The sequence below is a fragment of the Maridesulfovibrio sp. genome, from assembly GCF_965230075.1.
Classification (GTDB): Bacteria; Desulfobacterota; Desulfovibrionia; order Desulfovibrionales; family Desulfovibrionaceae; genus Maridesulfovibrio.
In genome coordinates, this window is the sequence record NZ_OZ245945.1 from 3,485,172 (window position 1) to 3,542,842 (window position 57,671).

At 48.4% G+C, this 57,671-nt stretch carries 55 protein-coding genes (2 of these 55 cut by a window edge); 33 read left to right on the forward strand and 22 right to left on the reverse strand.

Annotated elements, in window-relative coordinates; genetic code table 11:
• The 11 genes from ACO05Z_RS15805 to ACO05Z_RS15855 form a co-directional block, all read left to right on the forward strand.
• Positions 1–462, forward strand: partial view of an HD domain-containing protein gene (locus tag ACO05Z_RS15805; protein ID WP_421903145.1) — the 3' portion only. 63 nt of this gene lie to the left of the window's left edge; 462 of the gene's 525 nt are visible here — the last part of the coding sequence; its start codon lies beyond the left edge, outside the window; its stop codon occupies positions 460–462.
• Positions 463–668: 206 nt separating this feature from the next.
• Entirely contained in the window at positions 669–1,223 is a 555-nt protein-coding gene (locus ACO05Z_RS15810; RefSeq protein WP_421903146.1) for a GAK system XXXCH domain-containing protein, read from the forward strand.
• 9 nt (positions 1,224–1,232) lie between these two features.
• A complete protein-coding gene (locus tag ACO05Z_RS15815) occupies positions 1,233–2,375 on the forward strand; it encodes a hypothetical protein (protein WP_421903147.1) in 1,143 nt (380 codons plus the stop codon).
• 127 nt (positions 2,376–2,502) lie between these two features.
• Positions 2,503–2,775, forward strand: a complete 273-nt coding sequence (locus tag ACO05Z_RS15820) for an amphi-Trp domain-containing protein (RefSeq protein ID WP_421903149.1) — start codon at positions 2,503–2,505, stop codon at positions 2,773–2,775.
• A 3-nt stretch (positions 2,776–2,778) separates the two neighbouring features.
• Positions 2,779–4,437, forward strand: a complete 1,659-nt coding sequence (locus ACO05Z_RS15825) for a PhoU domain-containing protein (RefSeq protein ID WP_421903151.1) — start codon at positions 2,779–2,781, stop codon at positions 4,435–4,437.
• 23 nt (positions 4,438–4,460) lie between these two features.
• Positions 4,461–5,336, forward strand: coding sequence for a GAK system ATP-grasp enzyme (locus ACO05Z_RS15830; RefSeq protein ID WP_421903152.1), 876 nt, complete (start codon positions 4,461–4,463; stop codon positions 5,334–5,336).
• On the forward strand, positions 5,336–6,424 hold the full coding sequence (locus ACO05Z_RS15835) for an HprK-related kinase B (RefSeq protein ID WP_421903153.1): 1,089 nt from the start codon (positions 5,336–5,338) through the stop codon (positions 6,422–6,424). Before ACO05Z_RS15830 ends, ACO05Z_RS15835 begins: the two co-directional genes overlap by 1 nt.
• A gap of 41 nt (positions 6,425–6,465) precedes the next feature.
• The gene (locus ACO05Z_RS15840) at positions 6,466–7,653 is read left to right on the forward strand and encodes a GAK system CofD-like protein (RefSeq protein WP_421903154.1); all 1,188 of its coding nucleotides are present in this window, start codon (positions 6,466–6,468) and stop codon (positions 7,651–7,653) included.
• Positions 7,654–7,678: 25 nt separating this feature from the next.
• The gene (locus tag ACO05Z_RS15845) at positions 7,679–8,044 is read left to right on the forward strand and encodes an amphi-Trp domain-containing protein (protein WP_421903155.1); all 366 of its coding nucleotides are present in this window, start codon (positions 7,679–7,681) and stop codon (positions 8,042–8,044) included.
• 173 nt (positions 8,045–8,217) lie between these two features.
• Positions 8,218–8,760, forward strand: a complete 543-nt coding sequence (locus ACO05Z_RS15850; RefSeq protein ID WP_421903156.1) for a hypothetical protein — start codon at positions 8,218–8,220, stop codon at positions 8,758–8,760.
• A gap of 110 nt (positions 8,761–8,870) precedes the next feature.
• Positions 8,871–9,734 (forward strand): nitroreductase family protein, encoded by an 864-nt coding sequence (locus ACO05Z_RS15855; RefSeq protein WP_421903157.1) that lies wholly within the window; start codon positions 8,871–8,873, stop codon positions 9,732–9,734.
• A 37-nt stretch (positions 9,735–9,771) separates the two neighbouring features.
• Here ACO05Z_RS15855 and ACO05Z_RS15860 read toward each other — a convergent pair whose 3' ends face one another.
• Positions 9,772–10,188: a hypothetical protein gene (locus ACO05Z_RS15860; protein WP_421903158.1), complete on the reverse strand. Its 417-nt coding sequence runs from the start codon at positions 10,186–10,188 to the stop codon at positions 9,772–9,774.
• Positions 10,189–10,456: 268 nt separating this feature from the next.
• Entirely contained in the window at positions 10,457–13,453 is a 2,997-nt protein-coding gene (locus ACO05Z_RS15865; protein WP_421903159.1) for a PAS domain S-box protein, read from the reverse strand.
• Positions 13,454–13,820: 367 nt separating this feature from the next.
• Here ACO05Z_RS15865 and ACO05Z_RS15870 point away from each other — a divergent pair, with 367 nt between their 5' ends.
• Positions 13,821–14,096 (forward strand): DUF2325 domain-containing protein, encoded by a 276-nt coding sequence (locus ACO05Z_RS15870; RefSeq protein WP_421903160.1) that lies wholly within the window; start codon positions 13,821–13,823, stop codon positions 14,094–14,096.
• A gap of 88 nt (positions 14,097–14,184) precedes the next feature.
• Here ACO05Z_RS15870 and ACO05Z_RS15875 read toward each other — a convergent pair whose 3' ends face one another.
• The 3 genes from ACO05Z_RS15875 to ACO05Z_RS15885 are packed head-to-tail and all read right to left on the reverse strand — an operon-like array spanning position 14,185 to position 17,068.
• Entirely contained in the window at positions 14,185–15,036 is an 852-nt protein-coding gene (locus ACO05Z_RS15875; RefSeq protein ID WP_421903161.1) for a deoxyribonuclease IV, read from the reverse strand.
• 29 nt (positions 15,037–15,065) lie between these two features.
• The gene (locus ACO05Z_RS15880) at positions 15,066–16,202 is read right to left on the reverse strand and encodes a GAK system CofD-like protein (protein ID WP_421903162.1); all 1,137 of its coding nucleotides are present in this window, start codon (positions 16,200–16,202) and stop codon (positions 15,066–15,068) included.
• A gap of 11 nt (positions 16,203–16,213) precedes the next feature.
• Positions 16,214–17,068 (reverse strand): substrate-binding periplasmic protein, encoded by an 855-nt coding sequence (locus tag ACO05Z_RS15885; RefSeq protein ID WP_421903163.1) that lies wholly within the window; start codon positions 17,066–17,068, stop codon positions 16,214–16,216.
• Positions 17,069–17,101: 33 nt separating this feature from the next.
• On the opposite strand from ACO05Z_RS15885, the gene ACO05Z_RS15890 reads away from it, so the two are divergent.
• The gene (locus ACO05Z_RS15890) at positions 17,102–17,707 is read left to right on the forward strand and encodes a YqiA/YcfP family alpha/beta fold hydrolase (protein ID WP_421903164.1); all 606 of its coding nucleotides are present in this window, start codon (positions 17,102–17,104) and stop codon (positions 17,705–17,707) included.
• Here ACO05Z_RS15890 and ACO05Z_RS15895 read toward each other — a convergent pair.
• Together ACO05Z_RS15895 and ACO05Z_RS15900 are read right to left on the reverse strand one after the other, a co-directional pair.
• Entirely contained in the window at positions 17,704–18,888 is a 1,185-nt protein-coding gene (locus ACO05Z_RS15895; protein WP_421903165.1) for a GNAT family N-acetyltransferase, read from the reverse strand. The two genes, ACO05Z_RS15890 and ACO05Z_RS15895, sit on opposite strands and share 4 nt — an antisense overlap.
• Before the next feature lie 17 nt (positions 18,889–18,905).
• Positions 18,906–19,823 (reverse strand): LysR family transcriptional regulator, encoded by a 918-nt coding sequence (locus tag ACO05Z_RS15900; protein WP_421903166.1) that lies wholly within the window; start codon positions 19,821–19,823, stop codon positions 18,906–18,908.
• A 181-nt stretch (positions 19,824–20,004) separates the two neighbouring features.
• Between ACO05Z_RS15900 and ACO05Z_RS15905 the strand changes: the two genes are divergently transcribed.
• Positions 20,005–20,430, forward strand: coding sequence for an iron-sulfur cluster assembly scaffold protein (locus ACO05Z_RS15905; protein WP_421903167.1), 426 nt, complete (start codon positions 20,005–20,007; stop codon positions 20,428–20,430).
• Between the two features lie 12 nt (positions 20,431–20,442).
• On the opposite strand, the gene ACO05Z_RS15910 is transcribed toward ACO05Z_RS15905, so the two are convergent.
• From ACO05Z_RS15910 to ACO05Z_RS15920, 3 genes are all read right to left on the reverse strand, one after another.
• Positions 20,443–23,463, reverse strand: coding sequence for a response regulator (locus ACO05Z_RS15910; protein ID WP_421903168.1), 3,021 nt, complete (start codon positions 23,461–23,463; stop codon positions 20,443–20,445).
• 20 nt (positions 23,464–23,483) lie between these two features.
• Entirely contained in the window at positions 23,484–24,545 is a 1,062-nt protein-coding gene (locus ACO05Z_RS15915; RefSeq protein ID WP_421903169.1) for an ABC transporter substrate-binding protein, read from the reverse strand.
• Positions 24,546–24,664: 119 nt separating this feature from the next.
• Complete coding sequence (locus ACO05Z_RS15920) at positions 24,665–25,714, reverse strand: endonuclease/exonuclease/phosphatase family protein (RefSeq protein ID WP_421903170.1); 1,050 nt, start codon at positions 25,712–25,714, stop codon at positions 24,665–24,667.
• A 48-nt stretch (positions 25,715–25,762) separates the two neighbouring features.
• Between ACO05Z_RS15920 and ACO05Z_RS15925 the strand changes: the two genes are divergently transcribed.
• The gene (locus ACO05Z_RS15925; protein ID WP_421903171.1) at positions 25,763–26,524 is read left to right on the forward strand and encodes a substrate-binding periplasmic protein; all 762 of its coding nucleotides are present in this window, start codon (positions 25,763–25,765) and stop codon (positions 26,522–26,524) included.
• 13 nt (positions 26,525–26,537) lie between these two features.
• Here the strand turns inward: ACO05Z_RS15925 and ACO05Z_RS15930 are convergent, their stop codons facing one another.
• Positions 26,538–26,711, reverse strand: coding sequence for a hypothetical protein (locus tag ACO05Z_RS15930; protein ID WP_421903172.1), 174 nt, complete (start codon positions 26,709–26,711; stop codon positions 26,538–26,540).
• A 79-nt stretch (positions 26,712–26,790) separates the two neighbouring features.
• The gene (locus ACO05Z_RS15935) at positions 26,791–27,252 is read right to left on the reverse strand and encodes a hypothetical protein (protein ID WP_421903173.1); all 462 of its coding nucleotides are present in this window, start codon (positions 27,250–27,252) and stop codon (positions 26,791–26,793) included.
• A gap of 330 nt (positions 27,253–27,582) precedes the next feature.
• Between ACO05Z_RS15935 and ACO05Z_RS15940 the strand changes: the two genes are divergently transcribed.
• Complete coding sequence (locus ACO05Z_RS15940; RefSeq protein WP_421903174.1) at positions 27,583–27,918, forward strand: hypothetical protein; 336 nt, start codon at positions 27,583–27,585, stop codon at positions 27,916–27,918.
• Between the two features lie 307 nt (positions 27,919–28,225).
• Positions 28,226–28,564 (forward strand): hypothetical protein, encoded by a 339-nt coding sequence (locus ACO05Z_RS15945; protein ID WP_421903175.1) that lies wholly within the window; start codon positions 28,226–28,228, stop codon positions 28,562–28,564.
• Between the two features lie 76 nt (positions 28,565–28,640).
• Here ACO05Z_RS15945 and ACO05Z_RS15950 read toward each other — a convergent pair whose 3' ends face one another.
• From ACO05Z_RS15950 to ACO05Z_RS15960, 3 genes are all read right to left on the reverse strand, one after another.
• Entirely contained in the window at positions 28,641–29,351 is a 711-nt protein-coding gene (locus tag ACO05Z_RS15950) for a UPF0489 family protein (protein WP_421903176.1), read from the reverse strand.
• Between the two features lie 335 nt (positions 29,352–29,686).
• Entirely contained in the window at positions 29,687–29,854 is a 168-nt protein-coding gene (locus ACO05Z_RS15955) for a hypothetical protein (RefSeq protein ID WP_015852978.1), read from the reverse strand.
• Between the two features lie 230 nt (positions 29,855–30,084).
• Positions 30,085–30,741 carry a LexA family transcriptional regulator gene (locus ACO05Z_RS15960; RefSeq protein ID WP_421903177.1) on the reverse strand — a complete coding sequence of 219 codons (657 nt, stop codon included), beginning with the start codon at positions 30,739–30,741 and terminating at the stop codon, positions 30,085–30,087.
• Between the two features lie 164 nt (positions 30,742–30,905).
• Here ACO05Z_RS15960 and ACO05Z_RS15965 point away from each other — a divergent pair, with 164 nt between their 5' ends.
• Positions 30,906–31,205: a hypothetical protein gene (locus ACO05Z_RS15965; protein ID WP_421903178.1), complete on the forward strand. Its 300-nt coding sequence runs from the start codon at positions 30,906–30,908 to the stop codon at positions 31,203–31,205.
• A gap of 60 nt (positions 31,206–31,265) precedes the next feature.
• Here ACO05Z_RS15965 and rnr read toward each other — a convergent pair whose 3' ends face one another.
• The 4 genes from rnr to ACO05Z_RS15985 form a co-directional block, all read right to left on the reverse strand.
• Positions 31,266–33,506 carry a ribonuclease R gene (gene rnr / locus ACO05Z_RS15970; protein ID WP_421903179.1) on the reverse strand — a complete coding sequence of 747 codons (2,241 nt, stop codon included), beginning with the start codon at positions 33,504–33,506 and terminating at the stop codon, positions 31,266–31,268.
• Positions 33,507–33,731: 225 nt separating this feature from the next.
• Entirely contained in the window at positions 33,732–34,805 is a 1,074-nt protein-coding gene (gene lpxK, locus ACO05Z_RS15975) for a tetraacyldisaccharide 4'-kinase (RefSeq protein WP_421904193.1), read from the reverse strand.
• 93 nt (positions 34,806–34,898) lie between these two features.
• Entirely contained in the window at positions 34,899–35,630 is a 732-nt protein-coding gene (locus ACO05Z_RS15980; protein WP_421903180.1) for a Bax inhibitor-1/YccA family protein, read from the reverse strand.
• Positions 35,631–35,768: 138 nt separating this feature from the next.
• A complete protein-coding gene (locus tag ACO05Z_RS15985; protein ID WP_421903181.1) occupies positions 35,769–37,217 on the reverse strand; it encodes an oligopeptide:H+ symporter in 1,449 nt (482 codons plus the stop codon).
• Positions 37,218–37,440: 223 nt separating this feature from the next.
• Between ACO05Z_RS15985 and ACO05Z_RS15990 the strand changes: the two genes are divergently transcribed.
• Positions 37,441–38,547 (forward strand): DUF6765 family protein, encoded by a 1,107-nt coding sequence (locus ACO05Z_RS15990; RefSeq protein ID WP_421903182.1) that lies wholly within the window; start codon positions 37,441–37,443, stop codon positions 38,545–38,547.
• A 65-nt stretch (positions 38,548–38,612) separates the two neighbouring features.
• Here the strand turns inward: ACO05Z_RS15990 and ACO05Z_RS15995 are convergent, their stop codons facing one another.
• On the reverse strand, positions 38,613–39,557 hold the full coding sequence (locus tag ACO05Z_RS15995) for a calcium/sodium antiporter (protein ID WP_421903183.1): 945 nt from the start codon (positions 39,555–39,557) through the stop codon (positions 38,613–38,615).
• An 80-nt stretch (positions 39,558–39,637) separates the two neighbouring features.
• Positions 39,638–40,690, reverse strand: coding sequence for a tRNA(5-methylaminomethyl-2-thiouridylate) methyltransferase (locus ACO05Z_RS16000; RefSeq protein ID WP_421903184.1), 1,053 nt, complete (start codon positions 40,688–40,690; stop codon positions 39,638–39,640).
• A gap of 22 nt (positions 40,691–40,712) precedes the next feature.
• Between ACO05Z_RS16000 and ACO05Z_RS16005 the strand changes: the two genes are divergently transcribed.
• The 12 genes from ACO05Z_RS16005 (at position 40,713) to ACO05Z_RS16060 (ending at position 55,656) form a co-directional block, all read left to right on the forward strand.
• A complete protein-coding gene (locus ACO05Z_RS16005; protein ID WP_421903185.1) occupies positions 40,713–40,925 on the forward strand; it encodes a hypothetical protein in 213 nt (70 codons plus the stop codon).
• 25 nt (positions 40,926–40,950) lie between these two features.
• A complete protein-coding gene (recA, locus tag ACO05Z_RS16010; protein WP_421903186.1) occupies positions 40,951–42,006 on the forward strand; it encodes a recombinase RecA in 1,056 nt (351 codons plus the stop codon).
• Positions 42,007–42,115: 109 nt separating this feature from the next.
• On the forward strand, positions 42,116–44,758 hold the full coding sequence (gene alaS / locus ACO05Z_RS16015; RefSeq protein ID WP_421903187.1) for an alanine--tRNA ligase: 2,643 nt from the start codon (positions 42,116–42,118) through the stop codon (positions 44,756–44,758).
• Positions 44,759–44,847: 89 nt separating this feature from the next.
• Positions 44,848–45,276: a 50S ribosomal protein L13 gene (rplM, locus tag ACO05Z_RS16020; protein WP_421903189.1), complete on the forward strand. Its 429-nt coding sequence runs from the start codon at positions 44,848–44,850 to the stop codon at positions 45,274–45,276.
• Between the two features lie 19 nt (positions 45,277–45,295).
• Complete coding sequence (gene rpsI, locus ACO05Z_RS16025) at positions 45,296–45,688, forward strand: 30S ribosomal protein S9 (RefSeq protein ID WP_015852991.1); 393 nt, start codon at positions 45,296–45,298, stop codon at positions 45,686–45,688.
• 304 nt (positions 45,689–45,992) lie between these two features.
• A complete protein-coding gene (locus ACO05Z_RS16030) occupies positions 45,993–47,243 on the forward strand; it encodes an EAL and HDOD domain-containing protein (RefSeq protein ID WP_421903190.1) in 1,251 nt (416 codons plus the stop codon).
• A 23-nt stretch (positions 47,244–47,266) separates the two neighbouring features.
• Positions 47,267–48,682: a sensor histidine kinase gene (locus ACO05Z_RS16035; RefSeq protein WP_421903191.1), complete on the forward strand. Its 1,416-nt coding sequence runs from the start codon at positions 47,267–47,269 to the stop codon at positions 48,680–48,682.
• A gap of 14 nt (positions 48,683–48,696) precedes the next feature.
• The gene (locus tag ACO05Z_RS16040) at positions 48,697–49,977 is read left to right on the forward strand and encodes a radical SAM protein (RefSeq protein ID WP_421903192.1); all 1,281 of its coding nucleotides are present in this window, start codon (positions 48,697–48,699) and stop codon (positions 49,975–49,977) included.
• Positions 49,978–50,207: 230 nt separating this feature from the next.
• Entirely contained in the window at positions 50,208–52,313 is a 2,106-nt protein-coding gene (locus ACO05Z_RS16045) for a hypothetical protein (RefSeq protein ID WP_421903193.1), read from the forward strand.
• 17 nt (positions 52,314–52,330) lie between these two features.
• Entirely contained in the window at positions 52,331–52,918 is a 588-nt protein-coding gene (locus ACO05Z_RS16050; protein ID WP_421903194.1) for a DUF1318 domain-containing protein, read from the forward strand.
• A gap of 7 nt (positions 52,919–52,925) precedes the next feature.
• A complete protein-coding gene (locus ACO05Z_RS16055; RefSeq protein ID WP_421903195.1) occupies positions 52,926–54,380 on the forward strand; it encodes a protein adenylyltransferase SelO in 1,455 nt (484 codons plus the stop codon).
• Positions 54,381–54,402: 22 nt separating this feature from the next.
• Positions 54,403–55,656 carry a hypothetical protein gene (locus tag ACO05Z_RS16060; RefSeq protein WP_421903196.1) on the forward strand — a complete coding sequence of 418 codons (1,254 nt, stop codon included), beginning with the start codon at positions 54,403–54,405 and terminating at the stop codon, positions 55,654–55,656.
• A gap of 75 nt (positions 55,657–55,731) precedes the next feature.
• Here the strand turns inward: ACO05Z_RS16060 and purM are convergent, their stop codons facing one another.
• Positions 55,732–56,778: a phosphoribosylformylglycinamidine cyclo-ligase gene (purM, locus tag ACO05Z_RS16065; protein WP_421903197.1), complete on the reverse strand. Its 1,047-nt coding sequence runs from the start codon at positions 56,776–56,778 to the stop codon at positions 55,732–55,734.
• A gap of 164 nt (positions 56,779–56,942) precedes the next feature.
• Between purM and ACO05Z_RS16070 the strand changes: the two genes are divergently transcribed.
• Together ACO05Z_RS16070 and amrS are read left to right on the forward strand one after the other, a co-directional pair.
• The gene (locus ACO05Z_RS16070; RefSeq protein ID WP_421903198.1) at positions 56,943–57,212 is read left to right on the forward strand and encodes a hypothetical protein; all 270 of its coding nucleotides are present in this window, start codon (positions 56,943–56,945) and stop codon (positions 57,210–57,212) included.
• Positions 57,213–57,231: 19 nt separating this feature from the next.
• Positions 57,232–57,671: the 5' end (the start) of an AmmeMemoRadiSam system radical SAM enzyme gene (amrS, locus tag ACO05Z_RS16075; RefSeq protein WP_421903199.1), read on the forward strand. Its footprint extends 574 nt past the window's final position; the window shows 440 of its 1,014 coding nt (coding positions 1–440); its start codon is at positions 57,232–57,234; its stop codon lies beyond the right edge, outside the window.

Here is a 57,671-nt window from a genome sequence, read left to right on the forward strand (position 1 = left end):
GCAATTATCCACTCCCGACTTGTACGCGATGTCGCCCGCCGCATCGGGCGCGACCTGAAATGGCTGCGCGACCGTGGCCCGAATCTGGCCCTGATCACTGCTGCTGCCCTGCTGCATGACATTGCCAAGGGCCAGCCCGACCATGCTGCTGCCGGAGCCGCCATTGTGCGCGATCATGGCTATGACGAAGTTGCGGACATTGTGGCTGCCCATAATGACATTAAATATTCCGGGGATCTTCCGGTTACGGAAAAGGAAATCGTCTTTATTGCCGACAAGCTGGTCAAAGGTGATCAGATGGTCACTGTTGTTTATATGTTTGACCATAAGATCGAATCATGCACAGATGAGATGCTGCTTGCAAAGCTGAAACAAAGCAAGGAAGTTGCCCTGCGCATCAAGACAGCCATTGAGCAGGAGACCGGCAAAAATCTAGAAGAGCTGGCCATTGCCGAAGAATAACCACCGTCCAAACAAACCTTTATGCCCGCTGCCATATGCCATGACAGCGGGCATTTTTTATCTCAAAATATATCTGTGTTACAATTCAATCATAAAGTTGCAAACTTGTAATAGTTTCGCGATACTTACAAAGTGAAGCTTAGGTATAAGTCTGAGTTTCCACCTAAATAAATTCCCATGACAATCTTGTAGATCAGGAGAAAGGGATGGCAAAAAAAAGCAAAATCGAAAAATATATCCAGCCCGGAGAACTCCCGGCATTCCTGCGTAAAATAGCGGACGCACTTGAAGGAGGAGCATCGGAAGAAGATGCTTACCTTGTGATGATTGAGGGCTTCAAAAAACTGAAGATCAACATCCGCAATGAATACGGCCACACCGCCGTAAAAGTCACAGCCAAGCCCATGCCTACGGAAAAGGAAAATATCTCTGAAGAAGAGCCTGTTTCCACCGCAGGGCAGAGTGACAGTGCCAAACCTAAATACAAAAGCCTCAAAAAAAGGATGAAAGCATCCTTTAAAATTATATTTAAATCCGTACATGCGGGAACTCTTCCCCCAACTGAAGTAGTGGAAGAGTTCATGGCAGATTCGCAGCTTATGGTCAGCTACGAAGGATATGGCGATGAATATTACGATGAATACATGGCTGCATGCGATAGATTCCAGCAGGCCTGCAATGATTCAGATGTTGAAGCCGCCCACAAAGCCTGCGATGAGATCAACAGCATCACCGCCCACTGCCATTCCCGGTACAAATGAGAGGATAAAATGAATACAGCAGCATCCTGCCCTGCGGCAGTAAAAGTTTCCCCTGAAATCACTGATGAGGACCGCGCACGGTTCCACGAAGTGATTTCCACCGACCTTGCAGACTGGCAGATTGAACAGGTGGTCACACCTTCTAAAATTTACGCCCGACAGGAGAACCTGCTGGCCCTGCACTGGCACCCGGAATTTGTGCCTTTCAAATACATCACCCAGCGCGTGGACAAGATGTTTCCTAATGTGCAGGACAAGCTGATGATCCCCACCCAGCACAACGTGCTCATGAGCTATGGTGATTACACCGGGGTTGAAGTGGATTGCTATGCCAGCGGCTTCAACCAGAAAGTACAGCTCCTGCTCCACTTTGAGAATGAAAAGGTTGAAGAAGCCCATGTACTGAAATCCATGCTGGCCCATACTTTCAAATACCGTTCTTCCCAGCTTTTTGAATACATGGACTCCATCACCAAACCCATGGAAGAACGAGTGGAACAGGCAGCTAAATCCACTGGTGCGGATGAAGACCTTGTGGAAATGGTTCGAGTCTACGTAACTAAAATTCAGACCATGCTTGATGAGGAATGGTCCACCGTGCCCAAGGATTCTATCAAGAACAAACTGCTGCGCAATTACTTTGACGCCATGCGGCCTAAATACGGCGACACCCTGATCAACCGCATTCAGGCTTACCTTAAGGCAGTCAAAAAACTGGTCAAGGCTGACTTCTCCCTGAAATTCTTCTACCGGGCCACTGAGGTAATCGAAGAAGCGCGTTCCCTTGGCGGCTGCGTGGTTATTCCCCACCCGGAAGAGTTCTGGCCCATCCTACTGGCAAAATACGATGTGGACGGCATTGAAGTCTGGAACCCGCAATCCCAACGCTACACCGACTTCCTCATTTCCGTGGTCAACGAGCAGAACGCATCCCGCCCCGCCGGAAGCAAAGAACTGCTCATCTTCATGGGTGATGACTGCCACATGAGCGAAAAGACCAAACCGCTGGATACTCAGGACCCGCTTAAAGCAGCCCGTGAAATCGGCCTGCAGCCCGCATGGGATGACCTGAACATCAGGAAGAAATTAATCGTAGCCGGCATCGACCGCCACTCGGTAATTGAGGAATACAAAACCCGCATGGCCGGTTAGTAAAAGTAGACCTTCGTCATCTAATCTTTACATTGCTGCAATCATTCCCGGATATTAGAGGTGCTAATGATACTGCAAATTTAAGGAAGCATGCTAGTAAGCATGCAGACATAAACGGAGAAACATGATGGCCAGCGAAAAGAAATTCGTCTTTGAATCACTGCAGGACGCGGATACTATCCGAACCTTCCTGCAATCCCTTGTTGATGGCTTTGAGTCCGGAACAATCAGGCTTTCTACCAACGGAGATGAAATCGAACTCAACCCTGAAGGGTTGCTCAATTTTACCGTAAAAGCCAAAAGAAAAGCCGGGAGTAACAAAATCAACATCAAAATAGGTTGGAAAGATTCCGAAGGGAATGAAAATCCCAGCGACAAAACCCTAAACATCGACACTTAAATTATGCTCACATTTGAAGGGTTGGATGAAAACTTCAAGTTTCTCATCCTCGAGGTATTGAATCAACTTAAGGCTACCCGGGAATTCGTGGCTTCGCCCTCCCGTTCATTGTTTCGCAAGATAACCTCCCGCGACGACTACATTGATAACCTGAAGACAGTTATCGAGAACAAGTCTTATTCCCGCATCAACAGCACCATGGACCTCGACCCCAAGCTGTTGAATAAAATCAGGGCCATTCAACTTTCCTCGGTCAATCTGGAACGTATCGGCGATCATTGCGTTAACATTGTCAAACAGATGGCCTATCTGGAGGACAAAGGCCACGTGAACCGCTACGAATGTGCAGAAGCATTCGACATTATTGAAGGTGCCGTGGTAAAAATTGCAGAAGCCTTCAGCTCTGAAGACATGCCCATAGCCCTTGAAATCTGCAAATCGGAAAACCGTCTGGACTCCCTCTACAAAGACAATTTCAACCGCATTATGGCCGAAATGGGCAGCGGCAAGAACATACCCGACCTGGTAACATGTTTGTTTATTTTCCGTTACCTTGAAAGAATCGGCGATGCCATGCTCAACATCGGGGAAGCGATCATATTTTCCATCCTCGGCGAGCGCATTAAAATTGAGCAGTTTGAATCACTGCAACAAACCCTGAGCGTGTCCGGTTACGACGGTTCTTTCTCGGACATCGACTTTCAAGGTATCTGGGGCTCGCGTTCAGGCTGCCGCATCGGCCGCGTGCAGGCCAAAGGGGATGAGAACACGGACAATCCCCCGGTGGCGCAGGGAAGCATTTACAAGGAAGGAAATCTCGACAAGATCAGATTGGAACGAAGCAGCCTTGAACAATGGAGCGAACGTTTTCCGGGCATGGTTCCGGAAATCTTCGGTTTTCACGAAAGCAAGGATGAGAACAAAGGTTCCATGCTGGTTGAATTCCTGCCCGGTTGCACCCTTGATACCATGATCCTGACTTCTGATGATAACGATCTGGAAAACGGACTGTTCATTCTTGAACAGACCCTGCGTCATGTCTGGCTGAGCACTAAAACGGACCAGCCAATACAGACAACCTTCATGGAGCAGCTCAAGGCCCGCCAGAACGGAGTCCTGCAGGTCCATCCGGAATTCCACCGCAATGCCCGGCAAATGGGTTCTACGGAAATTGTTTCTTCTGAGGAATTACTCAGCGAATGCGCAATCATTGAGGAATCCCTTCCAGCCCCGTTCACCGTATTCATCCACGGCGACTTCAACTGCAACAACGTAGTCTACAGTCATGAGGATGAGCGCGTCAGGTTCATCGACCTGCACCGTTCCCGCGACTTTGACTACATTCAGGATCTTTCGGTGTTCCTTGTTTCCGGATTCCGCATGCCGGTATTCGAGCGCCCCATCAGAAACAAGATCAATGCAGTCATATCCCGCATGTACAACTTTGCGGAGGAATTCGCACAGGAAAACAACGATGAGACATGGCAGGCCCGACTTACCCTTGCCTTGGCGCGCTCTTTCTACACTTCCACCCGTTTCGAATTCAACTACGCCTTTGCCAAGGAAATGTTCAACCGTTCCATGTTCCTGCTGGAAAAGATGAATCGCTACAGCGGTAAATGGAACAATTTCATTCTGCCTGAAGATATTCTTCATTACTAACAAGCTAAGATAAGGTGCTGACAATGAAAATAGGTGTAATCGGACTTAAGGGAGCATGGTCCTCCGAACAACTTGCCAAGGCAGTGGCCGAAAAAATAGGCCGGGAAACAAAGATATTTGAAATGCAGGACGTTCGTCTGGACCTGCCCTCCGGGCGGGCCATGGTGGAAGGTGAAGATCTCTCCACTTATGACGCGCTGATTATCAAGAAGATCGGCAGGCAGTACTCCCCGGACCTGCTGGACCGTCTTGAAATGCTGCGCATGCTTGAAGGACGCGGAGTAAAATTCTTCTCCTCACCATACTCCATCCTGCGTGTGCTGGACCGGCTCACCTGTACCATCTCCCTGCAGCTGGGTGATATCCCCATGCCCCCGACCACAATCACCGAGGACGTAGACCACGCTCTTGCAGCAGTGGAAGAATACGGCGAGGCAGTGTTCAAGCCTCTATACAGCACCAAGGCGCGAGGCATGTTCGTGCTCAAACCCGGGCCTGACGCTCGCCGGATCATTGAGGATTACCATAAAGAGTACAACACCATGTACATCCAAAAGACCATCGATCTCAATGACAGCGACCTCGGCATTGTCTTTCTCGGTGGTGAATATCTGACCACCTACGCCCGTTGCAAAACCACCGACTCATGGAACACCACTACCGTCAACGGCGGCAAGTATGCCCCCATTGATCCCCCTCAGGAGATTATCGACCTCGCCCAGAAAGCACAGGCTATCTTTAATCTTGATTTTACCTGTGTGGATGTGGCTATCACCCCTGACGGACCCTATATCTTTGAAGTATCTGCTTTCGGCGGCTTTCGCGGCCTGCTTGATGCCCGCGGCATCGACGCTGCAGCCCACTATGTAGACTATGTAAGCAAAAAGGTGGAAGGATAATGAACCAGACCACAATGACCAAATCCGTAATTGTTGAAAAATACCGCCAGGAATTCCCTGCAACTCAGTCTTTGTTCATCGACTTCGGCGGCTGCGTGATTGAAACCCGGGTCAACAACTCAGACCTACTGGCCAACCTGAACAACTACTTCAAAGAATTCCTGATTGACACTGACAAAGGCGATATCCTGATCACCGCCCACGAATGCCCCAAAGCGGACCTCGGCCTCGAATATACCATTAAGCAACCTGATCCGGGCAAAACTAAGATCAAGGAAGAATTCTACAACCTTCCTGATGGTCGCGTGGTCTACAAGAGACTGACCGGAATGATCTTCGTCTTCGGCGGAGATGAGAACATCGCCATCGGTCCCTGCATTGAAAATTCCAATCAGGTCATCAACTTCATCAATAATCGTTTCATCGAATACAAGCTCAACAACGGCTGCTACCTCGGCCATGCCGCAGGTGTTATCGAGAACGGACGCGGCATTGCCATGGCCGGTTTCTCCGGTATGGGTAAATCGACCCTTGCCCTGCATCTCATGAGCCGCGGAACAACTTTCGTCAGCAACGACCGGGTTATGACAGAAGATAACGGGGATTCCCTGACTATGTACGGTGTTGCCAAGCAGCCGCGCATCAACCCCGGCACCGCGCTGAATAATCCGGACCTTTCCTGCATCGTATCCCCCGAAGACAAGAAGACATTCCTGTCCATGCCCAAGGAAGAACTCTGGGAACTGGAGCATAAATATGATGCCCTTATCGATGAGTGCTACGGCAAAAATAAATTCATTCTCAAAGCTCCTTTAAGCGGTCTGGTTATCCTCAACTGGCAGCGCGATACCTCCGAAACCGTAGTCAAAATTGTTGATCCCAAAGAACGCAAAGACCTGCTGCCTGCATTCATGAAGGAAACCGGACTCTTCTACCTGTCTGATTCAGCTGAAAAAGAAAATGATACTGATGTTGACGCTTACGCTGAAATGTTGTCAAAGACTACTCTCATTGAGATCAGCGGCGGTGTAGATTTTGATAAAGCTGCCGATGCCTGCCTGAAATTTATGAAGGAAGGCAAAATTTAAGTAATTATTACTGATCAGACTATAACTTTACAGGGAAGCTGATGCGCATCAAAATCGAACGCGAAGTAAGGGTGCCGGACCCAATCAAGCTGGAACGCTACCGCAGGACCCCGGACCTCGGCCCCAAAATCCTCTTTTTCAGCGGCGGTACCGCGCTTAAAAAGACTTCCTCCGTGCTGACCCAGTATACCCACAACAGTATCCACGTAATTACCCCCTTTGATTCCGGGGGCAGCTCCGCAGTTATCCGTAACCAGTTCAAAATGCTGGCAGTTGGGGATATCCGTAACAGACTCATGGCCCTTGCGGATCAATCCGTGCTCGGCAACCCTGCCATCTACAAACTTTTTGCCTACAGATTACCTAAGGATGCCGGGGAGGATGAACTGCACGCTGAATTCGAAGAAATGATGGAGTGCAAGCACCCGCTGGTGCGCGACATTCCCTCCCCCATGCGCAAAATTATCCGCAACCACTTCATCCATTTTGCCAACATCATGGATGACTTCAACCTGCGCGGGGCCAGCATCGGCAACATCATCCTGACCGCCGGATACATCAGCAACCGCAGACACATCGATCCGGTGCTTTACATTTTTTCCAAGCTGGTTGAGGTACGCGGCATTGTTCGTCCCACAGTAAACAAGGACGTCCATCTGGCCGCAGAACTGGAAGACGGCACCTTTGTAGTCGGCCAGCATCTACTGACCGGAAAAGAAGCCTCTCCCATCGGCTCCGGCATCAAAAAACTCTGGCTGGCTGAGCACCTTGATGACTCAACCCCCTGCACAGTCCAGATCCGCAAAAAAATGAAAAAGCTGATCAATAGCGCGGAACTGATCTGCTATCCTCTGGGAAGCTTCTATTCCAGCGTGGTCGCAAACCTGCTCCCCGAAGGCATCGGTATGGCTGTCAGTGAAAGCAAGTGTCCTAAAATTTTCACCCCCAACACCGGAACCGACCCGGAGCTGAAAGGACATTCCCTGACCGACCAAATCCATAAGCTATTATATTACCTGCGCAAGGACGATCCGGAAAACATCAAAATCAGCGATGTTCTTAATTTCGTTCTCGTGGACTCGGTAAATGGGATTTATCCCGGCGGCGTTGATAGGAAGGAGATAAATAAACTCGGTATTCGGGTAATCGACTGCGAGCTTGTCAGCCAAGAAAGCACTCCATATCTGGACCCGGAGCTTCTTTCGCAGGCCCTGCTCTCACTGACCTGAGAACCACATAAAAAGGCAGGTACGTATGGGTAAAGAAGGAAAAGCCAAGGTAAGCCTGAAAAAGAAAGTCGGGCAGGATGAAGCAATTGCTATTCTGGAAGATATCCTCAAGAGCTTCAAGGCTGGAAACATGGTTATCCAGAACGGAGAAGAGTCTGTAACCCTGATTCCTTCTGATGAAATCAGCATGGAAATCAAGGCCAAAACCAAAAAGCTGAAAAACAAGCTCAGTATGGAGCTTTCATGGAAGGCTGTCCCGGTTGAAGCTGAAAATTTCAGCATTACCGATGACGAAGAAAAGATTGACCCCGAAGCGGAAGAACCCGAAGGAGTACAGGAGACCAAGCCTGACCCAAACAAAGCAAAAGTTATCAAGAAAGCTGAAAAATAGACCAAATCGAATCGATCATTTCAACTCCTCTCTAGCGCAACAGAGAAGAATTTTTTTATTTCCCAACAACAGTGAGCACTCATTGACTTTCACCCACGACCCCTTACCTATATAATAGGAAGGTCCGTGTATTGACAAAGCCCAACTTAATTGCACAGCCGCAGGAGGGCCAAATGAAGTTCAACACTATTAAAACTTTATTTGTCATTATACTGGCGGCTGCAATGCTCATTTTTGCAACCGTCGCTCATGGCTGCAGCGTCAGCTTCAAGTTTGCAATGGAAAACAGAGGAAGAACTTGGGAACTTGGTAACGGTAACTATCTCGGCTCCGTAGGTTTCGATAGACTCCGAGTCTCTGACACCTTTACCGTTGCTGATGTTGACTCACATATTGATCGCGGTGTCACCGTGCGCTTCTACGCCGGCAAAGGAATGACCGGTTTCAACGAATACACCCCGCTGACCGCCCAATCTGTCTTTGACTACACTTCAATTACCGGAATGCAGGATATTGAAAACGCTTTCTACGTTGAATTTGAACCGCGCAGGATTCGCTTTAAGCATTTTGAACATCCCGGACATAAGTGGATGACCTCCAACGGAAAAATGGGATATCTTGAGTCTGTTCCGGGACCTGTGCCCATTCCCACCACCTGGCTGCTCGCAGCAGTAGGATTGGTTACTATCACAGCGCTTAAACGAATCAGAGCATGACCCCTTCGCCCCGGCCCTCAAAAGCCGGGGCTTTTTACGCTGGTCAATCCTCGAACAATGCTTATCTATTTCCGGACAGCAAACTCACCACCCAAACACAGGACACTAAAATGTTACCAGTTATAATTGATGCTGAACTCTGCAAAAGAGACGAACTTTGTGTACACGAATGCCCGCTCATGGTCCTGACCGTGGAAGAAAAAGGGCAAGTCCCCGTAGTCCACCCCAAGAAAACCAACTACTGTATTAATTGCGGCCACTGTATGGCCGTCTGCCCCGCCGGGGCCATCTCCCTGAGTGCGTTTGAAGGACAATCGGCAACTCCCTTTAACAAAGAAAATCTACCTGATCCTGCCGCTGTTGAAACCCTGATCAAAACCCGCCGCTCGGTGCGTAGATTCAAAAAGAAAAATATCAGCGCGCAGGAGATCGGTGAACTTATCCACACCGCAGCCTACGCCCCTTCCGGCCACAATGCCCAGCCAGTTTCATGGACAGTCCTTGATACAGCGGAGAAAGTCCGCGAACTGGGAGAAGTCGTTGTTGAATGGATGGAAGAAATGGTGCAGCAGAAAAACCAGCTGGCGGAAAAGCTGTTCCTTGCCGGATTGGTCAACGCCTGGAAAAAGGGCAAGGATGTAATCTGCCGCGATGCTCCGGCCATAGCTGTTGCATGGGCACCAAAGCTGGGCATTACTCCGCAGGCGGATACAATAATTGCCACCAACACCCTTGAACTTGCAGCCCATGCCAAAGGTTACGGAACATGCTGGGCCGGTTATGTTGTGCTGGCCGCGGCCTACAGCACAAAAGTGCTGGATTACCTCGGTGTCCCCGAAGGACATATGGCCCATGGGGCGCTTTTCCTCGGATATCCCGCGGTAAAGTACCGCAATATTCCGCCGCGGCTTAAAGCTGTTGCCGAAGAACAGGATGGAAAATTCATTTTCCGCGCAAAGCCTAATACGCATTAAAAAAATTACCCCATCTTCTGCAGGAGATGGGGTAATTTTATTTTTGTTCATCAACGCGCTTACCGGGCATAAAGGCCGTGCGTAAAAATTTCGGAGTAAATATGCGAAAGGGGTTGCGTACCAGCATGTCCGGCATAACGTGATACCAGCGGTAGCCCAGACGATGGTAGACTTTTTTGGCCAGACATCCGTACCCGGTCTGCCGTGCGGCCCAAAGGGCAGCATCACGCTGGCACCTTGAAGTTGCCACGGCTTTAAAAATTTTATCGCTGTAGCCCTTATCAACAAGCATCTTGCGGATGCGCAGGTACTCGCGGTAGCGACTAATGATATCAGCAACAGAAAAGAAAGCTCCTGTCACCCAGCTCATGGCAATGGCAGCTGAGGTGACAAATCCCAGACTATGCCCATCGCGGTAAAATTCAGCCGCAAGCCATGCCAAGGTCACAACCATACCTATACAAAGCCCCAGAACAAAATGAGGTAAAGGGGCCACACGTAAATAATTATATTTTTTCTGTGCAAGAGCCTTTATCATCGTAATTCGCCCATAAAAACAATCAAATGTCAGGCTGTTGAGAAAGTTCCAGCAGACGGAGCTTAATCAGCAGTATGAAAACATACGTTACAGCTAGGGAATTACCACCGTAATCAAAACCGTTCAAGAAATATCGGTTGAGGAAAAATCAGCAGCACATTGTGTAGAAAGATATCCATATAGGTTAAGATTGCAATACCTTAGCCAATTCAGCAAGCAGGTCGTCCACATTGAAAGGCTTGGTGATGCGTGAGTCCATACCGCTATCAAAACACTTCTGTAGAAAATCCTCGCCCACATTAGCGGTAAGGGCCACTATCCTGACCGGAGAATGTGTTTTACGGATCGCACGCGCAGCTTCAAATCCGTCAAGCACAGGCATCTGGATATCCATAAAAATTATATCGAAGTCGTCTGATTCATTGAATATATCAACTGCATCTTTGCCATTTTCAACCATTACATAATTCTTGAGACCGTTCTTCTCAAAAACCTTGCGTAGCAGAATGCGATTCATCTTGCTGTCTTCGGCCACCATGACTTTCAAGCCGGAATAATCCACTGAATCGGGGACTTCTTCAGAACTGTCCACAACGTCCTGCGGCTGATTCAGATTTTTGCAGAGCTCAACGGGCAGGCCAAAGGAAAATAATGCCCCACCTTGCTCATTATTACGGGCAGAGAGCTCTCCACCCAAATGCTTAACCAATTTGTAGCAAATTGCCAGACCAAGTCCGGTCCCGCCGTACCTTCTGGTGATACTAGGGTCAGCCTGAACAAAGGATTCAAACAAGGTTTCCGCCCCACCTTCTGGCAGACCGATTCCTGTATCCGAAACCTCGAAAAACAGACGAGCCTTATCCCCGGCCCCCGCAGGACTATCCGGTCTACACCGAAGGGTAACATTTCCTTGATCAGTAAACTTAACCGCATTCCCAAGCAGATTAACCAGAACCTGACGCAGTCTAAGGCTGTCCACCCGAACACAATCCGGTACATTCTCTGCTTCAAGAATTACCTGCAAAGGTTTATTCATGGCTCCGATATCGACAACATCCCTCATCTCCTGCAGGAAAGCGGGAAAGTCGATATTCTCCTCATTCAGCTCCATGTGCACCGAATCAAGCTTTGAATAATCAAGGATGTCATTAACAATGACCAGCAGGCTGTCCACCGATGATTTTATCAAACGCAGATTTTCCTGCTGCTCAGAAGTCAATTCCGAGCGCTGGAGCAGCTGGACCATTCCTTTGACCGCATTCATGGGAGTCCTGAACTCATGGGTCATGTTGGCCAGAAAACGTCCTTTGGCCTCATTGGCTTCCTGGGCATCTTCCCTGCTGCTGCGCAATTCTTTCTCAATCCTTTTCAATTCGGAAATATCTTCAACCGCAACAAGGACCCGGTCCCAGGAATTTTCACACCCCGGAACAATCGTCAGATTAAGAATGAAAGACTGTTCCCGCCCATCGAGACGCATAAAACTGAACTCACTGCGATGTCTTTGCGCCCCCTTGAGCATATCTAGAAAAATAGTCCTGAACATCCGCCACGAATACTGGGTCACGTATGGCGAAAATCCGTCATTAATCAACTGTTCAAGGGAAGATGTGCCGAAAAATTCTATAGTTCGGTTATTGGCATCAATTATCCGGACATGCCCCACACACCGGGATACGGAATCCTGATCAGACAAAAGCTCTTCGCGGATAACCGGCAATCTATCAGAACCATACGAATCGAAAATATTTTTTATGGAACTAAGATCAAGCTCCCACAGGGCTACCGGAGAATTCTCAAAAAGAGACCGGAACCGCCACTCACTTCTCAGTTGCTCCTTTTCAGCTTTTTTCCGGGCGGTTATATCAATGACGAATCCTTCCACATAAGCAGACATTCCCGGTTCAGACTCGACAAGCCTAAGATCTCTGGAGGTCCAGACCGTACCACCGCCTTTGCGATGACACTCAACTTCATACGAAGCCACCTGCCCGGCAAAACGCAACATCTGCACACCACGCTTCCAATCATCACTATTCGTATAAACCTGATCACCCACACTGGAAACTTCTGAAATCAGTGCCTCACTATTCTCATAACCATACAGCTCTGCAAGGGCTTTGTTTGCAGTCAGATAACTCCCATCCAAAGTCGTCTGAAAAATTCCCATAGGAGCATTATCGAAAATATCGCGATACTTAATTTCAGCCCTTCTACGCAAGGCATCCGCAAGATGACGATTCTTGATCTCCTGCTCTACCTTCTCCTTCTGCCTGTTGACCTCATCTATTCTACGGGAGGCTTCCTGCATACGGGCTTCATAAATTTTGTGCCTCAGAACGCCCCGGATGAGCCAAAAACAGCCTATTGAAATCAAAAGGAAAATAAAAAGATACAAAATGAACTGCATCCTGATACTCAGGAAACCGAAAATTTTGTGTTCTTCCACCAGACTGATCACGCTGAGCGAAGTTCCCTGGACCGGGGATGAAATTGCCAGATAATCAACCTTGCGCCCTGCCTTGCCAGCTTCCAGCACAGTAAGACCGTCCCACTCATGCAGAACATCCATGAGCAGGAGTTCACCACTCTGTCGGGCCGAAATGTCGGAGACAGCTACAACTGTCCCTCCCACACGCAAAAAGTCGATCCCCACTGAGGGGGAGATGGTCATAAAGTCCAAACTTCGATGCAGGCTCTCAATACGTGTCCAGCCGACAACTGTCCCCTTTCTCCCATAAGAAGCATCAATAGGGACACTGACAACAATAGAAAGCTCCCCGCCGTACTCTCCGGCAAAAAAAGCCGGAGTTCCATGCCGGACCCTGAATCTTTCAAACTCATAATCATCTGCATTCAGAAGACATTCGCTATCGGAATCCAAAATCAGGCTGCCGTCTTCATCAAGTACGGCAATTCTCGAAAAAACAAGCTCATCCCCCACACTTCGCTGCGCCAAATTACGATTCAGCAGGGCACAGACCTCCTCGACCAGAGCTGGAGATTTCAAGACAGCACCGTCCCTGCCATCATCCAATTCAGAGATTACGGAACGAACAGAATTGCTGGCAGCCACACGGTCCAATTCAGAGACCCGTTTCGAATAATAGAAGCTGACGGCCATAGCCCTTTTGGCGGATTCGCCGACAAACAATTCCCGGGCAGTTTTCCGAACCTGCAACTGCGAGGAATACCCCGTCCACAATATGAGTCCAACAAATCCGACAAAGAGTAAAATCGTACAGATAAGGAGAATGCTGTAACCCGAACGGGTTTTATGATTGGTCTCATTTTCTCTCATCAAATCAGGCATTTCCATTGCAGGTCATAAAAATTTTCCAATTCAGTAAATATGATTACTCACCAAGAATCATAAAATAGTCATTCAACCTAAGGCAAACCATACACCCCGATTGAAAATATTGTGACAATCTTAGCACACTTAGGCTTATTTTTCGCACAAATTCATAAAAAAACAAAGTCTAACTTGACAATGAAAATCATTTTCACTAAATAATAATCAACACTAAAAAAACATGGAGGCAACTATGTGTGCAGCTCTTATCGGCGGAATGGACAGACTCAAACGTGACTATATTGTTTCAGCCAAGAAAAAAGGCGTTAAACTTAAGGTATTCACAGGAAAAGAAAACAAGGTTTCATCCAAGCTAGGCAGTGCAGACCATGTCATCATCTTTACTAACCAGATTTCCCACGCAGCGAAAAAAGACATTGTAAAATACACCAAGGCCAAACAGATTCCCCTGCACATGTTCCACTCCTGCGGAGTTTCCACTCTCAAGAACTGCCTTGAAAATCTTTAGAAAACACATGCAACAGCGATACCCCGGCGGGAAAGACGGTTTGGAGACAGTCTTTCACCCAGCCGCGGACACCTGTTCCTGAACCCTGCTATTCATGTAGGGACCGCAGAAGATCAATATTCATTTTATCGAGTTTGAAATCCGGATCATCTTCTTTCGGAGTTTCAATAACCTTGGGTACGGCAGCAAAGTGTGCGTCGTTGATTATATACCTGAAACCCTCCGGTCCGATATTTCCCTGACCGATATGCTCATGGCGGTCCTTGTTGGAACCAAGTTCCTGTTTACTGTCATTAAGGTGAAAGAAACGGATGAAATCAAGCCCGATCAGCTTATCAAACCGTTCGAAAACTTCTGCACATGATTCAGATGTGCGCAAGTCATACCCGGCGGCAAAAGCGTGGCAGGTATCGAAACAGACTCCCATACGTGAAGTATAGCCGGAGTCTTCCAGAATCGTAGCCAACTCCCCGAACCTGCTGCCGAGGTTGGTTCCCTGCCCGGCAGTATTCTCAATAAGTACCTTCACTTCCTCAGTTTCCGAAAGAGCAATGGCCTGATCAAGGTTGGCAACATAGCGTTCAAGAGCCTCAACCTTGCCGGACCCCAGATGGGAACCGGGATGCGTCACCAGATATTCAATACCCAGCTTCTCTGTACGGCGCAGTTCTTCAGCAAAAGCTTTAACGGACTTGGCTGCACCGTCCGGTTTTGGAGAAGCAAGGTTGATAAGATAAGAATCGTGGACACTGACCGGATAGTTACCCCATTCTTCGCGCAGCTTCTTAAAATTTTCCACCACCTTGTCTTCCAGTGGTTTCACCTTCCACTGACGCTGGTTGCGGGTAAATATCTGCAGGGCAGTTCCGCCTACAGCCATAATACGTTCCACAGCCTTATCCACCCCGCCGGTTATGGGCATATGGGCACCAATATACATAAAAAATATCCTTCTCTTATTTACGAATCTTAACTCTGCTCTGACGCCAACTCCGTAAGTATCGGGGCCAGCAATCGAGGATCAATCAGGCCTTCAGATTCATCTGAAACAAGAGTGCGGTCAATTACTTTCAGTGGAAAATTTTCCAAACCAGCATAGTCCGGTTCTTCCTGATAAGTTCCATTTTCAGAATCAATGAGAACATAATTGAGTACAGCTTCCGAGCCGATATAAGCGGAATTATCCATGCGCAGAACTTCAAGCAATCGCTCAACCTGCAAGTTGATATTATGGCCGATCAGTTCCGGGTCAAACCCCATATTGGGTATAAACACCTTCGGACAGGGATTAACAGAAACAGCATGTCCCAAGCCCTGCGGGGAAATTGCAGCCAGCATGCTGGAATAAAAACTGCCCATAGGATAGACAATCAAGTCCGCATTATTAACCAGATTTATTGCCAAAGAAGATCCGTGCACTGAACGCGGCCAAGGGTCATCCACACCGGAACAAATCCACATACCGTCAATGGGTGAGGAGATGGGATCGGTCTCCTTGCCTGTAAATTGATGCTGTCCGGCCAGAATCTCCCCATTCTCCAAACGCACTGCCAGATGTCCGTTATCAACAGTGGAAGCCCGCACAATTCCCCGTGCTCCGATGAGCCGGGAGAGCTGGGCTATGGGTGGTGCAAGTATCCGCTGATGGGCCATGAATCCAGCGGCGAGCAAGATATTACCAAGACTGGCATTTACCGGATCAAAACTGTCCCCTGCCAACTCAATAAACAAAGCAAAACGGTCGGAAAGTATCTTGCGTACGACCTCAGAAAAACCTTCCATAAGGGAATGTGAACCATTGGCGAGATGTGATAGCTGCCCATAAAGAGCGGTCTTATCAGCATAGCGTGGTAAACGGGTAGCAAGCATCTCCACAATATTAGCTTTCTCAGGATTCTCCCTGTCAGCAAGGGCAAGCAGGCGGTTGCGAACATCCCCCACAGCCGGCATATCAAAGACTTCACGCAGGGCAGCAGAACTGCCCCCGGAATCAAAAGTAGTTATAATATAAGCACAAGTCGGATTGACTTTCGCAAGCTCGGCGGCCAACCCGTTCAGGGCCGTCCCCCCGCTGAAGAAAACAATTGCCGGATGCTCTTTCTTCACTACTTTCCCGCCTATTCTTTACGATATTTTTTGGGGATAAAATGACTGTACTTGCCGTAACATTGCTGGCCTGAACCATCCTTAAACATATCCTTGAAGACCTTGGCCAACCGGGGGACTAAATCACTATGTACACTGCTTAGATAATGATGCGCTGTGCTTGAAAGCAAGGGCGGAGAAAAATAAACATGTTCAACATTACTGAAATCAGCTCCGATCTTACCTGTATACTGGTCGGCAAGCACAACATCCACCCGCCTTTTGCTCATCATCTTAAAAGCCTGTGTAAGATCCGCAACTTCATAAAACCAGTTATCACTGCCTAGGATCTTGGCAAATCTATCTGCGTTCCCCCGAATACAAGCCACTTTATAGTTCTGCAAATCTTTTGCAGATTCAATTAGCAGATTATTATCTATGGAAACCGCAAAGATTTGGGCGGTACCCATCTTTACTGGCACCTTGGCAAAATTGGCATCCTCCTCCACCAGAGAAGCAAGCATGGCTCCTAAACCGTCAATTTTACCTTTGGAAAGTTCCCTGCTCAGCCGTAAGCCGGGAGCATACTTAAAACTTATATCCACACCTATCCGGGAATAAGCCTCATTAAGAAAACACTCCAACTCCGGCATATTCGTTCGCTCCCCGCCCCACATAGGTATTCCAATTACTAACTGCCCACCAGCGAATGCAGGATACGGAAATTGTACAACCATTGAAAAAAGAAAGAAAAGCAATGCCATAAAAGCAGCCCAGACACATCGCAAAAACCATGATCTGAACTTCAAAAACACCCCCCGTTTTCCTTGCAGTCCAGAACCCTTTTTATTATTCAAAACAATATATCCGACAGATTCTATTTTCATAATTAGCAACTAACATACCTCAATCTTACTGATATGAAAAACATTTTTCTCAACATACATGGATTCGGTTCTTCAGGCGCAAACTCCAAGGCCGCTGCACTGTGCGAAAATTTTCCCGACCACGAACTCATCAGCCCGGATCTGCCCCCGGACCCGCTGGAGTCACTTGAAATAATCGAAGCAATTGTGCTGGAGAACATTAACCGCCCACTGATCCTGCAGGGTTCATCCATGGGTGGCCTGTTTTCGCTGATTATGCATTTTAGGCACTCTGTCCCGGCCCTGCTCATCAATCCGGCACTGACTCCGGCAGCATTGGTCCGCAGTCGTCTGGGGGAAATATATGAATTTTCCAACGGCAACAGCATCCTCATTTCCGAAGATCACGTAAGCCGCTTTGCGGAAGTGGAAGAGGAGTTGAATAAAGGCATTGCAGAAAAAGGCGTCCGCAACGGGGAAGTGTTGGCCCTGATCGGTGAACAGGACGAACTGCTTGATCAAAAAATTATGAAATCAATACTCAGGAAAGCCGGGGCCGATATTATTTCCTACAATACCGACCACCGCTTTGAAGGATATGAACAAGTCAGCCGCCACGATATAAAAGTAAGGGATTTCCTGCTGACCCTGAGGGATTAATCTTCTTCTCCGCCCATGCGCCCGAGCGGCATCAAATCATTCATCTCGCTGATGTAGCCATTTTCAAGATTATTTACTTCTTGAATATAGGTCTTGAAAGTCAGATCCATAGACGGATCGGTAAACTTATGCAGGCTATATGAAGGAGTGGAGAAAAATCCACGTCTGGCCTTGTGCTCACCGCCCATGCCGGGATCATAAGTGCTGATACCGTTGGCCACAGCCCATTCAATGGGAGCATAATAGCAAAGTTCAAAATGAAGGAAACGGACTTCCTCAAAACACCCCCAATACCTGCCCCAAAGCCTCTCCCCGGAAAAAACGAACATTGAAAGAGCCAACGGATCAGGATCGTCACCACGTAAAGCCACGGTAAACATTAAATTTTCCCGCATGTTCTGCTTCAATCCCTCAAAGAAGTCAGGGGTAAGGTATTTGCAACTCCAGACACCGAACTTATCATTGGTGGATTCGTAGCAGCGGTACATGAGGTCGAAATAACGGTCCGGAATTTCATAGCCGGTCAAAGTCTGTACCCGGACGTTATCAGCACGCAAAGCCTTACGTTCACGGCGGACAGTCTTGCGCCTGTTGCTGTTCAGGGTTGCCAGCCAATGGTCAAAATCCCGGTAGTCATCATTATTCCAGACATATCCCTGATGCTTCCATGCAGCATATCCGTAGGCCTCCATTTCAATGCCCCAATCAGGATCAACGAAATTGAAAGCACAGCTGCCCAGTCCGTTAATCGAACAGAAACGGTCAAGGGTCTGGCAGATTAATGCAGTGATTCTTTTTGCGGAAACACCGGGCGCCACCATGAAACGATATCCGGAAGCAGGAGTATAGGGACTCATGCCCACAATCTTGGGGTAATAGGCCATTCCGCCCTTCTGAGCCACTTCCACCCAGACCCGGTCAAAAATAAATTCACCTTCACTCTGATCCCGAACAAAAAGCGGTGCCGCGCCCACAAGGCGCCCTTCGGAACGGACAAGTAAATGAGCTGTGAGCCAGCCGCTTTCCGGCGTGGCACTCTTGCTCTGCTCGATAAGCCGCAGCCAGTCCCATTCAAGGAAAGGAAAATTCAATCCTTTTGCAAGATGATCCCATTCATCACGATCAACTTCAATGATTGAAGGAATCCATGAAATTTCAAGTCCGTCCAGAATATCAGTCATTTACCAACCCTAAAAAACTACTGACCGCTGACCTTCCCGGCAAATGATCTTGATACCGAAAAATAATCCGCAACCCATTCCATAAAAACTCCCGCCGTATTGGAGTAATCTTCCCTGTTCCAGACCATATAGATGTCCATACGGGGAAATTCATCACTAATGGGCACCATGGCAATTCCTTTGCGTGACACTCGGCTGTTCTCCGGCAGGAAAGTAACCCCCATGCCAGATGAAATCAGAGCCGAGGCACCGGACAGACCGGAAATTTCCTGTTTGACCTTCGGCACCAGTCTCCGGGAGGTAAAGGCTTCCATGATGGCGTCATAAAGGTCTGGCTGTCCGCTCCGGGGAAACATCAACAGGTTCTCCCTCGCGATTTCTGTTAATGATACGCTTTTTTCAGCGGTAAAGATATGATCTTCCGGCACCGCAAGCACATGTTTTCTCGAAAACAACTTAACTGAAGCCAATCCTTCCATGGCGCGCAGGTAAACGGTTGAAAACCCTACATCCAACTCACCTGAATGAATCCTCTCCAACTGGATGGAAGCACCGAACTGGCTGAGCCGTACCGAGACCCCGGGATACCTGTGGCTGAAAGAACGCACCGCCTCCGGCAAAAGGCTGTCCATGGCAATCTCCATGAACCCGACCTTGATATTGCCGTATTCCCCCTTGGCCATTCGCCCTACAGTAGCCGCAGCCTCTTCCGCCTGAGCCACGATATCCAGAGCCTGCTTGTAAAAATAGCGGCCTTCATTGGTCAGACGAACTTTCCGGCTGTTGCGTTCCAGCAAGCGCGCACCAAGCTCTTCCTCCAACCCCTTAATCTGTTGCGAAAAAGGAGGCTGGGCAATATGCACCCTGCGGGCCGCACGGCCGAAGTGCAATTCCTCGGCTACGGCAATAAAATATCTCAGCTGCCTTAATTCCATCAATTAGAATCCGTTTTAAGCCAACCGGAAACAATTCTCCGGCTTGCTTTTATTCAACAATAAATCCTGTATAATTACAACATTAAACTCCGCAGGTAAAAAAACAGCAAAAAGTTTGATTGCATTTTTTTCCGCCTTGAGCCAACCTCTGCACGCCTTATCTTAAAAAGGAGTTTTTTTTATGAGTGATAATCTGGACAGCCTGCTTTCCGATATTCAGCAGCAATGCGATGACGCAGCACACGACATGTTCGGGAAGGAAACTTCCCGCTGGCATAACCCCACCTACGCCCGGACCATGGAAAAACCGGACACTACCGGGGAAATGGAAGGAACCTGCGGTGATATCATCAAAATATTTCTCAAGATAGAAAACAATACAGTCCGCGAAGCATCCTTTTTCACCACCGGATGCGGACCCAGCATTGTCAGCAGTGACATGGCCTGTGAGCTGAGCATGGGTAAAAGCATTGACGAAGCCTCAGAAATCGACGGGGAAGACATTCTCGAAAGACTCGGCGGTTTGCCTGAGGACAAAACCCATTGCGCCCATCTGGCATCCTCCGCCCTGCAGGAAGCATTGGGAAACTGGTTGCAGAAGAAATAGCAAGCACAGCCCCTATAGACTGTGCTTGAGAATCCCCTTGATCAGGGAAATCTTTTTGATGGGCTTGGCTAAGAAACCGCTGCATCCGGCCTTGAGACAATCCTTCCGGTCTTCATCACGAGCATTGGCAGTTAACGCCACAATCGGTGTAGCCGGATATCCGTTCTCCCATTCATAGGCTCGAATTTCGCGGGTAGCTTCAAGCCCATCCTTTCCGGGCAATTGGATATCCATCAGCACCAGATCAAAATTGTGTTCACGGTATATGCGCACGGCTTCATCGCCGTCAGTTGCAAAGCGTAACCTGAACGGAGTGTCTTTAAGGAAAAAATCCAACAACATGCGGTTATTTTCCGAGTCTTCAACCACAAGGATACGCAAAGGCATGAGTTCGACGAACTCTTCACGCTTTTCAACCTCAGCGAAAGGTTCACCGTAAATTTCGAGCATAGCCTTAAGCAATCCGCCCCGGGTTACCGGCCAGTGCACACTGCTCTTAACACCAAAAATTTGATTTATTTCCGGGCTGTTACTACTGACTCCGGGAGAAGAGGAAAGAGTACACAAAACAGGATTATCACTGTTCAACCGGGCTTTGATGGACTCAATTTCACTCAGGCCGTCTTCTTCGCCAAGCAGATCGGAAACAATCACCAGCTCTGCATTACTGCGGCAGGATTCATTTTGCACACAGGCAAAATTCAAATCCCCGGCGGACATGCACTTTGCCCCCCACTCGCCGAGACATTTGCAGATATAATTCCGGACCTGAGTCCGCTCATCAATGACAATAACCTCACGATCCTGCATTGCCGCCCTGATTCGGCCAGTATCAACTTCAATCTCATCGACACTGCCGACTTCAATATCGGTACAGAATTCAGCTCCTCCGGAAGAGATATTGCGCACATCGATATTCCCGTTCATCAACTCGACAAGGTTGCGGGTAATGGACAAGCCGAGCCCCGTTCCACCGTATTTACGGGTCGTGGAAGAATCCGCCTGCACAAAATTTTCAAAAATATCTTTAAATTTTTCTTCTGAAATTCCTATGCCGCTGTCCCGCACAACCATATGCAGCACACTCTTTCCCTTCTGACCTGCTGACGCGGATATATCCAAGACAACAGAGCCGGAATCAGTAAACTTGATGGCATTGCTGAGCAGGTTAACCAGAATCTGTTTTATCCTTGTCGGGTCACCTTCAAAAAGAGTCGGACAAAGCGGATCGACGTGGCAGGCAAAAACCAGATCCTTTTTCCACGCACTCACAGACATGATGCCGGAAACTTCATCCACGAGATCATCAATATTAAACTTGGTACGCTCAAGGGTAAGTTTACCGGATTCAATCTTGGAAAGATCAAGGATATCATTAATTAAATTAAGTAAGGCCTTTCCGGAATCCCTGAAAATAGAAACATAACTTCTTTGTTCAGTGGTCAGGCTGGTGTCAGAAAGCATATCGGCCATACCCAGAATTGAATTCATGGGAGTCCGTATTTCATGACTCATCTGAGCGAGAAATTCACTCTTAGTACGGTTGGCAACCTCTGCTTTGGACATAGCCTCTTCAAGCTTCTTAAGGGTTTCGGCCATATGGGCGGAGTTGCGTTCTTCAATCTCTTTGGCTTTCAACAACTCAGCTGCATAGTGCTGAAGCTCTTCTTCATCACGCTTACGATCCGTCACATCACGGACCACACTGAGCAAAACATCCTGCCCCTGATAGGTAATTCTCCGGGAACGCACATCAGTATGAATTATCTCGCCGGTTTTGGTTACAGCCGGACACTCGAATTGCCGGGAACCTTCTTCCGTAAAAAGACCATTCATCAACCCACGAAGGCTTTCCCGCTCATAGGGGGGAACAAGCTCGAATACTGTCTTCTTTAAAAACTCATCATGATCATATCCGAGAAAATCAGTCCCCCTGCTGTTCACTTTAAGAAAAAGCCCGTCCATGTCGGTTATGCAGACAAGATCATCCACATTATCAAAAAAGAATTGATACTGTTCCAGCCCTCTGGTTCGACGCAGATTTTCCAGCATGGAAGAGAGAGCTGATCCCAGTGCATTGATCTCGGTAATGACACTGTCACGGTCCGGGATATCATCTTCCTGCCCTTTAGAGATACCCTCAGCGGAAGCAGTAATTATGCACAACGGACGGGTGAGTTTGCTGCTCAAGATAAGCGAGACGACTATGCAAAGTCCTATGACCACTCCGAACAGAGGGAGTAATAGCCAGAATGTACGCCGTAATGCATTATTAAACCTTGCATCGGAGACAAAATAGGCCAATCCCGGCACTAATTCACTGCGATACAAAACCCCCTGCTGCTCTTTTCCGATACTGACTTCCATAAGCGCGCCATTGTCTGAGTGGCCCCCAATTGACAAAGACAGATTCTCTCCTGAAAGCAGGTCATAGGTCTTGCCCTGATCAAACAGCACCATCCTGCTTTCATGAGTATTCTGAAAGACAGACACCAGCTCAGATCTGGAAAAATCAACTACACAGGCGGCACTTCCAACTATCTCGGATCTACTGCGGATGGGAAGTGAGAAGACGGTCATGAATCCACCGCCCTCAGCTCTGCAAAAAGAGCAACGGTGAGGCGAATTCTCCAACGCACTCTTAATATAAGGTTCATCAAACGGTCTGGCCGAGGAGGTAAAAATCCTGCCATCATCCTTGCGCAACACAAAGAAATCAATGCCCAGAGAGGCTTGATCATATTCAGACAATTTTTCGGAAAGGGGGTAGTCCACCCCCATCATTATAGCGACCCGGATAGAGTTATCCTTACTCAACTCTCCAAGACGGGCCATTGCCCGGTGCAGGAAGCTGTACAACTCAAGGCTTACCTCCTGCCCCTCTGCACGCACCCGGTCATGGTATTCATTTTTCAGCGTACTGAAATAACTATAAGAGAACACTCCACCCATAGCGAGGGCGGTAACAATAGCTATTCCGCAGATTGCGGCAGCCACTAGGGTTGAAAGCCTGTAGGAAGATGTTTTTCTCATTTCAGCAACGTGAATTTCAACTATTTGTAAACAACATCAGCAGCCATCAAAATATCGGCGGGAATTTCCATCCCCAAATCTTTAGCCCGCTTAAGATTAAATACAAGGGCATAACGCTCGGCTTCCTCTACCGGAATATCTCCGGGCGAAACTCCATTCAGAATTTCGGCAACCATTCCACCAGCCTGCCTGCCCATGGCAATAAAATCAACTCCGGCCCCGCCAAACATTCCCAGACGGGCAAAGGAATAATTGATCGAGATTCCCGGGATACGGCAATTGGCAACCGTCCATTTGATTATATCCGCAGTTGATCTACTTTTACCATTCTTATCTTTAAGCAGGGTTGCAGCCGGATAAACTGTCCCAATACTGGAATCGGAACAGGCGTGCCCTAAAATATCGGTATATTCTTCCCAAGATGTTGCAATACGGATTTCAAATTCAATTTCCAGACTATTTCCGGCTTCGTCGATCTCCAGCCCCAATTGCTTTAGTACAGCCTTACCGGTTGGAGATTCATCTGAAACAACCAACATTTTTTTGAGATCAGGAAGAATCTTTTTCTGCACCTTACAGGCATCAATGAAATGAAGCTTCTCGTATACCCCGGTAATATTATGTCCCGGAGCGGATCGGGAATCCATCCACTTCACGTTGCGGTCATAATCTTCGGGCTGTCCATTCAAGCCGGAAAAAACAATATCAATCTCACTGTCCACAAGCTTAAGGCCGACAGCCCTGAAAGCATTGTCATCCAGCAGCACGAGGACATCCGGCTGAATCGCCCCTACTTTATCAAGAACAATTTCAACCTGCTCCGCTATAAGCTCAGGGGTATTATTCACCTTCTTAGTATCCATGGCATACTGGTGAACAATCAAATTTTCGCCTTCAACGAATCCAGCTTTACCAAGACTTTCCAGCACCCCCTGATGTTGAGGTTCGCCGCAAATATTATCCAGACCGTAGCTATGAACAATCATAACACTCTTTGTCTCTACTTCTCCAGCCGCAGCCATGCTGCTAAAAAGCAGAAAGCAAAGACAGAATATGACAAACACGGAAAGTCTTTTCTTCATCGCATCTCCCCAGTACAAAAACATCACGGTAAATTAATTGCGGTAGTACTATACCATTTTTTCACCGATCCAAACAGGCAAACATCCCTCCCTTTTCAATTATTCACCCAATCAACGAGCTATTTTACAAACTGAAATACACCAAAAACCGGATAATGATCCGATGCTGCAATAGAATCGATCACCACAGCAGAATCTACAATTAACCCCTTAGAGTGAAACAGAAAATCGTAACGATGCTTACGCTCTTCAAAAGTAAAATTCTTGTGCAATCCCTCAGCGGACTGCCCCGGCTTACTAAGAATTTCACCTACTCCGCCTAAACCTTCGCGGAATTGATTAATAAACGGAGGTTTACTGAGATCATTCTCAGGGATAGGAGTTCCCCTGATATAGGCTTGGAAATTAAAATCCCCGCCGACAAGAAAATCCACACCGGCGCTTTCCTTTTTGATCCATTCAGCAAGATATTCAGCCTGTGCCACCCGGGCTGCACGATTCCAAACACAGAGATGAACATTATATATATCGACGCGCTTCCCGGCCACTTCAACTGCCACTCGCTGCATGGTCGATTTCCAGAGCAGGGGGTAATAAAAAATATTCAACACTTGATTTTCAAAATTGGGCTTGCAGGAAGTCTGGGTATACTCATTTGATACAATTGGAAATTTTGAAATCACAATTGTAGCTTTGGTTATCTTACGCTCCTTACGCAAAGGGAAAAACATATCCCAATCCACAACCGGAGCGGCATAGCCCCACCCCAACCTTTCCATAATGTATTGCAACTGATTCATGTACCATGAACGCTTGGAATCAAGATCAACTTCCTGTAAAAGCACAATATTAGCATCTTCAGTTCTGACCAGATCAATGAACTTATCAAGATTGGTCGTGAAAAATTCCTCAGGATGCTCATCAGCCAAAGTATGTTGCACCGGACCGGCAGCAAATCCCAGATTATAACTTAAAACTCTTAATTTCCCGGAATTGGATTCTTCAGTATCCGCCTCACCATTAAACTTAAGGATCTGTCCTTCTTCCAAAGCACCTATCCGGTAGACCGGATTCGTAAACCACTTAATCAAAAAATACCCGGCAGCGAGAATGAGCACGAACAAGAAAACAGATGTAAAAAACTTTAAAAAAGTATACATGTAGTTCATCGGTACTCCTAAAATAACAACAGGCCATATCCACCTGTAATTAAAGATATGTTTACACCTATATACAAAACAACCGTCGCCGTTCTTATTACCGTGCTCTTCACCGCCTCATGGTGTTTCGCCGAGCAGAAAACTCCACAGCATATAAAAATTCTTTGCGGCTACAGATTCCCCCCTTTTTACACTGTAACCAACAAAAAGGAACCCTCAAAAAACCTGCATGGAACATTCATAGACTTGATGGATGAATTTCAAAACAAACACCCTGAATACTCAATCGAATACAAATGCCTGCCCCGGGCAAGAATCAGTAAACAGCTAATACATGGTCGGGCAGATGGATACGCCTTAACCGACCCCATGTTTTTACAACCGGAAACCAAATCCAATTATCTGCACTCAAAACCAATGTGGACTGTTGCCGACCACCTGCTTGTACTTAAAGATTCACCGATTACTAAGGCGGATTTTGGAAGCTTAACAGGCACAACCATTGCTGTACTGCATGGCAACGACTACGGTCCCCTTAACTACTACTTCAAGGAAGGATTGATAAATAAACATCCCGTATATTCTACCAAGCAAATACTGGAGTTGGTGGTGAAAAAAAGGGTGGACGCAGCTATCTGCAACAAAATGACCCTTCCCGGATTAATGAAGGAAACAGAACATACCATGGATCAATTCAGGATAATTAACGAGCCGCTCTACTCATTCAAACTCCATCTCATTGTGCACCGTACCCACGCAGCCTTATTAAATGACTTTAATGATTTCATAAAAAAATCCTCTATTACTGACACTCAGTAAGAAAGGATTTTCCTTATTGTCCCTCTGGATAGTAAAGGGGGCAATTTTTGCCTTCAATTCGAACCAGCCTGACCGGTTGCGGTTCCACTATTTTTTTAGGAACAAAACATCGGTAGACATCATACCCTGAATTCAAAAGCAGCATGCCACTGAGCAGGATCAAGCCCAGCGCAATGGTATTCCTCATACACAAACCTCCAGCAGGAATAAATTTCACCTTTACTCTTACAAGCAAAAATCGGTCCTGCCGGAAAATGGTCTTTAATCTAAGGACAACTTAAAACCATAACCTCTGTCTGTGAATTTTTTGCCCTTTTAAGCTTCTTGGCGCAGGTATATTCCACATACAAATATTTTCCTTTGCCCGGGTATGGATTGCCACACAGGGTATTACCGACAATTACCCGGCACTTTTTCTTACCATCGCATTTCTTTACCAGCGCGTCCTTTGCATCACAAAAATATTGCTTATAGCCCAATTCACCCTCAAGCTCAAAACTGATATTGCCATATTTAGCACTTTGTATCCTGATGGCTTTTTCCGGAAGAACTTCTTCCCGATCAGTTTTAGGCTCACCATATTCAATGGACTTTACATCATTTTCAGAAACCGGAACCTTTATAACTTTTCCATTTTTAAGGGTGATCTTCATTTCAGCCTGAAGATGGGGTACAAAAACAAATATCCCTGCGCAGAGCAGCAGAGCAATAAAAGCAAAGCGAACCATAATTTTGTCCTCCAAGTACGATTTAATCCATTACTATCATAGCGTAAAACAACAGACAGTAAAACCTCGGAGTTTCATCATGAAGATATTAATTTCAACGATAGTCATGCTCTGTCTCATAACTGCATTTGCTGCGGCTCAGGACATTGAACATCTTAAAGAGCTAAACGTCCGCGCTATGAAGCGATCTTTCCAGACAGAACAAACTATGAAGAAAAAAAGCAGCAGCCGACACCCTCAATAGAAACAAAAGAAAAAATTGCCATTATAGACAACTCCCGCTTTACCGGAGCCTTCAAAGGCAAGGTTACTGTCCATTACAAAGGACAAATGGTAAACACTGAAGCGACTCTGCACATATCTACGGGCGAAAATAAACTGCCCAGCCACTATAATAGTTACATCCTGCCCAAAGACGAGGATTATCTGGTAACAACATGGAAATTTGAAAATAAAGAGGTACGCCGCTCTGTGACCATCTCTGGGAATACTATATATATTACTGATCTTATTGAATATGGGCGTGGCGGAAATTCGCAGATCAGAACTCTCGTCTTTTCACCGGACTGCTCGGCGCTGACATTCCTTAAGACCGAATTTGATGACGATAGCCGCGACCCGGCTACAGGTCAGATAATCGGAAGATTTATGAGAATTGAAGACTAAATATAAAACAAAGTACTTAGAAAAAAGCCCCCCGGCCTGGGTGTCAGGGAGGACCGGGGGGAACAGCTGGGAAGAGGCTGGTACATTTTCTTCAGAGATGCATGAAGTGTTGATGAGTCATAGATATCATAAACGAGTGCCTGATCATGACGTAGCGGTTACATTTAGCCGGAGGTTTATGGCCCTTGCGTGTCTTTAAAGTTTCTGCGCAAATCCTTGGCTTAGCCTGTACGGATGATCTTGAAAAACAATTCCTTTTACTCCATAATCACATTTAATAATCGGAAACTGAAATACGGAGTTTAATATGTATATTCTTAAAAAAGGTCAGGAGAATAAATTTCAGGACCTCATCCCACTTGGTGAAACCGACTGGCCCGAAGAAGTAAAAAAAGAAATCTGCGATTTTTTCAAAACCGCCGGGGTAGACGACCCCATGACCCAGAAACTGGTAGAACCCGGTTTGCAGGGATTCCGGTTCAAGGACAATAAAGAAGAAATAGACTGGGACGATGTCGTGGCATATTTCAAATACGAAGCCCTGAGCGTGCTGATCATGCACGATGATAAGTTCAAAGAAAAAGCTGAAGAGCTTTATACTGACTTTTTCGCCAACCACAAATTCAAGGTCTGGAACAGAGACTAGCCTGACCTGTTTAAATTTAAAAAGCCCCCGCTAATCCAGAATGAATTGGCGGGGGCATTTATTGTTCAGTAAAAATCTATGCAGGAAGGGAAAAATCTACCTTTAACCCTTCACTCAAGACGGCCAGTGCTTCTTCAGCACCTTCCCATCCGGCAGCACATTCCGGACTGAGGCTGACGGTCAGAACCTTGAGGACACCGTTATCTAGTGCCTTGCGCAACTCAGAACCCCAACCTCGAATATACTCATCAGTGAAAAGACGGTTCATCTTTCCACCTGCCATGCGCCCGAAGAAGTAATCCAGATCAAGGTTAAAAATCCAGCTATCCTGCAACTCTCCAAGAGCAGCTGGAAATTCCCAAGGTTCATAGGCCGCATAGCTGATGGACTGCGGCGCAGAACCTTTACCATGGGTAGCAAAAGCCCAATTTGAAATTCTATCACCGTATTTTTCAATAAACAGGCCGAGATAATTATCCCAACGGAAAAGCGGGGTAACGGCGAAGAAGTCGTTATCATATCCGCATTCAAGATACTCATTGATCCCGAAATTTTCAAAATCAGCATGCGGAAAATGGGAATAATCCTGCGCTGAAAACAGGGCATCAAAATGTCGATCCACATGGAACAGATTCAGGCTTTCACCCTTTTTCAAACTCTCCATCCAGCACCAGAAAGCCGCCCGATGGTTATCCATGATGAAAATATTGTCCTGCTTCCACAAAAAATTCAGCTTGATCGCTGTGGAGTGGTTACGCCCCTGAAAATCTACTACCCATTCACCCATAATATACCTCCGAAAATTCGGGCCTGATGCTAAGAAACACAAAGTGTGTATCAGCCTGCTGCATTCCGGTCCAGCCTGCACAGGAGCATCCTATGCGGGCACTATGCACCCCCATAAAGAAGTTCTTTTCTTATTAATTACGATTTCCTGAAAAATCGAATCAAAGGGTGCGGCAGGCTATCCCCGACGGACAACCTGCCATGATGAGAGATGGATTAAGTGTGTAGATGAGACGGTGCTGTCTTCCGGCAGGCAACAGGGGAGAAGCCTGCAGAAATTTTTATGAAATATATGTTTGCAGACAGGAACGCATAAACACCCTGCCCGGTGAACAGTTATTTGAGGCTGTTTATATCAAGGGGGGAGCCGCAAACCGGACAGACCCGGATAGTCTTGCCGAAAGTATTCCCCATAACCCAGAAACGGGTGAACCATGCTTCGTCCTTTTTGCTGTGGTACTGGACCATAACCCTGTTACCGCATTTGCAAAATCTTTCCTGCATGACCGACTCCTGTTTCGTGAATTCATTTGGATTGAAATCCGCCTTCCCGGCGTGCCCTTGCCATGTGACGACTCCAATTAACCACAACAAAACACTAACGTCAACCAAAAATAAACATAACACAACAGATTAATCAATTCGAGTTAACTTTAGCTAACCCAGAACCAAATTCAGCCATAAAAAAAGCCTCCCAAAAGGGAGGCTTCTGAAAAACATATCATAATAAAAAATTAATGATATTCGCGGGAAACCCAGACAACCTGACCAAGCACGCGCACATTTTCAAGCTCATCACCACCAAGATGAATGGGAGCATAATCCTTGTTGTCACTATGCAGCACAACCTGACCGGGCCGTTTTTCCACCCTTTTGACCATGACAGTGTCTTCAACACCAACAGCGTAAATCCCCCCGGCAAGGATATCCTTGCGGGACTGATCCAAAAGCACAATGTCACCTTCCTTCAATTCCGGCTCCATGCTGTTGCCATAAACTTCCATTAAAACCATGTCGGAAGGATTTCCCTTGCTGCCAATCCAATCTTTACGGAAGGCGTAGAATCCTTCAATTTCGCCGCCAGTTTCAAATGATCCACCACCAGCGGAAAGACGGGCTGCAACCTTAGGAATACGGGAAAATTCGTCTGCAAACTCCACAGCATTAACTTCCGGACGCGGAGAACCCAGCCCGGATTCAAGCCAAGTGGAATCGAGATTATAGCGCACGGAAAGCTCAAGAATCCAGCGCGGGGGAACGGCACCTTTTTTCTTCACAAGGGAAACAGCCGCTCTACCGACGCCAAGTTCGCGGGCCAGCTGGGCCTGAGTTGAAATATCCGTTTGTTCTTTCAGCCTTTCAAAAAATGAATCGAAATCTTTAGCTTGCATCGGCACCTCAAAAATTAACAACTGTTTAACTCAAAAGTTCATCTATACTTAACATTCACAATTCGATATTGCAACTATTTTTATAAACAGAGAAAGCTTTCAAAAAAAATACGTTTGTAGTAACGTATGCAAATAGTTAGGGGATATAGTCCTTGGAGAGCTTGATGAGTAATGACTTGATTGTTAAAAATCTGGCTACAGAATACGTGGAGCATTTTGAATTTGACTTCGGTGATGCCGGGGTTGAATTGTCATTGCTTGATGATGCCCCCATGGAACTGAAAAAAATGATTACCGACCTTTGCGGACGGATTTCCCCGGAAACACTGGTTAAAGTATATGAATCTCTCAATGCCATTGCCGAGGCTGAAGATATATACCAGTGTGAAATTGACGAGAAAGTATGTGAACTGACCCTGTTCTGTAAAATAGCCCGCCGGGTTGAAGAGATCGCCACCCGCTAAAAAATTTCTATATAAAATAATTAAGCCCGCTAAATCTTCCGATTTAGCGGGCTTAATTATTTATACAAACTTTTTATAATCTTCAGCCCCTGAAACCAGTGAAAGATTTGCTTCTAGCAATTCAAGACTCACTGATTCCAGCCGCACAGTGATCTTCTGGCCCAAGCGGAAAGCATGCCCGGTACGTTCACCGACAATCATCTGCCGATCTGACCAAAAGGTGTAATAGTCATCGCCCAACGAGGAAAGGCGAACCATACCTTCGGCCATGACCTCCTGAAATTCCACCCAGAATCCGAATTCAGCAATGGACGAAATTACTCCGGTAAATTCCTCACCGACCTTATCTTTAAGAAAGATAATGGTCAGCCGCTTGAGAATTTCCCTTTCCGCTTCCATGGCTGTGCGCTCTGTTCCGCTGATGGAGCTACCGATTCGACCCAGCTGTTTCTGTCCCGGAATGGCCTGATGGCCGTCGCCAAGCGCCACCTTGAGCAACCGGTGCACCACGAGGTCAGCGTAACGGCGGATAGGTGAAGTAAAATGGCAATAGCATTCAGAAGCCAGACCGAAATGTCCCTCATTTATGGGCTCATACTTGGCTTGCTTCATGGAACGCAGCAACAGTCTGCTGACAATGTATTCCTGATCCGTGCCCTCGGAATCCTGAACAACCTTCTGCAAAGATTCCGGGGTAATCGGGTCCGGCATTTGTTTGCTAACCCCGATTTTACGCAAGACCTTGAACAGGTTTGTAAGTTTCTCTTCATCCGGACCGGGGTGAATACGATACAGGCAGCCCAGCTCCTTTTCAGTAAGGAACTCAGCCACAGCCTCGTTAGCTGCAATCATGAACTCCTCAATGATCTGATGGGCAAAATTGCGACAACGCGGGCGGATATCAACGGTACGACCCTGCAAGTTAAAAAGGATTTCCGGTTCCGGGAGGTCGAATTCAAGACTGCCCCGTGCATTACGCCTCTTATTAATCTTACGAGCCAACTCTTCGCAGAGCTGGAGCATGGGCAGCAGCTCGCCGAAGCTATCCTGCTCTTCCTTTTCACCGAGGATAATTCCCTTGTAAACCTGCTCGTAAGTCAACCGAGCATGACTTTTGATCACTGCCGGGGCAAAGGAAGAATTTACTGGCGCGCCGGAATTATCAAACTCAATAGTCGCAGTCATTGCCAGACGGTTAACATCAGGATTCAGACTGCACAGGCCGTTACTGAGTGCTTCCGGAAACATTGGCTCCACGGATTTTGGAAAATAATAGGAGTTGCCACGCTTCAAGGCTTCACGGTCCAGCGGGGATTCCATAGCCACATAATGGCTCACATCCGCAATTGCCACCCGCAAACGGTAGCCGCCGGAAGTCTTTTCCACGAATACAGCGTCGTCAAAGTCTTTAGCAGTCGCGCCGTCGATGGTCACAAAAGGAATGTCGCGCATGTCTTCGCGGTCAACAAAATCCTCTTCTCCCGGTTCATCAGGCAACGCATCAGCCACCGCAAGAACCTTGCCCGGAAAAGCAGTCGGAATACCATGGTTAGCCTTAACGATAGCCTCCTGCACAAGGACGTCATCTTCCTCGCCCAGCATTTTCAAGATACGCCCTTCCCAGAGGGATGAGTTAATCTGTTCTCCGGGGGCCACCAGCAGAATATCGCCCCTTTGTACACGGGAGAAATCAACTTCTGCATCAACAGATTCAGCCGGATAAATTTCCTTGCCGTTATCATCGAGCAAAGGTTCATCCACAACCGCCTCGTCAGGCTCAACCACAATGCCGAAATCCAAACGCGGATCAGTGGGATGGCAGAGCAGCGCTGTGCCGCCCATGGGCCGGATTACACGAACTGGGAAGACCTGCTTGCCGCGCTCAATTACCCGGACCACACGCCCTTCTTCACGTTTACCGCCCCAATGGGAGCCGGTAATTGCCACGGTGACTCTATCGCCGTGCCATGCATCGCGCAGGTTCTTGGTGTGGATATAAATATCTTTGCGTTTCTTATCGTCCGGAAGCAGAAAGGCTGCTCCGGAACGCTGAACCTGTAGTTTCCCGGTAACCATATTCATCTTCTCAACAACGCCGTAAGCACTGCCGATCTTGATAATCTTCCCTTCGCGGACAAGGTCTTTGAGTATATTTTTAACAAATTTACGGTGCCGCTTGGTCAGGCCGAGCCTTTTCTCCAGCTCGCCCACAGATAAAGGTTTGCGGCTTTTCTTGAAAACATTCATGGCCTCAAAAGGCTTGATCATGCCGGGATTCTTCGATTTTCTTTTCTTTCCCATTTCTTTTCCTATTTGATGCGCTATCGAGCTTTATTATGATTTGATTTTGCCTCCGGCGGCTTAAACCCTTTTTATTGTGCCCCTTCCTGGGGCTTACCCCTTCGGGGCGGTGCTTTTAGGCACCGGGCAAATCCGCTTTCCTGCGGATTTGTGGCAAAAGGGTTTAAGAATCCCAAAACCTTTTAATAAGCTTCGCTGTTTTTACTTTGGGGAGGCGTAGTATTCTTATTTCTTAAGTGCGTCAGTTAATCGTTGTTTATTCCACCACTTATCGAAGGGAGCATCTTCTGTATCGTCAAAAAATATGGTTTCTTTAAATTCCACTTCCAAATCAATTACGTAAAAATCTTCACAGCCTAGTTCAGTTAATTTTACAGCGTCCTTGGGGGTGCAGACAATTCTTTTTGCGCCCGTTGCCGCTGCTTTCTTACGGATCGATTCCACGTCCTGCGCTGTATATGCGTGGTGATCCTTAAAAATTATAAATTCTTCCGGTGCGCGGCCCATATCTTTTCCAGCGTCCTCGCGCAGGATTTCCGGTTTGCCGATCCCGGCAAAGAGCAAATACTTTTCGCTGCCGAAATCGAGCCGCTCTCCCCCGCCAAGAAGCCTGAGGCCTTTGGCCTTCAACTCAAACTGAAAAACAGGCTTTCCGAGCTGCGCCAGCTTTTCCTGTATCAACCAATGCATCCGCCGGAAAGCATCCGGACTGCTCTTAACGAAAAATACATCTGCACGTTGCAGGGCCTGCACACTCTCCCGCCATGTTCCCCGGGGAATAACCTTATCCCAACCATGCGTGAAATCATCGGGAGTGAGCAACACAAAATCCAGATCGCGCTCCACCGCCATATGCTGGAACCCGTCATCAAGCAACATCAATCCGGGCTTAAATTCCTGCTCAGCCCAAGCACCGGAACGTTTTCTCACCGGATCGACCACGACCTTTGCCTGCGAATTACTATTTGCCAGCATGAGCGGTTCATCCCCAGCCTCATGCACCGGGCTGAGTATATTAACCAGATACGGCAGTTGCGCGGGTTTGGCCCCATAACCACGGGTCAGCAAGACTGTCAACAGGCCCTCACGCTCCGCCCACTTAAGCAGCCAATCCGCAATAGGAGTCTTACCGCTGCCTCCGGACCCGATATTACCCACGGAAATACACGGGCATTCAGGCCGGAACCGTTCATATTCACCGCTTGAATATTTATCTGCACGGCGGGCCATCACTGCACCATACCCTTTAGAAATGGGGGCTAAGATGGGGCTTAAAATTTTCTGAGCCTTGAACAGCATGGACACGGTAATCTCCTTGGACTTATACATAAAAAAAGCACGCTCAAACCCTACGGGGTTTGAACGTGCCTGTAAATGTACAACTTATCTCAACTACTCGCGGTTACCCATGAGGCGGAGCAGGAAGATGAACATGTTGATGAAGTCGAGGTACAGGGTCAACGCACCGAGGATGGTGCCGCGTCTTACTGCGGTTGCATCGTCAGCGGGAATATACTCGCCCATATCCTTGAGCTTCTGGGAATCGTAAGCAGTGAGGCCTGCAAAGATAAATACGCCGAGAACGGAAATGGCGAATTCCATGGCCGAACTCTGCATGAAAAAGTTGACCACCGAGGCAATGATAATGCCGAACAAGCCCATCATCATGAATGATCCCATTCCGGTCAAATCCTTACGGGTTGTCAGACCGTACAGGGACATGGCTCCGAACATTCCTGCAGTAACGAGAAAGGTCTGGAAAATAGATGCCGCTGTGTAAGCGATCAGGATAGTGGACAGGGTCAAACCGTTCAGTGCACTGTAAGCCATAAACAGCCCGGTTGCAGCGCCGGATGACAGTTTGGAAATACGCATGGACAGGTAGAACACCAAACCGATTTCACCGATAAGCGCGCCCCAGAAAAGCATGGTCGGACCGATCGCTCCGGTTTCAGGGTTCTGGGCCAGCACGAGGTTCAGCACTGCCGGGGTGGAAAGGGTTACCCATGCCACGGCAGCGGTTGCCAAAAGGCCCGCGCTCATCCAACTGTAAATGCCGCGCATAAATGCATTAAGGACTTCCGGTCTCGCGCTAACGGAACCGGCTGCACCGAATCTACTCATAATTAATCTCCTTGAATTCATTTTTAAGAGCGGACAACTCGCGTCCGCATTTTTTGTATACTTTAAAAGTATAAATAAACAGCTTAAGCCGCACAGGCAAGGTTTTTCGGTCAATTTCCTGCGGAGCAAATACTCCCACTAGTCCCGGATATATTTCTTCAACACCGGAACAAATACAGCCATAACCAAACCAATGGCTCCGGTGGCAGTGCCGATCTTGAAGAAAAGTTCATCGTAAATACGCAGGGACTGCACTGCGGTTACTCCGTGCTCCGGCACACTGGCCATAGTTGCAATCTCACCGCCGAGCACCATTGCCACGGACTGAAACATGAACCACGCACCCATCATAAAACCCATGGAACGTTCCGGCGTCAAACGGGCCACCATTGCCAAACCAAGTCCGCTGACCAGAAGTTCACCGAGGCTCTGAAAGCCGTAACTGACAACCAGCCAGTTACCGGAAACAAAACCGTTGGCATCAGCCTGATACTTGGCAACATAAGCTAAAGTCATAAACGCCGCGCAACACATAAGCATACCCAGCGCGAATTTACCGGGCAGGGACAGATCCTTCCCAGCCTTATCCAGACGAGCATAAACAACTGCCAGCAGCGGGCTGATGATCATAATCCAGAACGGATTCAAAGCCTGAAAAGAAGCCGCCTCCACAGGGATGCCGAAAATATGCGGGTCCACGTTTCGGGCCGCAAAAAGGTTCAGTGAAGTGGGCATCTGCTGATAAAGGGCAAAGAAAACAATGGCCTCCGCCATGAGGATCAGGCAGATGACCAGATTGGCTTTTTCATGATGTTCAGCGCGCATGATCTCACGCACATACAAGACCGCCACCACCACAAGGGCGGCGTAAAGCAATTCATGGGCAAGGGTCAGATGGGTCAAAAGCAGGGCCGAAATCCCGGCAATGGCTATGGTTCCAATCAGGGTCAGCAACAGTTTTTTCATGTCCAGCGGTTCAAAATCCGCCTCTGAGCCAACCGGATCAAGAATGGACCGAAATACAATATAGTTACCAATCGCTATAAGCATACCAATGAAGCAAACAAAGAAGCCCGCGTTCCAGCCATAATGTTTCTGAATGATCGGGCAGAGCGACATGGCAGCGAAAGAGCCGATATTGATGGCCATGTAATAGAGGGTAAAAGCCCCGTCCACGCGGGAGTCACCCTTGTCATAAAGTTTTGAAACCAATGCCGAGGGGTTGGCCTTGAACAGTCCGTTCCCGGCAATAATGATCCCCAGCGCCGGATAAAGAAATTTCTCGCAGTCATAGCCCAGCAAAGCGTATCCGGAAGCAAGAACAACCGCCCCCAAAAACATGGTCCTGCGGTTACCCAGAATTTTATCCCCTATATATCCGCCAGCGCAGATGAAAGCATAAACAAGGGCCGCAAATGCACTGAAGGTTTGGTCCGCCAGATTATCAGAAAACCCGAGTTTCTTGACCATGAACAAAACTAAAAGGGCCTGCATTCCATAATAGCCGAACCGTTCCCACATCTCCACGGAGAAGAGCAGATAAAATGGCTTGGGATGGCTGAAAGCACCGCTTGAACTCTGCGACATGAGTAACTCCTTATTCTGGGCAACTTGGTATTTTATTTCGCTTTATACGACAGATAAGAATGAAATGCGAGGGATTAAGGGAAAGTATGTTGGACTTAACTGGACCGTGCCTCAATTCTGCACATCGGTCATATTTATAATTCTATATTGCACTCTTTAATTTTTAGTCATAAATATAGCTTTACCGTTTTAAAATACCATTCAAATTACAGGAGACTTTATTTTGCAAAAAGACATGCATTATTACGGAACCTACGTCATGGCCCGCGCAGCAGGTATCGGACAGCGAAAAGCACAGGTTATCGCCAGCGCAGCCCAGTTTGTGGATGACAACGCAGCCAGTAAGGGAATTGAGTTCAAGGACGGAGGAGCATTACAATCCCGCGCAACAGCACATCACTGGTATCATCTCAGCAATATAGACACAGACGATCAGCGCTATGTTTGGGTACCGTTTCACTTCCTACCTGGAAATGAAGGTGAAAAATTCTCAGAAAGACTAGTTTGCCGTAAAAACAGTGGAATAGCCCAAGCGATGGTTGCCAATCATCTGGATCATGCTGACAAAATAGATTTCTCGGACGAACTTATCGGCATCGCTGCACACGTGTATGCTGACACCTTTTCACACTATGGATTCAGCGGAGTAAGCTCAAGACTCAACCAAATTGATAACGACAGCTTTAAATTCCATGACATTCCTGAAAACACAGAGAAATATATAAAAAAAAGACAAAAGAAATTTAAGAGAAATTATTCGAAAGAAGCGGGATTATTGGCCAACATAAAGTCATGGTTTGCTGAAACATTGTCAGGTGCACTGGGACATGGCGCAGCCTGTACTTTCCCGGACCGCCCATATCTGAAATGGGAATTTGAATACGATCATGCAGGCTGCAGCGGGTTAAGAGACAATCCCAAAACATTCCTTGAAGCCTGTGAAGCCCTGCACGGGATGTTTGTTCGCTATACCGAGGCCAAAGAAGGAGTGAAAGATTCAGAGGTAATTCCTTTCGATGAAATCAGATCCCAAATCAAAAGCATCATTGAATTCAAAGGGTACGAAGAAGAAGGTAGTGAACCGACAGAAGACGCACGCATCAACAGATGGAAAAAAGCCGTTGCTGAAGACAACATTCTTGGAGCACATGAAGTTATTCCTGAATATCTAGGTGATGAATGGCTTAAAGAGAAGTCTAGGCTGCACGGACAAAAACTATCCCAATCTGTCAAAGAAAAAGATGTATACCAATTCTATCAAGCAGCTTCATACCATCGGCATTACATACTTCGCAATCTCCTCCCGGAAAACAACCTGATAGTATCCTAACAAAAAAGCCTCCCGCACCAAACAGTGCGGGAGGCTTATCAAATCAGTTTACGCTGCTTAAAAATCTAGCTGGCAAAGTCAAACCACCAGCGTCCGAGACTCAAGCAGACAAGAACGGCACCTTCCCAACGGGAAACCTTCCATCCGGTACGGATGAAAAGAAGTACCAGCGCAACCATCCCGACCAGTACGGTCAGTCCGGGCAAGGCAGCGGGCGAAACTTCCAGCGGACGCAGCAGGCAGGTAAGACCGAGCACTCCGGCGAAGTTAAAGAAGTCACTACCGATTAAGTTACCAAGCAACATTTCATTACGGCCTTTGAGGGATGCGGCAAGACAGGTCACCAGCTCCGGCAGGGAGGTCCCGGCTGCAACGATGGTCATACCGATCACCCAGTTGGAGACACCGAAATGACGAGCTATCTCAGACGCGGAATCAACCATGAATTCACCGCCCAAGGCAATACCTATGAATCCGGCTAGCAGCTTGAGCCAATCCTTTTTGCTCAATTCTGTACCATCTTCTTCAACTTCCGGTACGATCCCGGCCATGGCATTGGCCGCCCTTTTGCTGTGCACCAGCAGGTAGGCAATGTAACCGCCTAGAATTGCCAGCAGCATGATCCCGGCAGAACGGTCCAGCATATCAAAATGTGCCAGCCCCAGAATGAGCGCTGTGGTGAAAAGGAGCAACGGCGCATCACGCATTGCCAGCGATCTGTTGGTCGGCAGAGGTTTAATCAAAGCCATCAGGCCGAGGATAAAACCCAGGTTAAAAATATTAGAACCAACAACGTTAGAAAGGGAAATATCAGAAAGTCCCTTAAACGCAGCAGTGGCTGTGACCAGAAATTCCGGCGCAGACGTACCGAAAGCCACAATGGTCAGACCGATCACCAGATCGGAAACCTTGTACTTCTTCGCGATCTTCGAGGCAGACTCAACAATCCAGTCCGCACCGAACCAGAGTAAAAAGATACTCAGGACAAAAAAGAAAGTATTTGAAAGCATTTAAAACCCTTTAGTTTTGGTTAGTAAATCCTGATTAGGATAGCAGGTCATCATTAAATGCAAAAGTATTTCCGGCATTCTTAACTATCTTTCGCTTCCCCGCGTTCTTTCTTCCACTCTTTCAATCCATCCAAAGTCGGACGGACAAAAGAAGTCTCACGCTCAGGCATGACCTTTACGATCATCTCACCTTCAGGACCAATTACAGCCACGTGAATTTCTTCGCCGGACTTAACAGCCTTGGGCGAAAAGGAAGCGGTCATTGCTGCAGCGTCGAGCACGTTCTGCTGGGTCCAATCTTCATCGCAGAAAGCACGTCCGATACTTAAGGGACCGGGAAAACCGCGTACTTCGAAGAGATAATCCTCGCCTTCATAAAGATCTTCAATGCGCTCGTTGTCGTTGCGATTACGGCCTACGACAAGCATCTTGTTTCCGGCCCAAAACTGACGTCCGGTGGTTGCCAGCTGGAATGAATTGACATCCGCTTCAGTCAAACGCTGCAAGAGCGGAAAGTAGCGGGCCGCATTTTCCTGTTCGGTAAGCTTGCAGCCTCCAGCTGGTGTGGGGATTTCGGAAAAGCCATAATCCTTAGCCATCTGGAGCTGGACCTTGCGGCCACGCCCGAAGATATTGGGCAGCTTTTCGCGATCAACCAGACCGGATTTTTCAACAGCGGTCTCGGGCTGAGACTGTGCACAGAGCGGACGGAGCAGTATGTCACCTGTTTCAGAGCTGTTGCGGATGGCGTTCAGGGTCGGCGGACGCTGGGACATGGGACGCTGTCCGGTCACTTCACCGGAAATGATGAATTTAGCGCCGTACTCTTCCATGAGAGTTTTAGCGTGGCTGATCATCATAATTTTACAATCCACGCAGGGATTGACCAACTTACCCATGCCGTGTTCCGGCACGTCCATCATCATCTGAATATATTTTTCGCTGATGTCCACGGGCATGATTTCCACCCCGTAAACTTCCTGCCAGTGTTCTATCTTCTCGGGATTACCGAAAAAAGGCGTAACAAAGTGCAGACCGAGAACCTTGAGTCCCTGATCCTGAATGACCTTGCAGGCCAGTATACTGTCGAGGCCCCCGGAAAACAGGGCCAAAGCGTCATATTGTTTGTTCATGGGGCGGCTGTACCTTCATTTTATGGAAACCGCAACAAAATCCGACCACCATTGTCCGTTGCTTTATCCGGACGGGTTTGATATGGGAATCACTTGCCCGTTGTGTCGAAAATTCGAAGCAGACAGGCAGGAGGACGAAAAACGCATCCCGGATGCAGGTGTTGCAGCATTTTATTTAGATGTTCACGACACCGGCCTTGCGCATGTGACAATAAACAAGAACAGGATACGTTGAACGTCCAACATTACATGGAGATAAAATGAGCAAGAAAAACGCAAATCCCGAAGAACTCCGCAAGGCGGCCCTGAGTACAGCCCTGACCACCATCGAACGTAAGTTCGGCAAGGGCTCCATCATGCGCCTTGATTCTGAAGCCTCACACAATATTCCGGTTATCCCCACCGGGTCCATCAGCCTTGATATGGCTCTGGGCATCGGCGGTATCCCCAAGGGCAGGATCACCGAAGTATACGGCCCGGAATCTTCCGGTAAAACAACTCTGGCCCTGCATGTTATTGCCGAATGCCAGAGAGCGGGCGGAACCGCAGCATTTGTTGATGCGGAACATGCCCTTGATGTGAAATACGCCAAAAGACTGGGCGTTAACACTGACGAACTGCTCATTTCCCAGCCGGACTACGGTGAGCAGGCTCTTGAAATTACTGACCTGCTGGTTCGCTCCGGAGCAGTTGATATCGTTATTATCGACTCCGTTGCAGCGCTTATCCCTCAGGCAGAACTTGAAGGGAACATGGGCGAAACTCAGGTCGGAGGACAGGCACGACTCATGTCTCATGCCTTGAGAAAACTGACCGGTACCATCCATAAATCCAAAGCCGTTGTTCTGTTCATCAACCAGATCCGTATGAAGATCGGCATGACCGGATACGGCAGTCCTGAAACAACTTCAGGTGGTAACGCACTCAAATTCTACTCCTCTGTCCGTCTGGACATCCGCAAGATCCAGACCCTGAAAGACAAGGAAGAAGTCTTCGGTTCACGCACCCGTATCAAGATCATTAAGAACAAGGTTGCGCCGCCCTTCCGTGAAGCCCTGGTTGATATCCTTTATGGAACAGGTATGTCCCGCGAAGGTGAACTGCTCGACCTTGGCGTAGAGCACGGCATCGTGGACAAATCCGGTGCATGGTACGCCTTCGGTTCTGAACGTCTGGGACAGGGTAAGGAAAATGTTCGCCAGTTCCTCGCGGAAACCCCGGAACTGCGCCAGCAGATTGAAGACAAACTGCTCATCCATCTCGGCATGAAAGAAGACCCTGACGAGAAGGTTGACGAACAGGCTCCGGCAGAGTAAAGCCTGTTGGCCCAGCATAGATTTAATGAACCCCGTTCCGGCGGGGTTCTGGAATAAAACCGACAGGAAATACCTCTTTTCGGTGATATAGTTATTACGGAGACAGCCCATGAAGGCCAGTGAAATCAGAGAAAGATTCCTTAAGTATTTCGAAAAGAACGGTCACACAATAGTAGACAGCTCTTCCCTCATTCCGAAAGATGACCCGACCCTGCTCTTTACCAACGCGGGTATGGTTCAGTTCAAGAACACCTTCATCGGTCAGGAAAAAAGGGATTACGTAAGAGCAACCACTTCCCAGAAGTGTCTGCGCGTGGGCGGAAAGCACAACGACCTCGAAAACGTAGGCCGTACTGCACGCCACCACACCTTCTTTGAAATGCTGGGTAACTTCTCTTTCGGCGACTACTTTAAAGAAGACGCCATTAAATTTTGCTGGGAATTCCTGACCGGAGAACTGGGACTGCCCAAAGACAAACTTTACGTCACTATTTACACTGACGACGATGAAGCCGATGAACTGTGGCAGAAAGTTGTAAACTTCCCGGCTGAGCGCATTTACCGCCTCGGCGAGAAGGACAACTTCTGGTCCATGGGCGACACCGGCCCCTGCGGTCCATGCACCGAGGTCCATATTGATCAGGGCGAGGACATGAGTTGTGGCCCTAACTGCGGTATCGGCAAATGTGACTGTGACCGTTATCTCGAAATCTGGAACCTCGTTTTCATGCAGTACGATCAGGACGAGGACGGCAACCGCACTCCCCTGCCCCGCCCCTCCATTGATACCGGAATGGGGCTTGAGCGCATCACTGCGGTTTGTCAGGGCGTACAGTCCAACTTCGAGACCGATATTTTCCAGCCTATGATTCAGGCTGTAGCCAAGAAAGCCGGCGTTAAATACAAGGAAGACGGCGAGATCGATACTGCCCTGCAGGTTATCGCCGACCATTCCCGCTCAATCGCTTTCCTGATCACCGACCAGATCCTGCCTTCCAACGAAGGTCGTGGATACGTCTTGCGTCGCCTGATCCGCCGCGCATTCCGTTTCGGCCGCCTGCTCGGCCTGACTGATCCTTTCCTGCATGAAACAACCGCTATGGTTGTTGAGCAGATGAGCGGACAGTTCCCCGAACTGCTGGACAACAAGGACTTCATGGCCCGCATGGTCAAGGAAGAGGAAGAGCGTTTCAGCCAGACTCTGGACAAGGGTCTGATCATCCTCGAAGAGGAAATGGAAGAGCTGAAAAAAGACGGTAAGAACCTCATTTCCGGTGAGACCGCTTTTAAACTCTACGATACCTACGGCTTCCCGCTGGATATCATCAACGATGTTGCAGAGAAGCAGGGTTTCGAAGTTGATGAAGTAGGCTTCAACGCAGCCATGAAGGAACAGAAAGACCGCGCCAAGGCCGCTTGGAAAGGTTCCGGTGAAAAGAACTCCGGTGCTATTTTCCGTCAGGTACTGGAAGCGGGTCTGCAGAACAGCTTCACCGGCTACTCCGAACTGACCACTGAATCCCGCATCGTCAACCTGCTTTCAGAAGAAGGTGAACATCTCGAACGCATCACTCAGGGCAACGGCGGCTGGATCATCACTGCTGCAACACCCTTCTATGGCGAATCCGGCGGTCAGATGGGCGATACCGGTGCTGTAGGCACCATGACCGGTAACGCAGAAGTGCTGGAAACCGTAAAGGCTTCCGCTAATCTTACCGCGTCCAAAGTTTTCGTGAGCGAAGGCGAACTGCTGCTTGAGCAGGAAGCCAAGCTTGAGGTAGCCCCTGAAACAAGGACAGCAACAGAGCGTAACCACACAGTTACACACCTGCTCCACGCTGCCCTCAAGAAAATTCTGGGCGACCACGTCAAACAGTCCGGGTCACTGGTGGGACCTGACCGTTTACGTTTTGACTTCACCCACATTGCAGCCATGACTCCCGAAGAAATCGGAGAGGTTGAAAAAGAGGTTAACCGTGCTATACTGGGTGACACTCCCGTAGTCGTACAGGAAATGAGCAATGACGAAGCTGCCGCAAAAGGCGCCACTGCATTGTTCGGCGAAAAGTACGGTGATGTAGTCAGAGTGGTTGAAATTCCTGGTGAATCCATGGAGCTTTGCGGTGGTACCCACCTCAAGGCAACCGGTGAAGCCGGAACCTTTGTGATCCAGTCCGAATCCGGCGTTGCTGCGGGTATCCGCCGCATCGAAGCCTCAACCGGCTGGAATTCACTCAAATTTCTGCAAGAGCAGCGCGCCGAAGTCGTTACATCTTCTGCAATGCTCAAAGCAGCACCCGGACAGCTGGTCGACAGAATTGCGGCCCTGCAGTCTCAGGTGAAGGAACTTACCAAAGCCAACGACAAGCTTCAGTCAAAACTGGCTTCCGGTGCAGGTGCAGACCTGATGAGTTCCATTGAAGAGATTGGCGGTGTGAAAGTTCTCGCAGCCAAGCTCGAAGTTACAAATGTCAAAGCCCTGCGCGATCAGGCTGATGCCCTGAGATCCAAAATGGATTCCGGTATCTTCTGCCTCGTAGCACAGGTTGATGACAATAAAGTTTCCCTGATTATCGCCGTGACCAAGGACTTGCACGATAGATTCCAGGCAGGCGCATTAATCAAACCCGTTGCGGCTGAGGTAGGCGGCGGTGGTGGCGGCAGGCCCGATATGGCGCAGGCCGGTGGCACCAACCCCGCTGGTATTGAAAAAGCATTCGCAACCCTTAAGAAACTGGTTGCAGATTCATAGTCTGAGAAAAAGGGATTTTTAAGCTTGACAGCCAACGGTCAAACTTTGTATACATCCCCTTCCCAGATTTTATGCAAGGAGCATTTCTAATGAAAACATATATTCCTAAAGATGAAGACATCAGCCGCGAGTGGTTCGTAGTTGATGCTAAAGATATGGTTCTCGGTCGCCTCGCAACCCAGATTGCCAACAAACTCAGAGGAAAAGACAAAGCAATGTTCACTCCTCATGTTGACACTGGTGATTTCGTCGTCGTTCTGAACGCTGACAAAATCAAGGTTACCGGTAACAAAATGGATCAGAAGACTTACTACAAGCACACCAACCACCCCGGTGGTCTGAAAGAAAGAACTCTCAAGGTTATGCTTGAGAAGAAGCCTGAAGTAGTCATCGAAACTGCAGTCCGCGGCATGCTTCCTAAGAACCGCCTTGGCAAGCAGATGATCAAAAAGCTGAAAGTATACGCTGGCACTGACCATCCGCATACCGCACAGCAGCCCAAAGTACTGGAATTCTAATTAAGGGTGGAGCAATAAAATGAGTAAAGATTTCAATTACGCTACTGGCAGAAGGAAAAACGCTGTTGCCCGTACCCGCCTTTATGAGGGAACCGGTGCAATCACCGTTAACGGTAAACCTTACGAAGATTACTTTCCTCGTAAAACCCTGCAGATGATCGTTCAGCAGCCCCTGAAACTGACCAAGACCCTCGGCAAGTTCGACATCAAAGTCAACGCTGACGGCGGTGGAGTTGCAGGTCAGGCACAGGCTGTAAGACACGGTATCTCCCGCGCACTCATCGAGATAGATCCTGAACTGCGTTCTATCCTCAAACGCGCTGGTCTCCTGACTCGTGACGCTCGTAAGAAAGAGCGTAAGAAATACGGTCAGCCCGGTGCTCGCGCAAAATTCCAGTACTCCAAACGTTAAGAAGTACTGCGAATATATTCGCAAGACCATTCAGGCGGAACTGCTTTTGCAGTTCCGCCTTTTCTTATTATGTGCAGGATAAACTTTTCATTTCTAACTGCTCAAATGTTTTTTTGTGCTAAACTGAAAGTAAAGCGAAGATATTCGACAATAGTTAAAGGATAGGAAATATTTAAAAGTTAGACATTTTTATAATGCCTTAACTTTATGAAATGATATATATTCTCACTAAACAGAAGCTCTGGATATTAAATAAAAAAAAATATATTCCTTAGCGAAACAGCTAGCAGGAAATATTGAACCTATGTCCCGTAGAAAACCGCTTTACGACAAAACTTTTTTTGCACGGCAGCCCATCCTCATGCCGGATCAGTCCCTCTGGGGATATGAATTGCTTTTCCGCAACAGCAGCGAGGCCACCAGCGCGGATATTTCCGATAGCTACAAGGCAACCCTGCGAGTTGCTGCCGACCTCTGTGCGGCTCCGGGTGAGAATCTCCCGGACAACGTAAAGCTGGTGGTAAATTTTTCGCACAAAGCGATCATGGACAAGGTGCCTTACTCACTTCCTGCGGGAAAGACAGTTGTTCAGATCCCTGAGACAACTCCCCCCACCCCCAATCTCATAAAAGCCTTACAAGAACTATCCAAGGACGGATTTTTCATTGCTATCGATGACTTTGAAGGACGCCCTCAAGGGGAATTTCTCATCGGTTATGCCGATGCCATTATCGTTGATTTCCTTTCTGCAGATAAAGAAAAGCTGAAACGCATCTGCGACCTGTGCAAGGAATACGACACCAAACTCATCGCCAAACGGGTGGAAAACACAGACCAGTTCAATATGGCTCAGGAACTGGGTTTCAATTTTTTTCAGGGATTTTATTTCAAGCGCCCGGAAAATGTAAAAGGCCGCAAACTCCGCTCCGGAGAAATTGTCAAACTCAAGCTGCTCAAGCTCATTGAAGACCCTTCACCTGACTTTGAGGCCATGGCCGAAGCACTGCAGAATGATGTTTCCATCAGCTTCCGGTTGCTGACCCTGCTCAACTCTCCGACTTTCGGTTTTTCCCAGAAGATTACCTCCATCAAGCAGGCCCTTGTGCTGGCCGGATGGAAAATGGTCAAGAACTGGCTACGGGTCATCCTGCTCACCGACCTTACCCCCAAAGAAAAAAGTCGCGAACTTCCGCAGCTAGCCACCCAAAGAGCAAAATTTCTGCAATTGCTGGCCCAAAATTCCAACAAGGGACTGCCGGCTGATTCCATGTTTCTACTTGGACTTTTTTCCCTGCTCAGTGCTATGTTCGACCTGCCCATGAAGGAGCTGACCAGTTACCTGCCCCTTGAAGATGAGATCAATCAGGCCCTGTGCGGTGCGGAAAACTCATACAGCAGGTATCTGGACCTGACCACCTTCTTTGAATCAGGTGACTGGGACAATCTTGACTTTCTGCTCGGTGAATTGGAGCTGGATCCGGTCATGGTTTCTAAAAGCTATTACGAATCCACCCGCTGGGCCAACAGCTTTTTCCAGATCCCCGGCACATCCTAACGCTGCCCTAAACAGGAGCCAACATGCCGCACTCATGCCACAGTGATGAATATGCGAAGCTGAACATCCTGATTACCGGTAAAAGTCCGGTAATCCATACCCTCATGCCTATACTCCATGATCTGGGGCATGCGGTATCTGTAACCAGATCGCCAAGGGAAACTCTTTTCACCTACGCCAGTCAGCAGCCGGATCTGGTCATCATGGCCCAACAGGATGACACCTGCCAGACATTCTCCAACATCCGCGAAGTTAACGAGGGCGCGGAAGCGCTCTTCATCATAGACACCTCAAAGCCGGAATCCTTTGAACCGCTCTTTGATTTTCACAACATTTCTTTTCTGCCCTCCACTGTATCCAAAGAGAAGCTGCTCACTTTCATTAAAAATTTTCAGGCCCAGCATGTGCGCAAAAAGAAACATGAAGAGGATGCCAATCTCTATGGCCTGATCATGCAAAGCCTGCCCTTTCCGGCCCTGCTGATCAGCACCAGAACTGAAGAAACTATACTTGCCAATAAGGCTGCCCATGACCAGCTTCCGGCTTTTGAATACGAGCAGGCACCTCCATTCATGTCCGCACTTTCCGATGAGGTGCGCCAAAACATTTTTTCCGACCTTGAATCATACCATTTGCACTACCTGAAATCTGTTAATGCTTATGAACGGTTCTGGGATCTCACTGTGGATCAGGTGGCCCCTTCCGTCTTTATGCTATTGGCTGTCGATGTAACCGAACAGCGCCAGCAGATGCAATTGCGTGAGGAAATGGAACGAATTGCACGGCACGATCTGCGCTCCCCCACAGCCAATATCGTGGGGATGTCACGCATCCTCGAAACTGAAGCCGGCCTTGATGAGGAATTCCAGCCCCTGGCTGAAATCGTACGTAAGACCAGCGAACGCATGATCCGCCAGATCGATACCTCCCTGACCCTGATTCGTCTGGAAACAGGGTCACTCAAGGCGGACGCTCATCCATTTAACCTCTACACTGCCATAAGTGCCGCCATCGGCGACCTGAGTCAGTTGGTGGAGGATAAGAACCTCGAAATCGTCAGCCTGCAGGATGGTGAGCCAATTACCGAGGAATGCTTCATTGTCTGCTACGGCGAGGCATCGCTGATCATCACCATGTTCTCCAACCTGCTCAAGAACGCAGCAGAAGCGGCCCCGGAAAACACCACTATCACCATCAATATCAGCGAAGACAGCCGCTTCATCACCACAAAGATCCACAACATGGGCGAAATTCCGGTCAGCATCCGCGAAACATTCTTTGACCGTTACGCTACTTACGGCAAGAAAAACGGAACCGGACTGGGAACCTACAGCGCACGGCTCATTGCCAGTGCCTCAGGTGGAGATATTTCATTCACAACTTCAGAAGAAAAGGGTACGACCCTGATCACAACAATTCCAAAACCACCAATTAAATAAACAGGACCAGATTAATGGCTGCTAAAAAAAAACCTCGCCCGTTACTCGTATTTGCTGACGAAGACGGCCAGATATATGACCATCCCGAACTTGAAATGATGTGCCGCCGCGGCGACGAGCTGTTCCAGCCCAAGCCCGAAGAATACATCCCCCTGCCCCCGGACAGTGAATTTTTCCTGCTTCCGGGCAGATTCCCTCTCGGCCTTGACCCGGAAACCGGGGAAGTTGTCGAAGTGGAAGGGACTGCGGTCACCGCATTCCCCTGCCCCGGACACACCCTGACCGGACTTGCCGCCTACGGTAACACCGATGATGCCCCGGTACTGCCCATGTTCTCATACGGAGCAGTAGGCTACGCCAACGGCAAATTCTGGGTTACCGCCAAAAAGGTGGATGAAGATAAACGTCAGGTTTTCACCAAAATTCCGAACAAGAAAATCGATGCCGGTGCTCACCGCATGTTCAAGGAAATGCCCGACAACAGACTTGTCCAGCACCTTGGCGGCTGCGCCTTGACTTATTGCTGTCCGGCAGCCAAGAACCTCGCTCTGGGGCGTTTTGAATGTCCGCTGCCTACTTCCCGGACCTGCAACGCCCGCTGTATCGGTTGTATTTCTGAACAGCCTGAGGATTCCGGTTTTCCTTCTCCGCAGGACCGCATCAAATTTACTCCTACAGCAGAGGAAATCACTCAGGTCATGCATTTCCACGCCAAGCGTGAACGCAAGCCCATTTTTTCCTTCGGGCAGGGCTGCGAAGGTGAACCGCTCACCGAGCACGTCTTACTTACCGAAGCTATCAAGAAATACCGCTCCGAAGGCGGTATCGGTACCGTAAACATCAACACTAACGGCTCCATTACCGAGGCTATGGAACCGCTGGCAGCCGCAGGTCTAAACTCCATCAGGGTCAGCCTGAACAGCCTGCGCGAGCCTGTTTACAACACCTACTACCGTCCCAATGGCTACAAGTTCGAAGATGTGGTTGCGACCATTGCTAAGGCCAAGAAGCTGGGATTGCATGTATCCCTGAACTATCTCTATTTCCCCGGTATCAGTGATACTGAATTTGAAGTCGGTGCGCTCGTTGAGATCGCCAAGCAGACCAAGTTCGATTTCATCCAGCTGCGCAACCTGAACATTGACCCCGACCTGTACATGGAGCTCATGGAGCCCTACGAATTCGGTCCGGGCATGGGATTCATCAACTTCCGCAAACGGATCAAGACCGAATGTCCATGGGTTAACTTCGGATACTTTAACCCCTATCTTGGGGATGGTAAGAAGAAAGATTAGAGGCGCTGCGCGCTTTTGATAAAAAGATCTCCCTCCGGCGGCCAAAGGCTTATAGCCGTTAGATGAGAGCTTCTTGCTCGAATCTTACGGATATAGAGAGTGTAACAGCTAAGCCCCTTTGGAATCCCTAGTTGTTTTTTATAAGGAGATTTGGCTAATCTGGCCAAATCTCCCTTTTCTTTTGGCTCAACCAACTTCCCAGCCACCTCTCACCCGTGTATAATCTACTGATGAGCAGGCGATCCCTTTTATTCAGCACATTCATGCTTCTGCTGCTGATCTTCACCATCCCGCAATCTTCTTTTCCAAAAGATGATGGTTTCGGGCTGAACTGGCAGTTCTCCGTTGACTTGCCGCAGGCAGGGATAGCCGGGATTCTCAAGGGATACATCGAGCATCTTCAAGGTACGGAATTCAGGTTCAACGGCGAATATCTGAACAAAAAAGGACCGCTTAAATCCGGTCCCATCAGCGTCAGCAGCAGATTTGATATTAATTCTGGCTTGCTGAAATTAGATAGTTTTACCCTGAAAATTTCTAGAGTTGAAGCAGACCTGCCTCAGCTGGGTTTAAGCACCCCCGACCTTACCGTTACCGGAAGCGGTATTCTCGACCCTACCTCCGGAGCAGCGGACTTCAATAATCTACACATAAAAGCCGGGAACCTGCCCGAACTCACAACCCGACTGAGCTACTCCCCGGCTGATAATGGAAGCTGCCTGCTGGAAATAAAGAATCCTCTCCCCTTGCTGGAACGGCTAGTGGAAATCAATTTCCCGGACTTTCAAAAATGGGACAAGGAGGGAAAATTCACCCTCAAGGTCTCGCTGAGTAAAATAGAGCATTCCCCTGAAGCAGACCTGCGTCTTGATTTCAAAGGGCTTTCAGCAGCTTCTGCCAACGGGATGATACTTGTGGACAGCATGACCGGGCACATCGAAGTCAGCAGCAAGCTAGACAATCCCCACCCCGTCCTAAGTATTGATTTTAGATCAGGGGAAGCCCTTTATGACCGCTTCTATGTTAACCTGGCAGATTACCCCGTGCATGCTGAGATCAAATCATCCCTGCCAGACAAAGCTGGAAATCTTGAGCTTGATACGCTTCTTGATTGGCAAGGCATGGGTAATTTTAAAATGAACGCAAGGCTGAAAGATTTATTCAGCGCAATCTCTTTTTCCGGCAATGCGGAATACAGAACCAAAGAACTGGCTGCCCCATTCAGGACCTTTGCCATTGATCCTTTTTCCTTGGAAGGACTGGACGGCAACGGGAAATTAGCCATGCACTGCACATTTAACGGAACAAGAACTAGAACCCATCTGCGCGGAGAAATGAATTTTCAAAACTGCACAGTCAGTAAAGATACGACCATATTCAACGGAATTAATGCCGATCTCCCTTTTGTACTTTCACTGAATAAGAAGTTCCTACCTCAAACAGATGAAAGCCTTCCCTACTCCCCGGCAGGGATGGTCAGTTTCAAGGAAATAAAAGCCGGAAAAATCGATATAAAAAATTTCAACTTTCCAATTAGCGTATCCTCCAATTCCATTGAATTCGGGACCGTCCCGACAATTAATCTGGAAGGAGGCACCCTCAATCTTTCTGACTTGAAGATGCGTCATCCTTTTGATGACGACTTTGTGCTGAGTGGTGAAGTCACCGCCAAGGACATAAATCTGCTGCCGCTCTCCCCAAAATCACTGCCCATCGACGGACAGCTAAGCGGGGACTTGAAATTCTGGCTGCTCAAGGATCACTTTTCCACCAGCGGAAAACTCTTCGGCAATGTCTACGATGGGGAGATGACCATTGATGAAATTTTTGCGGAGAATCCCTTTGAAGATTCCCGGCAGTACGGAGCGGACTTCAGTGTAAAACATCTCGATCTTGAACCTCTCAGTCAGGCTCTGGACATCGGACGTATTACCGGCCGCATGGACCTCGACCTGACCGGGCTGGTCATTGCCTACGAACAGCCGGCAGCATTTCATCTGCTGGCCCGGACAACTCCCGGTTCCGGAAAATCCGGGGATATCAGTCTCAAAGCGGTAAACACCCTCTCGGTTATCGGGACAGGTTCCGGGCTTACCGGGGCTGGAGTGGGCGTATTCTCGCAATTCTTCAAAGAATTCGGTTATGCCGGACTGGGCCTTGAATGTACTCTTGATGACGACATCTTCAAGATTCGAGGCTTGATCAGAGACGACGGAATCGAGTACATTATTAAAAGGCCGCCCTTGTTCGGCATCAACGTAATCAACAGCAACCCCGAAAACCTGATCAGCTTTTCCGACATGCTCAAAAGGCTGAAGCGGGTCATCGGAAATTAACAGCACAGGAGTTTACCATGCTCAAAAAAACCGCACAGGTTTTAACCTTCCTCAGCCTTCTTTCCTTTGTCGCCTGTGTGACAGTGAACATATATTTCCCAGCCGCTAAGGTTGAACGTGCCGCAGAAGATATTGTGGAAGACGTCTACGGAACCGATCCCAAGCAGGAAAACAAGGATGACCAATCCGCCCTTGAAAGCTTCCTCACCCTACTCACTCCGCAAGCCGCCCATGCTCAGGTCAGCAAGGCAGAAATCGACAAGAAATCCAACTCCGCCATCCGCGGCCTGAAGCAATCCATAGCCGCCGACCACAAAAAGCTGGTCCCCTATTACAATGCCGGCAACATCGGCATCACCAAAGACGGCTACTTGAAAATAATCAGCAAGGATGGCCTGAACATCAAACAGACCGCTGCCCTGCGCCGCCTTGTCTCACAGGACAACGACACCCGAGACCAGCTTTATTCCGAAGTGGCAGCATCCATGAACATCCCCGGAAGTGAGCTTAAAAAGGTCAAAGCCATCTTTGCTCAGGAATGGCAGGAACGTGCTCCGTCCGGCTGGTATATCCAGACCGCGAACGGCAAGTGGGTCCAAAAATAGCAGCACCATGCCCTTTGATAACAGCTACTCCCGGCTGGATGAAAAATTCTACCAGCGCATAAATCCAACCCCGGTAAAGGAACCCCGGATCATACTCGTGAACCGGAAACTTGCCGGGGAAATGGAATTTCCCTTGCCGAAAACGAATTCCGAACTCGCGCAACTGTTCTCCGGCAACAAACCGCCCCAAGGCTCGGAGCCACTGGCCCAAGTTTATGCCGGACACCAATTCGGTAACTTCGTGCCCCGCTTGGGTGACGGACGGGCCGTCCTGCTTGGAGAGTTCGTCAACAGCAGCGGACAGCGCTACGACATCCAGCTCAAGGGAGCCGGACAAACCATGTATTCCCGCAACGGGGACGGTCGTTCGCCCCTTGGTCCGGTAATCCGCGAATACATTGTCAGTGAAGCCATGTTCCGGCTGGGAGTCCCCACTACCCGCGCCCTTGCCATGGTTTGCAGCGGAGAAGATGTTTTCCGGGAACAAGCTCTTCCCGGCGCAGTCTTCACTCGTGTTGCATCCAGCCATATCAGAATCGGAACCTTTGAATACTTTGCTTCCCGCAATGATTATGAGGGAGTAAAAACTTTGGCAGATTACGCCATTGACCGTCACTATCCGCATCTTAAAGAGGCCGGAAATCCCTATGCTGCATTCCTAGGAAAGATCTGCTCGGTTCAGGCGCGGCTGATAGCCAAATGGATGCGAATCGGATTTATCCACGGGGTCATGAATACCGACAACACCACCATTTCCGGTGAAACCATTGATTACGGTCCCTGCGCTTTCATGGATGGTTATGATCCGGCAACAGTTTTCAGTTCCATCGACCATTACGGAAGATATGCATACGCCCGCCAGCCTTCCATTGCCCAATGGAATCTTGCCGGACTTGCAGGGTGTCTGCTGCCCCTTATCCATAAGGATACAGAACAGGCCAAATCCCGTGCGGAAGAAATTGTGCAGGGATTCGGACCCGAATTCAGGACGCATTATTTCGCAGAGATGTGCAGCAAGATCGGCCTTCGCCCTGATGAACCTGCTCAGGAACTGCTCAATGAACTCTTGCAGATCATGCATGAAGCCAAGACAGATTTCAGCCTCAGCTTCCGCAGGCTAAGCAAAGCCGTTTTAGATAATACAGAACCACTGTTTGAACTTTTCAGCGACAAAGAGAAGATCATCGACTGGATTGAAAAATGGGAAGCAGAGCTGGCCCGACAAAACATAAATAGTGCGGATGCGGCCCGAACTATGGACCGCAACAATCCGGCATTCATCCCCCGCAACCACCGCGTTGAACAGGCCATCAGTGCAGCAATAGAGAATGACGATTTCGAACCGACCAAAAAACTAATCAAAATTCTAAGCTGTCCATACGATGACCAACCGGAATACGATGAGTACATGCAGCCTCCGGAACCGACAGAACGTGTTTACCAGACATTCTGCGGAACTTAAGCAAAACCAGACCGGAGTATATATGAAACGTTTCATACATTTAATCTCTTGCGCAGCCTTATTGTTTATGGGGCTATCTGCCGTTTTTCCCACACTCTCAAATGCCGATGACTTTGAAGACGGGTTTGCAGCCTACCAGCAGGGAGATTACGAACTTGCAGGCCGTCTTTTTTTAAAAGCGGCGGAACAGGACCACGCTAAGGCTATGTATAATCTGGGCATAATGTTCAGCAGCGGCTCCGGTATGCAACGGGACTTTTCTAAAGCGGCAATGTGGTTCAGAAAAGCAGCAGATCAAGGTTCGGTAGGTGCACAATACAATCTGGCAATGATGTACGCTAACGGCATCGGTGTTAAGCAGGATTATGTCCAAGCCGCACAACTGTATCTCCCCATTGCCGAGCAAGGCTTCGCTGAAGCGCAGAACAACCTAGCATCAATGTATGAAAACGGACTGGGAGTAACTCAAAATTTAGAAACTGCCCTGTCCTGGTATCGCAAAGCAGCAGAACAGGGACTGCCAATAGCCCAATATAATCTAGGCATAATGTATGCCCACGGCATGGGCATAGATCAGGATTTTAATCAGGCTGTGCAGTGGTACCGCAAGGCTGCGGAGCAAGACAATGTCATGGCGCAAAACAACCTTGGGTCTATGTATAACAACGGCAAGGGAGTTGACCAGGACTACTCCATAGCAGCCTATTGGTACCGCCGGGCAGCAGAACAGGGTTTTGCAGGAGCACAGCTTAATCTAGGCAGGCTTTACGAAAACGGTCTGGGGCTGGCGCAAGATTACGCTCAGGCTTCCCAATGGTATACGAAAGCTGCGGAACAAGGACTGTCAAAAGCCCAGCACGATCTAGCCATTATGTACGCAGAGGGCTTGGGAGTTCCTCAGAACCACTCACATGCGATCCTGTGGTACTTAACCGCCGCAGAGCAGGGGTATGCACTTTCCCAGTACAATCTGGGACTTATGTTCGACAACGGACTGGGAGTTAAACAGGACTACGCCAGAGCTGCCCAATGGTATTTAAAGGCTGCGCAGCAGGGAATCCCCGAAGCTCAGTATAACATCGCCGCAATGTATGAAAGCGGGCAGGGAATTACGCAGGACAACATTCAGGCATACATGTGGTTCAGCCTGTCAGCCGCGCAAGGAATTAAACAGGCTGCAAACAAACGAGACATGCTCGAAAAGAGAATGACTCAATCTGAAATACAAAAAGCATTGGAACTGACTGCTAAATGGCAACCGTCCCACAACCAATGATTTCTAGAAAAAGATGAAACGAAAAAGCCCCGCAAACTGAAGTTTGCGGGGCTTTAAACTTACCAAAAACGAAAACTAGAAATTAACTTTAACCTGCTCGGAATCTCCGTCACGGGCGGTGATTTCACCGATCTTCCATGAATTGAGCTTCATTCCGGCCAGTCTGTTGAGCACATCTTCTTCATGGTCTTTGGATACAACGAGGATGTAACCGATACCAGTGTTGAAAATCTGCAGCATTTCAGGCCAGCTGAGATCGCCCTGTTCCTTGAGCCAGTTGAACACGGGAGAAACTTCCCATGAATTAAAGTCGATTTCAGCGGTAACCTGCTTGGGCAGGATGCGGGGCAGGTTGTCATAGAAACCGCCACCAGTCACGTGAACCATCCCCTTGATCTCAATATCGCGGGAAAGGTTGTGAACCGCATCAACGTAGATTCTGGTGGGGGTCAGCAGTGCTTCGCCAATTTTCTGGTCAGTACCGGGCAGCAAGTCATCTGCTTTCAGGCCGGACTCATCAAAAATCTTGCGCACCAGAGAGTAACCATTGGAATGGATACCGGAAGACTCCAGACCAATAATGGAATCCCCAATGGTGATGGAGGAGCCGTCTACGATCTTGGCGTTGTCCACCATACCTACACAAAAACCGGAAAGGTCATACTCACCGTCAGCGTAGAAGCCGGGCATTTCAGCGGTTTCACCGCCGAGCAGCGCACAGCCGGACTGCTTACAGCCTTCACAGACACCTGCGATGACTTCTTCAGCCACACCGGACTCAAGCTTGCCAGTAGCAAAGTAGTCGAGGAAGAACAGGGGCTTTGCACCCTGAACGAGAATATCGTTTACGCTCATAGCCACAAGGTCGATACCGATAGTATCGTGCTTGTCTAAGGCAAAAGCCAATTTTAGTTTGGTTCCTACACCGTCTGCACCGGAAACCAGTACAGGCTCGTCCATCTGAGTAAGGTCAAGCTTGAACAGCCCGCCGAACCCGCCGATATCGGTGACGACACCCTTGGTGAAGGTGGAACCCACCATACCTTTAATGCGACCGATAAAATCATTGGCCGCATCAATGTCTACACCTGCAGCCTTGTATGCATCAGAACGACTTGCCATATTAATATCTCCTAACAGTCTTGCGGATAAGAACGGATGTATATGCTGAATCCCGCATAAGTTCAAGGAACAACATCACCCATTTCCCGCTGCCGGGAAAAGAAAAAGGTCCATTGTTTGCACAGGACCAAATAAGAGTTTATACTATGCCACGGAGAAATACCATGTACAAGAAAACTTTGCTCACCGCTTTTATTATTCTGGGTGTGTTCCTGTGCGGCGACGCCATAGCGGGAACCAAATTCATTAACAAGGACACCGCCAAGGATCGCAAGCCCATCCGCATGGGCACCGGGGGCGGCAACAAAAGCCAGATCACCATTGAATCAGATAATAATTCCAACACAATACGTGTTTCACCTAAAAAAGATGACGAAGACAAAGAAGACACACAGATCGGCCCCATCTTCGTGGTCCCTGAGATCAAACCGTAGCTAAAACATAAGGAAAATCATGCTCCATCCCGCAAGACTCTGGAAACCACTCAAGGACGGCAAGGTCCAATGCCGTCTATGCAGCCACTTCTGCATAATTGACGAACAGGCACACGGTAAGTGCGGGGTACGGCAAAATGTTGACGGCCAGCTCATGACCCGAACCTATGAGCTGGTGGCTGCACTCAATGTGGACCCGGTGGAGAAAAAGCCGCTCTATCACTTCCTGCCCGGGACCGACACATTTTCGCTGGGCACACAGGGATGCAATTTCGGCTGCACCTTCTGCCAGAACGCCTCTCTTTCCCAGCACCCCAAAACAGGACGCGAAATCACCGGGCAGAGAGTAACCCCGGAAATTCTGGTGGAAGCGACCATTGCCCACAAATGCGAATCCATCTCTTACACCTACTCCGAACCGACCATATTTTTCGAGCTAATGCAGGATACCGCCCGTCT

Bases quoted from the DNA above. Each gene is read 5' to 3' on its own strand.
- ACO05Z_RS16050 (WP_421903194.1), top strand. From the start codon at position 52,331: ATGCTCAAAAAAACCGCACAGGTTTTAACCTTCCTCAGCCTTCTTTCC.
- ACO05Z_RS15915 (WP_421903169.1), bottom strand. From the start codon at position 24,545: ATGAAGAAAAGACTTTCCGTGTTTGTCATATTCTGTCTTTGCTTTCTG.
- ACO05Z_RS15810 (WP_421903146.1), top strand. From the start codon at position 669: ATGGCAAAAAAAAGCAAAATCGAAAAATATATCCAGCCCGGAGAACTC.
- ACO05Z_RS15995 (WP_421903183.1), bottom strand. From the start codon at position 39,557: ATGCTTTCAAATACTTTCTTTTTTGTCCTGAGTATCTTTTTACTCTGG.
- rpsI (WP_015852991.1), top strand. From the start codon at position 45,296: ATGAGTAAAGATTTCAATTACGCTACTGGCAGAAGGAAAAACGCTGTT.
- ACO05Z_RS16070 (WP_421903198.1), top strand. From the start codon at position 56,943: ATGTACAAGAAAACTTTGCTCACCGCTTTTATTATTCTGGGTGTGTTC.
- ACO05Z_RS16005 (WP_421903185.1), top strand. From the start codon at position 40,713: ATGGAAACCGCAACAAAATCCGACCACCATTGTCCGTTGCTTTATCCG.
- ACO05Z_RS15855 (WP_421903157.1), top strand. From the start codon at position 8,871: ATGTTACCAGTTATAATTGATGCTGAACTCTGCAAAAGAGACGAACTT.
- ACO05Z_RS15900 (WP_421903166.1), bottom strand. From the start codon at position 19,823: ATGGAATTAAGGCAGCTGAGATATTTTATTGCCGTAGCCGAGGAATTG.
- ACO05Z_RS15945 (WP_421903175.1), top strand. From the start codon at position 28,226: ATGTATATTCTTAAAAAAGGTCAGGAGAATAAATTTCAGGACCTCATC.
- recA (WP_421903186.1), top strand. From the start codon at position 40,951: ATGAGCAAGAAAAACGCAAATCCCGAAGAACTCCGCAAGGCGGCCCTG.
- ACO05Z_RS15950 (WP_421903176.1), bottom strand. From the start codon at position 29,351: ATGGGTGAATGGGTAGTAGATTTTCAGGGGCGTAACCACTCCACAGCG.
- ACO05Z_RS16030 (WP_421903190.1), top strand. From the start codon at position 45,993: ATGTCCCGTAGAAAACCGCTTTACGACAAAACTTTTTTTGCACGGCAG.
- ACO05Z_RS16045 (WP_421903193.1), top strand. From the start codon at position 50,208: ATGAGCAGGCGATCCCTTTTATTCAGCACATTCATGCTTCTGCTGCTG.
- ACO05Z_RS15870 (WP_421903160.1), top strand. From the start codon at position 13,821: ATGTGTGCAGCTCTTATCGGCGGAATGGACAGACTCAAACGTGACTAT.
- ACO05Z_RS15980 (WP_421903180.1), bottom strand. From the start codon at position 35,630: ATGAGTAGATTCGGTGCAGCCGGTTCCGTTAGCGCGAGACCGGAAGTC.
- purM (WP_421903197.1), bottom strand. From the start codon at position 56,778: ATGGCAAGTCGTTCTGATGCATACAAGGCTGCAGGTGTAGACATTGAT.
- ACO05Z_RS15845 (WP_421903155.1), top strand. From the start codon at position 7,679: ATGGGTAAAGAAGGAAAAGCCAAGGTAAGCCTGAAAAAGAAAGTCGGG.
- ACO05Z_RS15905 (WP_421903167.1), top strand. From the start codon at position 20,005: ATGAGTGATAATCTGGACAGCCTGCTTTCCGATATTCAGCAGCAATGC.
- ACO05Z_RS15840 (WP_421903154.1), top strand. From the start codon at position 6,466: ATGCGCATCAAAATCGAACGCGAAGTAAGGGTGCCGGACCCAATCAAG.
- alaS (WP_421903187.1), top strand. From the start codon at position 42,116: ATGAAGGCCAGTGAAATCAGAGAAAGATTCCTTAAGTATTTCGAAAAG.
- ACO05Z_RS15940 (WP_421903174.1), top strand. From the start codon at position 27,583: ATGGTAAACACTGAAGCGACTCTGCACATATCTACGGGCGAAAATAAA.
- ACO05Z_RS15820 (WP_421903149.1), top strand. From the start codon at position 2,503: ATGGCCAGCGAAAAGAAATTCGTCTTTGAATCACTGCAGGACGCGGAT.
- ACO05Z_RS15850 (WP_421903156.1), top strand. From the start codon at position 8,218: ATGAAGTTCAACACTATTAAAACTTTATTTGTCATTATACTGGCGGCT.
- ACO05Z_RS15920 (WP_421903170.1), bottom strand. From the start codon at position 25,714: ATGAACTACATGTATACTTTTTTAAAGTTTTTTACATCTGTTTTCTTG.
- ACO05Z_RS15965 (WP_421903178.1), top strand. From the start codon at position 30,906: ATGAGTAATGACTTGATTGTTAAAAATCTGGCTACAGAATACGTGGAG.
- ACO05Z_RS15860 (WP_421903158.1), bottom strand. From the start codon at position 10,188: ATGGTTGTGACCTTGGCATGGCTTGCGGCTGAATTTTACCGCGATGGG.
- ACO05Z_RS15825 (WP_421903151.1), top strand. From the start codon at position 2,779: ATGCTCACATTTGAAGGGTTGGATGAAAACTTCAAGTTTCTCATCCTC.
- ACO05Z_RS15935 (WP_421903173.1), bottom strand. From the start codon at position 27,252: ATGGTTCGCTTTGCTTTTATTGCTCTGCTGCTCTGCGCAGGGATATTT.
- ACO05Z_RS16060 (WP_421903196.1), top strand. From the start codon at position 54,403: ATGAAACGTTTCATACATTTAATCTCTTGCGCAGCCTTATTGTTTATG.
- ACO05Z_RS15960 (WP_421903177.1), bottom strand. From the start codon at position 30,741: ATGCAAGCTAAAGATTTCGATTCATTTTTTGAAAGGCTGAAAGAACAA.
- rnr (WP_421903179.1), bottom strand. From the start codon at position 33,506: ATGGGAAAGAAAAGAAAATCGAAGAATCCCGGCATGATCAAGCCTTTT.
- ACO05Z_RS16035 (WP_421903191.1), top strand. From the start codon at position 47,267: ATGCCGCACTCATGCCACAGTGATGAATATGCGAAGCTGAACATCCTG.
- ACO05Z_RS15930 (WP_421903172.1), bottom strand. From the start codon at position 26,711: ATGAGGAATACCATTGCGCTGGGCTTGATCCTGCTCAGTGGCATGCTG.
- ACO05Z_RS15815 (WP_421903147.1), top strand. From the start codon at position 1,233: ATGAATACAGCAGCATCCTGCCCTGCGGCAGTAAAAGTTTCCCCTGAA.
- ACO05Z_RS15925 (WP_421903171.1), top strand. From the start codon at position 25,763: ATGTTTACACCTATATACAAAACAACCGTCGCCGTTCTTATTACCGTG.
- ACO05Z_RS16000 (WP_421903184.1), bottom strand. From the start codon at position 40,690: ATGAACAAACAATATGACGCTTTGGCCCTGTTTTCCGGGGGCCTCGAC.
- rplM (WP_421903189.1), top strand. From the start codon at position 44,848: ATGAAAACATATATTCCTAAAGATGAAGACATCAGCCGCGAGTGGTTC.
- ACO05Z_RS15890 (WP_421903164.1), top strand. From the start codon at position 17,102: ATGAAAAACATTTTTCTCAACATACATGGATTCGGTTCTTCAGGCGCA.
- ACO05Z_RS15835 (WP_421903153.1), top strand. From the start codon at position 5,336: ATGAACCAGACCACAATGACCAAATCCGTAATTGTTGAAAAATACCGC.
- ACO05Z_RS16040 (WP_421903192.1), top strand. From the start codon at position 48,697: ATGGCTGCTAAAAAAAAACCTCGCCCGTTACTCGTATTTGCTGACGAA.
- ACO05Z_RS15885 (WP_421903163.1), bottom strand. From the start codon at position 17,068: ATGAAAATAGAATCTGTCGGATATATTGTTTTGAATAATAAAAAGGGT.
- ACO05Z_RS15955 (WP_015852978.1), bottom strand. From the start codon at position 29,854: ATGCAGGAAAGATTTTGCAAATGCGGTAACAGGGTTATGGTCCAGTAC.
- ACO05Z_RS15830 (WP_421903152.1), top strand. From the start codon at position 4,461: ATGAAAATAGGTGTAATCGGACTTAAGGGAGCATGGTCCTCCGAACAA.
- ACO05Z_RS15895 (WP_421903165.1), bottom strand. From the start codon at position 18,888: ATGACTGATATTCTGGACGGACTTGAAATTTCATGGATTCCTTCAATC.
- ACO05Z_RS16055 (WP_421903195.1), top strand. From the start codon at position 52,926: ATGCCCTTTGATAACAGCTACTCCCGGCTGGATGAAAAATTCTACCAG.
- lpxK (WP_421904193.1), bottom strand. From the start codon at position 34,805: ATGCTGTTCAAGGCTCAGAAAATTTTAAGCCCCATCTTAGCCCCCATT.
- ACO05Z_RS15875 (WP_421903161.1), bottom strand. From the start codon at position 15,036: ATGTATATTGGTGCCCATATGCCCATAACCGGCGGGGTGGATAAGGCT.
- ACO05Z_RS15910 (WP_421903168.1), bottom strand. From the start codon at position 23,463: ATGAGAAAAACATCTTCCTACAGGCTTTCAACCCTAGTGGCTGCCGCA.
- ACO05Z_RS15985 (WP_421903181.1), bottom strand. From the start codon at position 37,217: ATGTCGCAGAGTTCAAGCGGTGCTTTCAGCCATCCCAAGCCATTTTAT.